The 53,387-nt window shown below is 72.6% G+C and carries 56 protein-coding genes and 4 pseudogenes (1 of these 60 only partly in view); 27 read left to right on the forward strand and 33 right to left on the reverse strand.

The annotated features are described in order from the left end of the window. Positions 1 to 184 precede the first annotated feature (184 nt). From ACFYNL_RS20930 to ACFYNL_RS20945, 4 genes and pseudogenes are all read right to left on the reverse strand, one after another. Positions 185 to 673, reverse strand: a complete 489-nt coding sequence (locus ACFYNL_RS20930; RefSeq protein WP_388805565.1) for a GNAT family N-acetyltransferase — start codon at positions 671 to 673, stop codon at positions 185 to 187. 938 nt (positions 674 to 1,611) lie between these two features. After that, positions 1,612 to 2,106, reverse strand: a pseudogene (locus tag ACFYNL_RS20935) (MFS transporter); the annotation flags it as partial. A 7-nt stretch (positions 2,107 to 2,113) separates the two neighbouring features. Next, the gene (locus ACFYNL_RS20940; RefSeq protein WP_388805568.1) at positions 2,114 to 2,578 is read right to left on the reverse strand and encodes an ArsI/CadI family heavy metal resistance metalloenzyme; all 465 of its coding nucleotides are present in this window, start codon (positions 2,576 to 2,578) and stop codon (positions 2,114 to 2,116) included. A gap of 28 nt (positions 2,579 to 2,606) precedes the next feature. After that, positions 2,607 to 3,974, reverse strand: coding sequence for an FAD-dependent oxidoreductase (locus tag ACFYNL_RS20945; protein WP_388805571.1), 1,368 nt, complete (start codon positions 3,972 to 3,974; stop codon positions 2,607 to 2,609). A 108-nt stretch (positions 3,975 to 4,082) separates the two neighbouring features. On the opposite strand from ACFYNL_RS20945, the gene ACFYNL_RS20950 reads away from it, so the two are divergent. The 3 genes from ACFYNL_RS20950 (at position 4,083) to ACFYNL_RS20960 (ending at position 6,105) form a co-directional block, all read left to right on the forward strand. Beyond that, complete coding sequence (locus ACFYNL_RS20950; RefSeq protein WP_388806240.1) at positions 4,083 to 5,138, forward strand: flavin-containing monooxygenase; 1,056 nt, start codon at positions 4,083 to 4,085, stop codon at positions 5,136 to 5,138. A 51-nt stretch (positions 5,139 to 5,189) separates the two neighbouring features. Continuing rightward, the gene (locus ACFYNL_RS20955; RefSeq protein WP_388805574.1) at positions 5,190 to 5,567 is read left to right on the forward strand and encodes an ArsR/SmtB family transcription factor; all 378 of its coding nucleotides are present in this window, start codon (positions 5,190 to 5,192) and stop codon (positions 5,565 to 5,567) included. 64 nt (positions 5,568 to 5,631) lie between these two features. Beyond that, the gene (locus tag ACFYNL_RS20960; RefSeq protein WP_388806242.1) at positions 5,632 to 6,105 is read left to right on the forward strand and encodes a GNAT family N-acetyltransferase; all 474 of its coding nucleotides are present in this window, start codon (positions 5,632 to 5,634) and stop codon (positions 6,103 to 6,105) included. Positions 6,106 to 6,155: 50 nt separating this feature from the next. On the opposite strand, the gene ACFYNL_RS20965 is transcribed toward ACFYNL_RS20960, so the two are convergent. From ACFYNL_RS20965 to ACFYNL_RS20980, 4 genes and pseudogenes are all read right to left on the reverse strand, one after another. After that, entirely contained in the window at positions 6,156 to 6,470 is a 315-nt protein-coding gene (locus ACFYNL_RS20965; RefSeq protein ID WP_388805577.1) for a hypothetical protein, read from the reverse strand. A 23-nt stretch (positions 6,471 to 6,493) separates the two neighbouring features. Continuing rightward, a pseudogene (locus tag ACFYNL_RS20970) lies at positions 6,494 to 7,019 on the reverse strand (aquaporin); the annotation flags it as partial. Continuing rightward, positions 7,016 to 7,239 (reverse strand): annotated as a pseudogene (locus tag ACFYNL_RS20975) (ArsR/SmtB family transcription factor). The pseudogenes ACFYNL_RS20970 and ACFYNL_RS20975, both read right to left, overlap by 4 nt. A gap of 122 nt (positions 7,240 to 7,361) precedes the next feature. Beyond that, positions 7,362 to 7,625, reverse strand: a complete 264-nt coding sequence (locus tag ACFYNL_RS20980) for a hypothetical protein (protein ID WP_388805580.1) — start codon at positions 7,623 to 7,625, stop codon at positions 7,362 to 7,364. A gap of 266 nt (positions 7,626 to 7,891) precedes the next feature. Here ACFYNL_RS20980 and ACFYNL_RS20985 point away from each other — a divergent pair, with 266 nt between their 5' ends. Both ACFYNL_RS20985 and ACFYNL_RS20990 read left to right on the forward strand, forming a co-directional pair. Beyond that, positions 7,892 to 8,557 carry a DUF4389 domain-containing protein gene (locus ACFYNL_RS20985; protein WP_388806244.1) on the forward strand — a complete coding sequence of 222 codons (666 nt, stop codon included), beginning with the start codon at positions 7,892 to 7,894 and terminating at the stop codon, positions 8,555 to 8,557. A 524-nt stretch (positions 8,558 to 9,081) separates the two neighbouring features. Beyond that, a pseudogene (locus tag ACFYNL_RS20990) lies at positions 9,082 to 9,543 on the forward strand (alcohol dehydrogenase catalytic domain-containing protein); the annotation flags it as partial. A 311-nt stretch (positions 9,544 to 9,854) separates the two neighbouring features. On the opposite strand, the gene ACFYNL_RS20995 reads toward ACFYNL_RS20990, so the two are convergent. After that, positions 9,855 to 10,820, reverse strand: coding sequence for a pirin family protein (locus ACFYNL_RS20995; RefSeq protein WP_388805583.1), 966 nt, complete (start codon positions 10,818 to 10,820; stop codon positions 9,855 to 9,857). Between the two features lie 129 nt (positions 10,821 to 10,949). Between ACFYNL_RS20995 and ACFYNL_RS21000 the strand changes: the two genes are divergently transcribed. The 3 genes from ACFYNL_RS21000 to ACFYNL_RS21010 all read left to right on the forward strand — a co-directional run bounded on the left by ACFYNL_RS21000 (position 10,950) and on the right by ACFYNL_RS21010 (position 12,381). Beyond that, positions 10,950 to 11,441: a MarR family winged helix-turn-helix transcriptional regulator gene (locus ACFYNL_RS21000; protein WP_388805586.1), complete on the forward strand. Its 492-nt coding sequence runs from the start codon at positions 10,950 to 10,952 to the stop codon at positions 11,439 to 11,441. Then, on the forward strand, positions 11,438 to 11,938 hold the full coding sequence (locus ACFYNL_RS21005) for a MarR family transcriptional regulator (protein WP_388805589.1): 501 nt from the start codon (positions 11,438 to 11,440) through the stop codon (positions 11,936 to 11,938). The genes ACFYNL_RS21000 and ACFYNL_RS21005 overlap by 4 nt, the downstream gene beginning before the upstream one ends. Positions 11,939 to 12,033: 95 nt before the next feature. After that, positions 12,034 to 12,381: a tetratricopeptide repeat protein gene (locus ACFYNL_RS21010; RefSeq protein ID WP_388805592.1), complete on the forward strand. Its 348-nt coding sequence runs from the start codon at positions 12,034 to 12,036 to the stop codon at positions 12,379 to 12,381. Positions 12,382 to 12,459: 78 nt separating this feature from the next. Here the strand turns inward: ACFYNL_RS21010 and ACFYNL_RS21015 are convergent, their stop codons facing one another. Next, on the reverse strand, positions 12,460 to 13,872 hold the full coding sequence (locus ACFYNL_RS21015; RefSeq protein ID WP_388805595.1) for a PepSY-associated TM helix domain-containing protein: 1,413 nt from the start codon (positions 13,870 to 13,872) through the stop codon (positions 12,460 to 12,462). 146 nt (positions 13,873 to 14,018) lie between these two features. Between ACFYNL_RS21015 and ACFYNL_RS21020 the strand changes: the two genes are divergently transcribed. Continuing rightward, positions 14,019 to 14,663, forward strand: coding sequence for a peptide deformylase (locus ACFYNL_RS21020; RefSeq protein ID WP_388805598.1), 645 nt, complete (start codon positions 14,019 to 14,021; stop codon positions 14,661 to 14,663). 198 nt (positions 14,664 to 14,861) lie between these two features. After that, entirely contained in the window at positions 14,862 to 16,448 is a 1,587-nt protein-coding gene (locus ACFYNL_RS21025; protein ID WP_388805601.1) for an ABC-F family ATP-binding cassette domain-containing protein, read from the forward strand. A gap of 72 nt (positions 16,449 to 16,520) precedes the next feature. Here the strand turns inward: ACFYNL_RS21025 and ACFYNL_RS21030 are convergent, their stop codons facing one another. Next, positions 16,521 to 17,954: a dihydrolipoyl dehydrogenase family protein gene (locus tag ACFYNL_RS21030; RefSeq protein ID WP_388805604.1), complete on the reverse strand. Its 1,434-nt coding sequence runs from the start codon at positions 17,952 to 17,954 to the stop codon at positions 16,521 to 16,523. Positions 17,955 to 18,085: 131 nt separating this feature from the next. On the opposite strand from ACFYNL_RS21030, the gene trxA reads away from it, so the two are divergent. Continuing rightward, positions 18,086 to 18,472 carry a thioredoxin gene (trxA, locus tag ACFYNL_RS21035; protein ID WP_388805608.1) on the forward strand — a complete coding sequence of 129 codons (387 nt, stop codon included), beginning with the start codon at positions 18,086 to 18,088 and terminating at the stop codon, positions 18,470 to 18,472. Positions 18,473 to 18,530: 58 nt separating this feature from the next. Here the strand turns inward: trxA and ACFYNL_RS21040 are convergent, their stop codons facing one another. The 4 genes from ACFYNL_RS21040 to ACFYNL_RS21055 are packed head-to-tail and all read right to left on the reverse strand — an operon-like array spanning position 18,531 to position 22,993. Beyond that, a complete protein-coding gene (locus ACFYNL_RS21040) occupies positions 18,531 to 19,967 on the reverse strand; it encodes a benzaldehyde dehydrogenase (protein WP_388805611.1) in 1,437 nt (478 codons plus the stop codon). Positions 19,968 to 19,997: 30 nt separating this feature from the next. Continuing rightward, positions 19,998 to 21,176, reverse strand: a complete 1,179-nt coding sequence (locus ACFYNL_RS21045) for a 4-hydroxybenzoate 3-monooxygenase (RefSeq protein ID WP_388805614.1) — start codon at positions 21,174 to 21,176, stop codon at positions 19,998 to 20,000. A gap of 49 nt (positions 21,177 to 21,225) precedes the next feature. Then, entirely contained in the window at positions 21,226 to 22,260 is a 1,035-nt protein-coding gene (locus ACFYNL_RS21050; RefSeq protein WP_388805617.1) for a LacI family DNA-binding transcriptional regulator, read from the reverse strand. Between the two features lie 58 nt (positions 22,261 to 22,318). Next, the gene (locus ACFYNL_RS21055; RefSeq protein WP_388805620.1) at positions 22,319 to 22,993 is read right to left on the reverse strand and encodes a TetR/AcrR family transcriptional regulator; all 675 of its coding nucleotides are present in this window, start codon (positions 22,991 to 22,993) and stop codon (positions 22,319 to 22,321) included. A gap of 99 nt (positions 22,994 to 23,092) precedes the next feature. Between ACFYNL_RS21055 and ACFYNL_RS21060 the strand changes: the two genes are divergently transcribed. Continuing rightward, complete coding sequence (locus ACFYNL_RS21060) at positions 23,093 to 23,656, forward strand: NAD(P)H-dependent oxidoreductase (RefSeq protein WP_388805623.1); 564 nt, start codon at positions 23,093 to 23,095, stop codon at positions 23,654 to 23,656. Between the two features lie 233 nt (positions 23,657 to 23,889). On the opposite strand, the gene ACFYNL_RS21065 is transcribed toward ACFYNL_RS21060, so the two are convergent. After that, a complete protein-coding gene (locus ACFYNL_RS21065) occupies positions 23,890 to 24,795 on the reverse strand; it encodes a LysR family transcriptional regulator (RefSeq protein ID WP_388805626.1) in 906 nt (301 codons plus the stop codon). Between the two features lie 115 nt (positions 24,796 to 24,910). On the opposite strand from ACFYNL_RS21065, the gene ACFYNL_RS21070 reads away from it, so the two are divergent. Beyond that, on the forward strand, positions 24,911 to 25,156 hold the full coding sequence (locus ACFYNL_RS21070) for a hypothetical protein (protein ID WP_388805629.1): 246 nt from the start codon (positions 24,911 to 24,913) through the stop codon (positions 25,154 to 25,156). 80 nt (positions 25,157 to 25,236) lie between these two features. Here ACFYNL_RS21070 and ACFYNL_RS21075 read toward each other — a convergent pair whose 3' ends face one another. Further along, a complete protein-coding gene (locus ACFYNL_RS21075) occupies positions 25,237 to 25,590 on the reverse strand; it encodes a hypothetical protein (RefSeq protein ID WP_388805632.1) in 354 nt (117 codons plus the stop codon). Between the two features lie 219 nt (positions 25,591 to 25,809). On the opposite strand from ACFYNL_RS21075, the gene ACFYNL_RS21080 reads away from it, so the two are divergent. From ACFYNL_RS21080 to ACFYNL_RS21090, 3 genes are all read left to right on the forward strand, one after another. After that, positions 25,810 to 26,268: a MarR family winged helix-turn-helix transcriptional regulator gene (locus tag ACFYNL_RS21080; RefSeq protein ID WP_388805635.1), complete on the forward strand. Its 459-nt coding sequence runs from the start codon at positions 25,810 to 25,812 to the stop codon at positions 26,266 to 26,268. Positions 26,269 to 26,480: 212 nt separating this feature from the next. Continuing rightward, positions 26,481 to 27,674 carry a CaiB/BaiF CoA transferase family protein gene (locus ACFYNL_RS21085; RefSeq protein ID WP_388805638.1) on the forward strand — a complete coding sequence of 398 codons (1,194 nt, stop codon included), beginning with the start codon at positions 26,481 to 26,483 and terminating at the stop codon, positions 27,672 to 27,674. A gap of 126 nt (positions 27,675 to 27,800) precedes the next feature. Continuing rightward, positions 27,801 to 28,703 carry a hypothetical protein gene (locus ACFYNL_RS21090; protein ID WP_388805641.1) on the forward strand — a complete coding sequence of 301 codons (903 nt, stop codon included), beginning with the start codon at positions 27,801 to 27,803 and terminating at the stop codon, positions 28,701 to 28,703. A gap of 7 nt (positions 28,704 to 28,710) precedes the next feature. Here the strand turns inward: ACFYNL_RS21090 and ACFYNL_RS21095 are convergent, their stop codons facing one another. Beyond that, positions 28,711 to 29,616, reverse strand: a complete 906-nt coding sequence (locus ACFYNL_RS21095; RefSeq protein WP_388805644.1) for a LysR family transcriptional regulator — start codon at positions 29,614 to 29,616, stop codon at positions 28,711 to 28,713. A 121-nt stretch (positions 29,617 to 29,737) separates the two neighbouring features. Between ACFYNL_RS21095 and ACFYNL_RS21100 the strand changes: the two genes are divergently transcribed. After that, positions 29,738 to 30,439, forward strand: a complete 702-nt coding sequence (locus tag ACFYNL_RS21100) for a type 1 glutamine amidotransferase domain-containing protein (RefSeq protein ID WP_388805647.1) — start codon at positions 29,738 to 29,740, stop codon at positions 30,437 to 30,439. A gap of 12 nt (positions 30,440 to 30,451) precedes the next feature. Here the strand turns inward: ACFYNL_RS21100 and ACFYNL_RS21105 are convergent, their stop codons facing one another. The 4 genes from ACFYNL_RS21105 to ACFYNL_RS21120 form a co-directional block, all read right to left on the reverse strand. Further along, positions 30,452 to 31,315, reverse strand: a complete 864-nt coding sequence (locus ACFYNL_RS21105; RefSeq protein WP_388805650.1) for a fructosamine kinase family protein — start codon at positions 31,313 to 31,315, stop codon at positions 30,452 to 30,454. 45 nt (positions 31,316 to 31,360) lie between these two features. Next, positions 31,361 to 31,816: a (2Fe-2S)-binding protein gene (locus ACFYNL_RS21110; RefSeq protein WP_388805653.1), complete on the reverse strand. Its 456-nt coding sequence runs from the start codon at positions 31,814 to 31,816 to the stop codon at positions 31,361 to 31,363. 22 nt (positions 31,817 to 31,838) lie between these two features. Next, the gene (locus ACFYNL_RS21115; protein WP_388806246.1) at positions 31,839 to 33,968 is read right to left on the reverse strand and encodes a molybdopterin cofactor-binding domain-containing protein; all 2,130 of its coding nucleotides are present in this window, start codon (positions 33,966 to 33,968) and stop codon (positions 31,839 to 31,841) included. Between the two features lie 120 nt (positions 33,969 to 34,088). Further along, positions 34,089 to 35,315, reverse strand: coding sequence for an FAD-dependent oxidoreductase (locus ACFYNL_RS21120; protein ID WP_388805656.1), 1,227 nt, complete (start codon positions 35,313 to 35,315; stop codon positions 34,089 to 34,091). A 256-nt stretch (positions 35,316 to 35,571) separates the two neighbouring features. On the opposite strand from ACFYNL_RS21120, the gene ACFYNL_RS21125 reads away from it, so the two are divergent. From ACFYNL_RS21125 to ACFYNL_RS21140, 4 genes are all read left to right on the forward strand, one after another. Then, positions 35,572 to 36,114: a hypothetical protein gene (locus ACFYNL_RS21125; protein ID WP_388805659.1), complete on the forward strand. Its 543-nt coding sequence runs from the start codon at positions 35,572 to 35,574 to the stop codon at positions 36,112 to 36,114. Between the two features lie 995 nt (positions 36,115 to 37,109). After that, positions 37,110 to 37,967 (forward strand): intradiol ring-cleavage dioxygenase, encoded by an 858-nt coding sequence (locus tag ACFYNL_RS21130; protein WP_388805662.1) that lies wholly within the window; start codon positions 37,110 to 37,112, stop codon positions 37,965 to 37,967. Continuing rightward, the gene (locus ACFYNL_RS21135; RefSeq protein WP_388805665.1) at positions 37,964 to 39,046 is read left to right on the forward strand and encodes a maleylacetate reductase; all 1,083 of its coding nucleotides are present in this window, start codon (positions 37,964 to 37,966) and stop codon (positions 39,044 to 39,046) included. Before ACFYNL_RS21130 ends, ACFYNL_RS21135 begins: the two co-directional genes overlap by 4 nt. 223 nt (positions 39,047 to 39,269) lie before the next feature. Beyond that, complete coding sequence (locus tag ACFYNL_RS21140) at positions 39,270 to 39,653, forward strand: luciferase family protein (RefSeq protein WP_388805669.1); 384 nt, start codon at positions 39,270 to 39,272, stop codon at positions 39,651 to 39,653. 24 nt (positions 39,654 to 39,677) lie between these two features. Here ACFYNL_RS21140 and ACFYNL_RS21145 read toward each other — a convergent pair whose 3' ends face one another. Further along, the gene (locus ACFYNL_RS21145) at positions 39,678 to 40,205 is read right to left on the reverse strand and encodes an SRPBCC family protein (RefSeq protein ID WP_388805672.1); all 528 of its coding nucleotides are present in this window, start codon (positions 40,203 to 40,205) and stop codon (positions 39,678 to 39,680) included. A 63-nt stretch (positions 40,206 to 40,268) separates the two neighbouring features. Between ACFYNL_RS21145 and ACFYNL_RS21150 the strand changes: the two genes are divergently transcribed. Further along, positions 40,269 to 40,850, forward strand: coding sequence for a TetR/AcrR family transcriptional regulator (locus ACFYNL_RS21150; RefSeq protein WP_388805675.1), 582 nt, complete (start codon positions 40,269 to 40,271; stop codon positions 40,848 to 40,850). A 259-nt stretch (positions 40,851 to 41,109) separates the two neighbouring features. On the opposite strand, the gene ACFYNL_RS21155 is transcribed toward ACFYNL_RS21150, so the two are convergent. Further along, positions 41,110 to 42,438 carry an enolase C-terminal domain-like protein gene (locus ACFYNL_RS21155; protein ID WP_388805678.1) on the reverse strand — a complete coding sequence of 443 codons (1,329 nt, stop codon included), beginning with the start codon at positions 42,436 to 42,438 and terminating at the stop codon, positions 41,110 to 41,112. A gap of 324 nt (positions 42,439 to 42,762) precedes the next feature. Here ACFYNL_RS21155 and ACFYNL_RS21160 point away from each other — a divergent pair, with 324 nt between their 5' ends. Together ACFYNL_RS21160 and ACFYNL_RS21165 are read left to right on the forward strand one after the other, a co-directional pair. Next, complete coding sequence (locus tag ACFYNL_RS21160) at positions 42,763 to 43,053, forward strand: hypothetical protein (RefSeq protein ID WP_388805681.1); 291 nt, start codon at positions 42,763 to 42,765, stop codon at positions 43,051 to 43,053. Positions 43,054 to 43,105: 52 nt separating this feature from the next. Then, positions 43,106 to 43,561, forward strand: coding sequence for an archease (locus ACFYNL_RS21165; protein WP_388805684.1), 456 nt, complete (start codon positions 43,106 to 43,108; stop codon positions 43,559 to 43,561). A gap of 51 nt (positions 43,562 to 43,612) precedes the next feature. On the opposite strand, the gene ACFYNL_RS21170 is transcribed toward ACFYNL_RS21165, so the two are convergent. Further along, positions 43,613 to 45,025: an RtcB family protein gene (locus ACFYNL_RS21170; protein WP_388805687.1), complete on the reverse strand. Its 1,413-nt coding sequence runs from the start codon at positions 45,023 to 45,025 to the stop codon at positions 43,613 to 43,615. Between the two features lie 197 nt (positions 45,026 to 45,222). On the opposite strand from ACFYNL_RS21170, the gene ACFYNL_RS21175 reads away from it, so the two are divergent. Further along, positions 45,223 to 46,365: a CapA family protein gene (locus ACFYNL_RS21175; RefSeq protein ID WP_388805689.1), complete on the forward strand. Its 1,143-nt coding sequence runs from the start codon at positions 45,223 to 45,225 to the stop codon at positions 46,363 to 46,365. Between the two features lie 28 nt (positions 46,366 to 46,393). Here the strand turns inward: ACFYNL_RS21175 and ACFYNL_RS21180 are convergent, their stop codons facing one another. The 5 genes from ACFYNL_RS21180 to ACFYNL_RS21200 all read right to left on the reverse strand — a co-directional run bounded on the left by ACFYNL_RS21180 (position 46,394) and on the right by ACFYNL_RS21200 (position 49,499). Next, positions 46,394 to 47,035, reverse strand: a complete 642-nt coding sequence (locus ACFYNL_RS21180) for a phosphoribosyltransferase (protein ID WP_388805692.1) — start codon at positions 47,033 to 47,035, stop codon at positions 46,394 to 46,396. Between the two features lie 212 nt (positions 47,036 to 47,247). Continuing rightward, a complete protein-coding gene (locus ACFYNL_RS21185; RefSeq protein ID WP_388805695.1) occupies positions 47,248 to 47,589 on the reverse strand; it encodes a hypothetical protein in 342 nt (113 codons plus the stop codon). 102 nt (positions 47,590 to 47,691) lie between these two features. Beyond that, positions 47,692 to 47,931, reverse strand: coding sequence for a hypothetical protein (locus tag ACFYNL_RS21190; protein ID WP_388805698.1), 240 nt, complete (start codon positions 47,929 to 47,931; stop codon positions 47,692 to 47,694). Between the two features lie 148 nt (positions 47,932 to 48,079). Next, the gene (locus ACFYNL_RS21195; protein WP_388805701.1) at positions 48,080 to 48,970 is read right to left on the reverse strand and encodes an SDR family oxidoreductase; all 891 of its coding nucleotides are present in this window, start codon (positions 48,968 to 48,970) and stop codon (positions 48,080 to 48,082) included. A gap of 130 nt (positions 48,971 to 49,100) precedes the next feature. Continuing rightward, positions 49,101 to 49,499: an SseB family protein gene (locus ACFYNL_RS21200; RefSeq protein ID WP_388805704.1), complete on the reverse strand. Its 399-nt coding sequence runs from the start codon at positions 49,497 to 49,499 to the stop codon at positions 49,101 to 49,103. 180 nt (positions 49,500 to 49,679) lie between these two features. Between ACFYNL_RS21200 and ACFYNL_RS21205 the strand changes: the two genes are divergently transcribed. Further along, positions 49,680 to 50,333, forward strand: coding sequence for a phosphoribosyltransferase (locus ACFYNL_RS21205; protein WP_388805707.1), 654 nt, complete (start codon positions 49,680 to 49,682; stop codon positions 50,331 to 50,333). Positions 50,334 to 50,423: 90 nt separating this feature from the next. Here ACFYNL_RS21205 and ACFYNL_RS21210 read toward each other — a convergent pair whose 3' ends face one another. Beyond that, the gene (locus ACFYNL_RS21210; protein ID WP_388805710.1) at positions 50,424 to 50,564 is read right to left on the reverse strand and encodes a hypothetical protein; all 141 of its coding nucleotides are present in this window, start codon (positions 50,562 to 50,564) and stop codon (positions 50,424 to 50,426) included. Here ACFYNL_RS21210 and ACFYNL_RS21215 point away from each other — a divergent pair. Next, entirely contained in the window at positions 50,563 to 51,135 is a 573-nt protein-coding gene (locus tag ACFYNL_RS21215; protein ID WP_388805713.1) for a GNAT family N-acetyltransferase, read from the forward strand. The genes ACFYNL_RS21210 and ACFYNL_RS21215 overlap by 2 nt on opposite strands. 18 nt (positions 51,136 to 51,153) lie before the next feature. On the opposite strand, the gene ACFYNL_RS21220 is transcribed toward ACFYNL_RS21215, so the two are convergent. Both ACFYNL_RS21220 and ACFYNL_RS21225 read right to left on the reverse strand, forming a co-directional pair. Then, entirely contained in the window at positions 51,154 to 51,933 is a 780-nt protein-coding gene (locus tag ACFYNL_RS21220; protein WP_388805716.1) for an SDR family NAD(P)-dependent oxidoreductase, read from the reverse strand. A gap of 72 nt (positions 51,934 to 52,005) precedes the next feature. Continuing rightward, a protein-coding gene (locus tag ACFYNL_RS21225) for an FAD-dependent oxidoreductase (protein WP_388805719.1) crosses the window boundary here: on the reverse strand, positions 52,006 to 53,387 show its 3' portion. 70 nt of this gene lie beyond the right edge of the window; only the last 1,382 of its 1,452 coding nucleotides appear in the window; its start codon lies off the right edge, out of view; it ends in the stop codon at positions 52,006 to 52,008.

The following is a 53,387-nucleotide window of genomic DNA, read 5'->3' on the forward strand; positions in this document are numbered from 1 at the left end:
TCTCACGGAGATCCCGCCCGGGCCCTGGCCTGGGACGTCCGGGCCTTGGGGGCAGACCGCCGGCGCAGGTGATCACCGCGCCAGGGCAGAGGAGCCGGCACGCACGGAGCGCGCGGCGCCCAGCGGCTCCTGCAAGCGGCCACCATGCAGGCGTAGCCGTTGCCCTGCGAACCGGCACACCGCGTCATTCCGAAGGAATGCGAAACTCGAATTCGGGACGGTCCCACGGCACGGCGGGCGGGTTCGCGAGCGCGGTCCCGGTCCGCACTGCACCTACGCGGTGGTAGAAGTCCGCGGCGGGAAGGTGCGAGACGACCTTGAGACGGTCGATCCCGGCACCACGGGCCTCGGACTGCATGTGCGCCACAAGCAGCCGTCCAATACCTCGTCCTTGCACGTCGTCGGCGACGAACAGCAGGTCGAGCTCCGGTGGAGCAAGAACGAGCGAGTAGAAACCGAGGACCCGGCCTCCCTGCTCGTCGGCGCCGACGGCCACAAAGGCACGGTGGGCCTCGATGTAATCAGGACCGACCCGGTAGCCCGCGACTGCGGCTGCGTACTTACCCTCATAGGCGCCTGAGCCACGCACGAGCCGCGTGAGCCGTTTGGCATCCCGCGCGACCGCCCTCCGTATCGTGACCGGCTGGCTGATCGGGGAAGTGCGTGAACTCATCGGGAGAGTATTTCGCACCGGGAAGTGCCTTCGTGCGGCGGGTCCGCTGCTCGCGTAGGCGGTTCCTGCACCGCTCCCCGGAACCCCTCACCCAGGCCCCGCTCGGCCACGTCACTGCCGCCGAATCGCCCCGGCAAACGCCCACGTACACGCAGATCATCGTGGCCGAACACGCCCGACGCCGCCTGTGCGAGGCCGCCGCGCACCCGATGCACCCGGTACGGGACGCCTCCCGCGCCCCGCGCCTACCACACTGGCCGAGGCCGACGCTCTCGCCTCCGTCGTGGACGCCATCGCCGCGTCCTTCCCGACTCGCTCCGGATCCCTGCTCCGCATCCCCGCACAAGCCCCTGCACGGCGACGAACAGGCCGCCCAGGAGGAACGGCTGCTGCTCGCCACGGGCCGCCGCGCCCGACCGACATCGAGCAGATGCGGTCCCGGCCGCGGAGGCCAGGACCGGCGTCCGCGTAGACCGACAGGTCACCGGTGGCCACGACGAACTCCGCAAAAGCCCCGTCGGGATGTTCCCAACGCTGTTGGTAAACCCGTCCCGCTGGATCTCATCCGGCGGGACGGATTGCTGCAAAGGGTGAGACTCGGGTGCGGGCGAGAGGTCTGCCAGTGGGGTAGGCGTCGAGGCGGGCGAAATTAGGCGACTCAGCTGGCGCCGCGGACTCGGGCGTCGGTGCCGATCACAGGGCGGGGACGCTCCTGGGTGCTGGTGCTGTATCAGGCGGCCGATCTCGGCAGCCTAGTACGAGCCAACGGAGCTGGGCCTGGGCGGTAATCACCGGATCAGTCGCAACGAACCGGATCCACCGCGCCCAAGTGGCCAGCTTGCGGTCAGCTTCGATCACGTCGAACGACAACCTGGGCACAACGTCGACCAGGTCACGGCCGAGCCGCGCGAGGTCGGACTCCCACCCGACGTACGTGCGGGGGCGAAGACGGTGGAGGCGAGGCCGCCGGCGAGGGTGACGACGGTGAGGGCCCTTATGTGGTGCGGGGCGAACCAGCGGGTGAGAGCGGCGGCAGCGGGTTGGTAGAAGGTAGCGGCCATCGCACCTCCAGCGAGTAGCCAGCCGATGGCGAAGACGGGCAGGCTGGGCGCGGCGGCTACGCCGAGGAGGCTGAGCGCGCCGAGGATGGAGCCGATGGTCATCACAACGGGCGGGGACCATGACGATCGATGATCCGGCCGATACGGATTCCGGCGAGGGCCGAGACGAGCAGCGCGGCCGAGAACGATGCCGTTGTGGCTCCGGCAGGCGAGCCGGTTACGCCGATGAACTGGGGGGTTCAGCACGGGGAAGGCGTAGTAGACGATTCCCCAGCTGGTGATCCGGGTGACGCACAGGGCGGGCAGCGCGGCGGGGGGCCGTGACCAGTCCCCCGTCCCGGTCACGGCCCCGCTGGTGTGGAGGTCGGTCATCGGTGGGTCAGCAGCAGCCGCCCGCGGCCACCGGCTCCTTCGAGTCGCTGTCGGCGTCGATGGGGCCGGCGCAGCAGGTGCTGCCCTGCTGCTTGGCCAGGGTGTCGGCGTCGGCCTTGACGACGTAGACCTCCCAGGGTTCCTGGCCGGGGCCGTGGACCCAGACCTTGTCCTGGAGGGCGTAGCAGCAGGTGGTGTCGTTCTCCACGCCGGTGGCCAGGCCCGCCTCGCTCAGGCGGGTGGTGGCTTCGTGGACGGCGTCGGTGCTGTCGACCTCGACGCCGAGGTGGTCGAGGCGGGTTGTCTCGCCCGCGGTGCCTTCGATGAGGACGAGTTTGAGCGGGGGCTCGGCGATGGCGAAGTTGGCGTAGCCGTCGCGGAGTTTGGCGGGCTCGGTGCCGAACAGCTTGCTGTAGAAGGCGACGGACGCGTCGAGGTCGGGGACGCGCAGGGCGAGTTGTACGCGGGTCATGGCGAACCTCCTTGGGTGGATGGGGAGTTCAGCAGCCGCCGGGGACGGCAGGGGCACCGATGCCGATCTGCAGGGTGGCCGGAGCTGCGCAGCAGCCTCCTCCGCCCCCGCTGCTCTGAGCAGCGTCGGGGTCGTCGAACAGGCCCGCGCCGCCGCACACTCCGGTCTCCGGGAGGGTGAGCTCGACGCGCTCGGCGGCCTCGCGGTCCCCGGCGATGGCCGCGGTGATGGAGCGGACCTGCTCGTAGCCGGTCATCGCGAGGAAGGTGGGAGCCCGGCCGTAGGACTTCATGCCGACCAGGTAGACGCCCTGCTCCGGGTGGGAGAGCTCGTTCACGCCGTGCGGGTCGACGGTGCCGCAGGAGTGCACGTTCGGGTCGATGAGCGGGGCCAGCGCGGTGGGGGCCTGGAGGCGTTCGTCCAGGCCGAGGCGGATCTCGGAGAGGAAGGACAGGTCGGGGCGGAAGCCGGTCAGGACGATGACCTCGTCGACCGAGTCGAGGCGGCGGCCGTCCTCGGCCACGAGGACGAGCAGGTCGCCGTCGCGTTCCACGGACTGGATACGGAAGCCGGTGGCGGCGCTCGCGTGACCCGCCTCCACGGCGGCCTTGGCACGCAGGCCAAGGGCGCCGCGGGCGGGGAGCTGGTCGGCCTCGCCGCCGCCGTACGTGTTCTCGCCGATGCCGCGGCGCAGGATCCACACGGCGTGGGTTTCGTCCTCCTCCTTGGCCAGGTCGGCCAGGTAGGCCAGGGCGGTGAAGGCGGAGGCGCCAGAGCCGATCACTGCGGTGCGCTTGCCCGCGTACCGGGCGCGGACAGCCGGGTCACCCAGGTCGGGGACGCGGTAGGAGATGCGATCGGCAGCGGTCTTCTCGCCGAGGGCGGGCAGGCCGTCGGCGCCCATCGGGCGGGGGGTGGACCAGGTGCCGGAGGCGTCGATCACCGCGCGAGCGGTGATCCGCTCCTCGTGGCCGTCGGCGAGCTGGATGTGGACGGTGAAGGGCTGCTCGTCACGGCCGGAGTCGACGATGCGGTCCCGGCCGGCGCGGGCGACGCCGGTGACCGTGGCGCCGTAGCGGACCTGGTCGCCGAGAACGTCGGCGAGCGGCTGCAGGTACTGCTCGGCCCAGTCACCGCCTGTGGGGTAGGTGGCGCCGTCGGGGTGAATCCAGCCGGTCGGGGCGAGGAGCTTTTCGGCGGCCGGGTCGGTGACCTCGGCCCAGGGGGAGAACAGCCGCACGTGCGACCAGGCCCGTACGGCGGTCCCGGCCGACGGCCCGGCCTCCAGGACGAGCGGTTCGAAGCCGCGCTCGATGAGGTGAGCGGCGGCGGCCAGGCCGATCGGGCCGGCTCCGACGACCACGACGGGTAGCTGGTCAGTGGTGGGCGCGTTCACGAGATTCCCCTTTGCTTCGACATTCGTCGATGGCTTGCGCAGCCCAGCATGGCACCTGTATTGATGGACGTCAACATAGACATTCATCGAATCGGGAGGATGAGGCTTGTGGAGCAGGTCGACGTCGCGGTGATCGGGGGCGGCCAGTCCGGGCTGGCCGCCGCGCACGCTCTTCGCGGGCAGGGGCTTCAGCCGGTGGTGCTGGAGGCGTCGGAGCGGGCGGCGGGGTCGTGGCCGCGCCACTACGACAGCCTCACCCTCTTCTCGCCCGCCCGGTACAGCTCGCTGCCCGGCCTGCCGTTCGGCGGCGACCCGGACCGCTACCCACACCGCGACGAGGTCGTCGCCTACCTGCTGCGCTGCGCCGACGAGCTGGACGCCGAGATCCGCACCCGGACCCGGGTACGTGACGTCCGCCTCGAAGACGGCGTGTTCATGCTGGGCCTGGAGAGCGGCGGGGAGCTGGCGGCGCGGGCCGTGGTCGCTGCCACCGGGACCTTCGGCCGCCCACACAGGCCGGAGCTCCCGGGGCTGGCGACCTACACCGGCACCCTGCTCCACGCCGCCGACTACCGCGCCCCCGAGCCGTTCGCCGGGCAGCGGGTCGTGGTCGTCGGCGCCGGGAACTCCGCGGTGCAGATCGCCGCCGAGCTCGCCGGGCGGGCGCGGGTGACGCTCGCTGCGCGGCATCCGGTGCGGTTCGCCCGCCAGCGCACCCTGGGCTCCGACCTGCACTGGTGGCTGGCCCACACCGGGCTCGACACGCTGCCCATCGGCCGCTTCCTGCGCACGCCGCCGACCCAGTGGGTCATCGACGACGGCCGCTACCGGGCCGCCGTCACCTCTGGACGGCCGGACCGGCGACCGGTGTTCACTGGCGCCAGCGGCACCAAGGTCACCTGGGCCGACGGGACCACGGAGGAGGTGGACACCGTCCTGCTGGCCACCGGCTACCGGCCCGACCTGGTCTACCTCGTACCGCTCGGCGCCCTCGACGCATCCGGGCATCCTCGCCACCGCGAAGGGATCTCACTGACGCATCCGGGGCTGGCGTACGTCGGCCTGGAATGGCAGCGCAGCCTGTCATCGAACTCCCTGCGTGGGGCGGGGCGGGACGCCGCCCGGATCGCGCGGCACATCGCCGCTCACCTCGCCCGCCTATGAGACCGGTCTCCCCCCTCGCCCGCTTGGTTCGACATATGTCAACATAGATGCATGTCGAACATGAAGGTGCTGCCGCTGCTGGAACCCAAGGTCCCCGAGGCCGTGGCGCCGTGCTGCCCGCCGCTGACCGAGCGCCCGTTCACCGCGGAGGAGGCCGAGACGGCCGCGCGGATGTTCAAGGCCCTGGGCGACCCGGTGCGGCTGCGGCTGTTCTCCGCGGTCGCCTCGCACGAGGGCGGCGAGGCGTGCGTGTGCGACATCTCCGACGTCGGCGTCTCCCAGCCGACCGTCTCCCACCACCTGAAGAAGCTCAAGGAGGCCGGACTGCTGACCTCCGAGCGACGCGGCACCTGGGTCTACTACCGGGTCGAACCGTCCGTGCTGGCCGCGATGGGCAAGCTGCTGACCATCGCGCCGGTGGTGGCCTGACACCGGTCAGGAACCGAGGGAGTACGCCACCGTGTCCAAGCCGACCAGCGTGACCGTCGCGCCCATGACCGCCGCGCACGCTGACGAGGTCCTGGCGATCTACCAGGCAGGCATCGACGAGGGAAACGCCACCTTCGAGACGACCGCGCCGACCTGGCCTGCGTTCGACGCCGCGAAGCTGCCACAGCACCGCTTCGTGGCCCTCGACGAGCACGGGGCAGTGCTCGGCTGGATCGCCGCCACGAAGGTGTCCGACCGCTGCGCCTACGCCGGCGTCGTGGAGCACTCCGTATACGTCGACCCCGCTGCCCGAGGCCGCGGGGTTGCCTCCGCCCTGCTGAAGGCGCTGATCGACTCCACCGAAGCGGCGGGGATCTGGACCATCCAGTCCGGCATCTTCCCCGAGAACACCGCAAGCCTCGCCCTGCACGAACGCGCGGGCTTCCGCGTCATCGGCACCCGCGAGCGCATCGGCCGCCACCACGGCCGCTGGCGCGACGTCGTCCTCGTCGAACGCCGCAGCTTCGCTGTCAGGTGACTTCTGCCCATCCGGTTCACGGTCGGCCGGCTGATGTGGTGCGAACCGTGTCAGTCGTGCGCTGGGCACAGGGTGAGCTGGGCACGGTCGAAGTCGTAGTGCTGGGTGGGGTAGCGGTATAGATCCGCGCGGGTCATCCAGTCGTGGAAGTAGGGGTCCCAGCGGGGCGGGTAGTGCATGCCATGGCTGAGGAAGGCTGTGCTTTCGCGGTCGAGGCACCGATGGAGCGCAGCGAGGGTGCGGTCCAACTGCGCTCCCCTGCGGCGGTGGTTGAAGTAGAGCGAGCCGGCCACGGAGCTGACGTAGTTGATGACGTGGAACGGTCCGGTCGCAGCGTTCAGCAGACGGGCGAACGTCCTGCCCACGGTGCGCGGCAGTCTGGCGAAGAGATCAGCAGGAGCAGCCCGGCCGTCGCGACGACCTCACCCAGCAGCAGATGACCCGCCGACCGGTCATGAGTGGACCACTTCACCAACGGCTCGCCAACCATCGCATCCGCCAGGATCGCGCCCGCGATCGCACCCACGACCTGCGCGGGCACGTAGACGGCTACTTCGCGTGGCGTGACCCCTGCGCCGCCGCGCCGCGCGGTCCACCACTCGGCCGGCGTGACGACCGGGTTGAAGTGCGCGCCGGAGACCGGGCCGAGCAGGAGGATCAGGATGCCGAGACCGAAGACGGTGGCCGTGGAATTGGCCAGCAGTTGCAGGCCGACGTCCTTGGCCAGGTCGGTGGCCTGGGATGCCGGAGCCGACCACGACCGCCACCAGCAGCGCCGTGCCCATGAGTTCGGCTGCGGCCCGGGCGACCAGGGGGTTACGCGGTGGGGTGGCACCCGGCGCGGGCCCGACGGAGGCGGGTTCAGCAGCGGCTGTCGCGGAGTCCGCGGTCGGGGCGGCTTCGGCGGCGGTCATGGGCAGGCCCTCTTGTTCTCGGCGGCGGTTCGAGCGGACTCGGCAAGGTCGGCGAACTGCCAGCGAGCAAGGCGACGACGTCGGGCTTGAGCCGGTAGTAGGTGAACCGGCCGCACGGCTCAGTCTCGACGACCCCGGCCTCGCACAGCACTCTCAAGTTCTTGGAGAGGTTGGTCCGCCGGGCACCGGTCTCCTCCACCAGGTGGGTGGTGCACAGCATCTCTTTGGCGAGCAGGGTCACGATCTGGCCAACTACTTCACGCACCTCGGACACTCGCCGCACCGCCTCGGCGGTCGGTCCCGGCAGTATCAGGAGCGACCTGCGGCACAGCGCAGGCAGCATTACCGAACGGCGGGCCAGCTCGGCGTACGTGACAGTCTGACGGTGTTGTCACGGGCGACGCACCGCAGCGCGACCTTGTTGCCCCCGTCCGGGCCCGCGTGCCGGTCGACCGCCTCGTACGCCATGTTCAGCCCGCCCCCGGGCTGCCCGGCCAGTGCGGCGCGCGCCTGCGCCCATGTGAACGCGGAACGAGCACGGTCGTAGTCGGCGAGGTTCGGAGTGACGTCCGGCGCGATGTCCTTGCGGACCGTCTCCCAGTGCATGGGCGCTCCTCCCGACGCCTGCCTCTGCTTCCAGAGTGGCCGAGACCGGCTCCTGCCGCATTGCGGCACCGCCGGATGCATCACCCGTGATGGCGCCGGTGAGCGTGACGACCGCGTCCGGATGCGCCGCACACGGCAACCGGTCTCGGAGGTGGCAGCTGCCCACGCGGACACGCCTCCGGACGGGCCCGGGCTGCGCTCGCGAGGTAGCGCCGAAGCGGCAAGGCTGGTAATGAGCCCACCCGGCGGCGAAGGAGCTGATGACCATGACGACCCTGGTGGGATTTCCGGACCGGCCGGTCCAGGTGAACGCCCGTATCGACTCGCCACTGTCCCGATGGCTGTGGCTCGTGAAGTGGATCCTCGCCATTCCGCACTACGTGGCGCTGTTCTTCCTCTGGATCGCGTTCTTCGTGGTGACCGTGATCGCGTTCTTCGCCATTCTGTTCACCGAGCGCTATCCCCGCGCCCTGTTCGACTTCAACCTGGGCGTAATGCGCTGGAGTTGGCGGGTCGCCTACTACTCGTACGACGCCCTGGGCACGGACCGATACCCGCCGTTCAGCCTGGGCGAGGAACCGGACTACCCGGCACGGCTGGACATCGCCTATCCACAGCGGCTCTCCCGCGGCCTGGTGCTGGTGAAGTGGTGGCTCCTGGCCATCCCGCACTACATGGTCATCGGCTTCTTCACCGGGGGCACCCACCTCGGTTGGTGGTCCGGCGGGCTCATCGGCGTACTGACGCTCATAGCGGCCGTGATCCTGGCCTTCACCGAGAAATATCCCAAGGACCTGTTCGCCCTGATCCTCGGACTCAACCGATGGGTCCTGCGGGTCGCCGCGTATGCCTCTCTGATGACGGACACATACCCACCGTTCCGCCTCGACCAGGGCGGCTCTGAGACGACCGCTCCGCAGGAACGGCCCTGAACGCGACCGTCTGCGTCGGAGGCACTCCACGACGGCTGCACGGACTGCTGGCCCGCCCGGGTGTGCACCTGCTGCTGCAACACGAGGCCGAGCCACTGCCGGACACGGCGCTCGGTCCCCACGTCACCGTCCTCCGGCTGACGAACAGCCCAGGTCACGGACTGGTGGCCGTCCGCCCGGACGGCCATGTCGGCTTCCGGTGCGGGACCGTCGACGCGGCCGGGCTGAGGGACTGGCTGTCATTGATCGGCGCCGCGGCGCCGTCGGCAATCCGCCCATGACCGCCGGACGACGGAGCGCGATGTTCTCCGCGGTGACGGGCCGGCAGGGACTCTCCGCTCCTGGCGTCGCTCGTGCCGGGTGGCCCATACGGCGACTGCGCGGGCGAGGGGGCACGGGCCAGGGCGGGCAAGGACTGGCTATCCGACGGCCCTCAGGAGTCAGGCAGACCGGTTTGTCCGGGCCTGCGTCGAGAGCGACGGTGGAAGGAGGTGCCGAGGCAACCAGGGAGTGGGTGACCGTCCATGCGAGCACTCGTCTACCACGGCCCTGGTCGGACGTCCTGGGACAGGGTCATGGATCCGGCGATCGAGGATCCGACGGACGCGATCGTGCACGTCGCCGCCACCACCATCTGCGGCACTGATCTGCACATCCGGCACGGAGACCTGCCTGAGGTGAAACCAGGAACGGTCCTCGGCCACGAGGCCGTCGGCGAGGTGGTGGAAGTCGGCCGCGAGGTTCACTCTCTCACCCGAGGCCAACAGGTGATCGTGTCGTCCGTCTCGGCGTGCGGCCACTGTGAGTTCTGCCGTGAAGGCACATACGGACAGTGCCACGGCGGAGGCGGGTGGATTCTCGGGAACCTGATCAACGGCACGCAGGCCGAGTTCGTGCGCGTCCCCTTCGCCGACTACTCCCCCCGTCGCCCAGGCGCCCTGGCACCCGATGACGTCGTACTGCTCGCCGAACTCCTTCCCACCGCCTGAGCCCTGCCCGCCTTGGTGGCGGGAACCGCCGTCCAACAGGGCGGACACCACCGAACCTGCAAACGCCTACGCAAGCGCCGGACCTTGGAAAAGCCCCCCGGGCCTGACGAGGCGTCAGCAAAGTCAGCATTGGGTCGGCGAGTGTCCTGCCACAGCCACCCACAGGCAGCCACACCGTGGAATCGCCAACCGCACCGGCCGGAGCCAGCCGGCGGTTTGGACGCCTTCCGGCAAGCAGGTGGAAGACAATGAGGATTACCCGACCGCCTTCCGCCCTGCGGCCACCAACGTCGACGCGTTTCCGCAGGTCAGCGCACTCTTCCCCGCGGTTTCAACGGCACCGGGGGCAGTTCCGGTGCGGGCAGTGGAGCCCCGTCGTACCCCTTCACCTCCCCGAACCGGGAGCCTTCCATCCAGTCCTGACGGGCCTGCTCGATCTCTTCCTGAGATCGCCCGATCCAGTTCCAGAACATGATCAGCTCCTCCTCGAAAGGCTCGCCGCCCAGGAGCATCAGGTCGGCGTCCGACTCGGCGCGCAGCGGGAGTTCGGTGCGGCCGCAGCCGAGGTAGAGCATGGAGCCGGGCAGCACCGGGACGCCGTCGACGTGGGCCTCGCCGGACATGGACAGGACGGCGTACTCGAAGTCGGGCTCCAGCGGGAGGCGTACGTCGGCGCCGCGCGAGAGGGCCAGGTCGGCGCCGACGATCGGGGTGTACGTCGTCCCGGGCGAGGTCGCGCCGTCCAGGCCGCCGAGGATCAGGGTGGCCCGCAGGCCGGGTGCCGTGACGACCGGCAGCTCGGCGTGGTGCTCGAAGTGCGGGTCTGTGTGGCGGTGGCTGTCCGGGAGGGCGACCCACAGCTGGGCGCCGTGCAGGAAGCGGGCATGGGACCTTGGGCTCTCCTCGGAGTGGCTGATCGCCTTGCCGGAGGTCATCAGGCCCAGTTCACGCGGGTGGATGGTCTGCAGGCTGCCGGTGGAGTCGCGGTGCAGCACCTCGCCCTCGTGCAGCCAGCTCACCGTCTGCAGGCCCATGTGCGGGTGCGGCGGAACCTGCATACCGGGCTCGTCGGCGATGTCGTCGGGGCCGTAGTGATCGACGAAGCACCAGGCGCCGACCATGCGCCGGCCGAGGTTGGGCAGCAGGCGACGGACTTCGGTGGACTCGCCGAGCTTGACGTGGCGAGGACTGAGGAGTTCGCGTACGGGTTCCGCCACGACGAAACCCCGGCCGCCGCAGATGGCGGGCGCCGGCTCGCGATCAAGATTGCTCATGACGCCCAAACTAGCCCCGCCGGGGCCACCACGTCAGTCCGTCACTCGGGGCCGTCTCGATGCGATTCCGGAAAGGAGCAGGCAACAAAATAGTAGCCATGGCTATAGTCGCCATGTACCGTATCGGCCATGAGCAAGGGTTCCGAGAACGTCTCCCCCGGGTTCCTGGTGTGGCGCCTGTCCACGAAGTGGCGGGTCGCGGTCGACCGGGCCGTCACCCCACTGGGGCTCACGCACGCCCAGTACGCGCTGGTGGCCTCGCTGTACGGCATGCAGCGCCGGGGAGAGCGGCCCAGTCAGCGCCGCCTGGCGGACCACACCGGGCTGGAGCCGCTGTACGTCTCCAAGCTGGCACGGTCCCTGGAGGCCGCCGGCCTCCTCGAACGCACGCGGGATCCCCGCGACCCCCGCGCCGTACAGCTGGCCCTGACCGAACAGGGCCGTGAGCGGACCCGGCAGGCGATCAGGGTCGTCCAGGGTCTCCTGCAACAGCTGCTCGCACCCCTCGGCGGCCTGGACAGTGCGCGTACCCGGGAGTTCACGCGCGAGCTGGCCACCTTGCTCGACGCCCCCCTGGATCCGTTCACCACGGACATCGAGTCCGACAAGGAGCAGTCATGAGCGCCACCGCTTCGACGCCCGATTCCGCACCCACTTCCGCCTCCGCTTCCGCTCCCCCGCTCAACCCCCGCGTCATAGCCCTGGCTCACTACGCGAGCCGAGCGCTCCTGGAGAACGTGCTGGGTCGGCACGGCGCGACCTTCCAGCAGTCCGTCACCCTGCGGCTCGTCGCCGTCGCCGGGGAACCGGTCGAGCGGGGCGAGCTCGTCGATGGTGTGGTCGGCGCGCTCAAGATCGACCGGGCGGAGGCGCACTCCGTGGTCGACGAGCTGATCGCCGCGAGGCTGCTGGCCGGCCAGGAGCCGTCCCGGGTACGGATCACGGACGCCGGACGGGAGCTGTACGACAGGACCACCGCCGAGACCGCCCCCATCACCGCCCGGATCTACGCGGGCCTCCCGGCTCAGGACCTGGCCGTCGCGGGGCGTGTCCTGACCCTCGTCACGGAGCGGGCGAACGCGGAACTCGCCGTCCTGGCGGACACCCCGGCCACCTAGTGGAATGCCATGTACTGGAATGCCACGCACTGGAATGCCATGTAGTGGAATATCGAACCACCCATGTCCGTTGAGCGCCGCACAGGAGGTCACCAGTGGACATGACGTACTACGACCACGGAACACCGGCCGAGCGTTGGGAGCGCGCGCGGATGTTCTTCGACGCCAAGGACTACGCCGCCGCCGCGCGCGTCCTCGGCCGACTGGTCGAGGAGGTGCCGGAGCAGACCGGGCCTCGGCTGCTGCTGGCGCGCGCCTACTACCACTCGGCCCAACTCCGGCGCGCGGAGGCCGAGTTGCGTGTGATCGTCGAGAACGACCCCGTCGAGCAGTACGCCCGGCTGATGCTGGGCCGCACCCTGCAGCGGCAGGGGCGCCAGGAGGAGGCGGAGCCGCACCTGCGCCTCGCCTCGGCGCTGGCGGGCGACTTCGAACAGCTCTGAGCGAGGCGGCGCCGAACAAGGTCAGGGGCCCGGATCCCCCCGGAACCGGGCCCCTGCGTCCATCCGGCCGCCGGATGCCTATCCGGCAGCCCGCTCCGCCCCGGCCGGCCTGCGCCGCTCCCGCCGACGGGCGACCTCCCCGAGCACCACGTCCACCACGACGAACGCGGCCAGCGAGATGCCGAGCAGTGGCACGAAGTAGCCGACGACGGCGACGACCGCCACCAGCGGCACCAGGATCTGCGGGGGCACCTGCTGCCAGGCGCCGCGCGGGATCGGCCGACCGAAGGCGGACCCGCGGCCCCGCTGCCACCACATGCGGTAGCCCCACACGATCAGCAGGATCAGCGACAGCGCGAGCAGCATCAGGGCGATCTGGTTGGCCAGACCGAACAGGACCCCCGTGTGCAGGTCGATGCCCCAACGGGTCAGCTTGGCGAGCACGGGGTAGTCGGAGAACCGCAGCACGTCGATGACCTCGCCGGTGGCCGGGTCGATCGCGGCCGAGTCCTGCTTCGTGGGCCAGCTGCGCTGCACCTGCTTCACCACGTACGCGGACGAGGTGTCAGCGGGCGGCACGATCTCCACGGGGTCGCCCAGGCCCTCGGCGCGCGCGGCCGAGAGGACCTTGTCGAGACCGACGCCGTGCTCACCGCTTCCTCCGGAGCCGGTGGCGGCGCCGTGGCCACCGTGGTCGCCGCCCGCCGAGGCCGAGACGGACGGGGTGGCCTGGCCGAGGGAGGTGCGCAGTTCGTCGATGTTGGCGCCGGCGTAGGCCGACCAGGTCAGACCCGTCGCCGAGAGGAAGAGGAACCCGATGGCGGCCCAGACGCCGACGGTGCCGTGCAGGCCGAGTGTGCGGCGGCGCCCGCTGGTGCCGCGCACCTTGCGCAGCGCGCGGCGGCGGGAGAACCACAGCACCAGGCCGCCCGCCGCGATCACCCACAGCCAGCTCGCGGCGAGTTCGCTGTAGAGGCGGCCGGTGTCACCGAGGTGCAGGTCGCGGTGGAACTCGTCGATCCAGGTGCGCAGGGGCAGCGCGCCGGTCGAGCCGTACTGTTCGAGGGCACCGCGCACCTCGGCGGTGTACGGGTCGACGAACACCGCGAGCGTGTGGTCGGCGTCGACGCCCTTCACGCCGGACAGCATGACCCTGGTGGACGCGTCGTCCTGCGGGGAGGGGCGTATCGCCGAGATCGTGCCCTCGGGGTGGGCCTTGCGGGCGGCGGCGACCTGCTGGGAGATCGGCAGCTTCTCGTCACCGACCGGGACCGTCATCTCGTGGGCGTACGCGAGCTTCTCGGCCTGAAAGGCGCCGGCGTACAGAAAGCCGGTGGCCGCGGCGACGAGCAGGAACGGGGCGACGAGCACTCCGGCATAGAAGTGCAGCCGCAGGATCAGGGGGCGCAGCGGTGCCCATCTGCTGGGCGAGGACGGCGGGGCGTCGGGCTGCGCCGCCTCCTGCGTGGTGGCCGTGGGAGCGGTGGGCATGGGCGGCTTCTCCGGGGAGCGGGGACGGTTCTGTGCAGTGGCGGTCCAGTAGTCGGATGAAGAGGGCGTCGAGTTCCCGGCCTTTCAAGTGGCGCGCGTCACAAGGGAGTCGGCGGGGGATGCGCGTGCCATGGCATGCTGGCGTGATGGCAGTTCCGAGCGAGCGCGCACCCCTGGCCGAACAGGTCGAGCAACTCCTTGCGGAGGAAGGCCCCTTGGCGGTCATGGCGGCCGGCGACCCGGTGCTGCGGCGCCCCAGTGAGCCTTTCGAGGGTCAGTTGGACCCGGCGTTGCTGTCCCGCTTCGTCGAGGCGCTGCGCATCACCATGCACGCGGCGCCGGGCGTCGGCCTAGCCGCACCGCAGGTGGGTGTGCCGCTGCGGATCGCGGTCATCGAGGACCCGGCACCGGTTCCGGAGGAGGTACGGGTGGCCCGGGGACGGGAGCCGCAGCCGTTCCGGGTGCTGGTGAACCCCTCGTACGAGCCCGTCGGCACCGCTCGTGCCGCGTTCTTCGAGGGATGTCTGAGCGTCCCGGGTTACCAGGCGGTGGTGGCCCGGCCCGCCGAGGTGCGGCTCACGGGCGCGGACGAGCACGGGCGTGCGGTCGACGAGGTCTTCAGGGGCTGGCCCGCCCGCATCGTGCAGCACGAGACCGACCATCTCGACGGCACGCTGTACCTGGACCGTGCCGAGCTGCGCTCACTCACGTCGAACCAGGCGCTGGTCGAGCGCTGGGCGCAGCCCACGCCGGTGCGGGCCGCGCAGGCGCTCGGCTTCGAGCTGCCGTAGCGGACGAGGAGAACGGCCGCCCGGCGGAGCGGACCGACGGTCGGGTCACAGGCGCACGACGGCCGCGCGAGGAAAACCGCAGGCGCCGTGGACGGCTTCGCCCTTACCCTGAGCGCATGTCGACGCCCCGAATCTCCTAGCTGAGGACCCGCTTCCACGCCACCCGTGTGTCCTCTTGCTTGTTCGGAGCGTCTTCTCATGATCACCGTTAGTGGTGTCGACGTGCGCGTCGGCGCGCGTCTGCTGCTGTCCGGCATCTCCTTCCGCATCTCCCCCGGCGACCGCGTCGGCCTGGTCGGCCGCAACGGCGCCGGAAAGACCACGCTGCTGCACACCCTGGCGGGCACCCTGCGCCCCGCCGCCGGCACCGTGACCCGCACCGGCGACGTCGGCCATCTGCCCCAGGACTCCCGCGCCGCAGACCCGACGGTCACCGTCGCCGACCGCATCCTGTCCGCGCGGGGCCTCGACGAGGCCGTACGGGTCCTGCGCCGGGCCGAGGAGGCGATGGCCGACGGTACGCGCCGCGCGATGGACGCGTACGTGCGCGCCGAGGCCCGGTTCCAGTCCCGCGGCGGCTACGCCGCGGAGGCCGAGGCCGCCCGGGTGGCGGCGGGGCTCGGGCTTCCCGCCCGGCTGATGGACCGGCCGCTGGGCGCGCTCTCGGGCGGCCAGCGCCGCCGCGTGGAGCTCGCCCGCATCCTGTTCGCCGAGCACGGCACGCTGCTGCTGGACGAGCCGACGAACCACCTCGACGCGGAGTCGGTCGCCTGGCTGCGCACCTTCCTGGCCCAGCAGCGCGCCGGGCTGGTCCTGATCAGCCACGACACCTCCCTCCTCGCGGAGACGGTGAACCGGGTCTTCCACCTGGACCCGGGGCGCGCCACGATCGACGTCCACAACACGGGCTGGGAAGCGTATCTCGCCCAGCGGGAGGCCGACGAGCGGCGCCGGGCCCGCGAGCGGGCGAACGCCGAGCGCAAGGCGGCGTCGCTGCGCACGCAGGCCGACAGGATGCGCGCCCGCGTGTCGACGGCCGTCGCCGCGAGGAACATGGCCCGCCGTGCCGACCGCATGCTCGCCGGCCTCGAACCGGTCCGGCGCGCCGAGCGGGTGGCCAGGATCCGGCTGCCCGAACCGGCGCCCTGCGGCCGCGTCCCGCTGGGAGCGGTCAGCCTCACCAAGGCGTACGACGGCCATCGCGTCCTGCGGGGCGTGGACCTGGCGGTCGACCGGGGCAGCCGTATGGTCGTCCTCGGCCCCAACGGCGCCGGGAAGACCACCCTGTTGCGCATCCTCGCCGGTCAGGACGGGCCGGACGAGGGCCTGGTGGTCCATGGACACGGGCTGCGCCTGGGCTACTTCGCCCAGGAACACGACACTCTGGACCCCGAGTTGACGGTCGGTGCGCAATTGGCGTCCGCCGCCCCGCATCTGTCCCAGGGTGAACTGCGGCGCGTCCTGGGGTCGTTCCTGTTCACCGGGGACGACGCCGACAAGCCGGTCGGTGTTCTCTCCGGCGGCGAGAAGACCCGGCTGGCCCTGGCGGGTCTGGTGCACTCGGGGGCGAACGTCCTGCTCCTGGACGAGCCGACCAACAACCTCGACCCGGCCTCCCGCGCCGAGGTCCTGGCCGCGGTGGGCACGTACCCCGGCGCGATCGTCATGGTCACCCATGACGCGGGCGCCCTCGCGGCGCTGCGCCCGGACCGGGTGCTGCTGCTGCCGGAGGCGGACGAGGATCTGTGGGACGAGGCGTATCTGGAGTTGCTGCCCGCCCGGTAGAGGGTCGTCCCGGGCGTGACCGTCGGGCCTCTACGGCTCGACGGTCACGCCTGAACTCCCTTGTGATGCAGGTCAGTTGTCCCGGTAGGACTCCAGCAGCCGCAGCCACACCTCACTGATCGTCGGATACGACGGAACGGCGTGCCACAGCCTGCTGATCGGCACCTGCCCGGCGACCGCGATCGTCGCGGAGTGGATGAGCTCGCCGACGCCGGGGCCGACGAAGGTGACGCCGAGGAGGATCTCGCGCTCCAGGTCGACCACCATGCGGGCACGGCCTCGGTAGCCGTCGCCGTACAGGGAGGCCCCGGACACCGAGGCGAGGTCGTGGTCGACGGCGCGGACACGGTGTCCGGCCTGCTCCGCCTCGGCCAGGGACAGGCCCACCGCGGCGGCCTCGGGGTCGGTGAAGACGACCTGGGGGACGGCGGAGTGGTCGGCGGTCGCGGCGTGAGCGCTCCACGGGTCCGACTCCAGCAGGGAGACGCCGGAGGCGCGGGCGGCGATGGCCGCGCCCGCGATGCGGGCCTGGTACTTGCCCTGGTGGGTGAGGAGGGCCCGGTGGTTGACGTCGCCCACCGCGTACAGCCATTCGCTGCCGGTGACCCGAAGGCTGTCGTCGACCTCCAGCCACGAGCCGGGCTCCAGTCCGACCGTGTCCAGGCCGATGTCGTCGGTGCGCGGGGCCCGTCCGGTCGCGAAGAGGATCTCGTCGGCCTCGATGCGGTCGCCGGAGTCGGTGCCGACCACGACGATGCCGTCCTTCCGGGTCACCGACCGCACCGACGTCCCGGTGCGCACGTCGACGCCCGCTTCGGTGAGCGCCTCGGCGACGAGCTCACCGGCGAACGGCTCCATGCGGTTCAGCAGGCCCTTGCCGCGTACCAGGAGGGTGACCCGGGAGCCGAGGGCCTGGTACGCCGTGGCCATCTCGGTGGCGACCACTCCCCCGCCGACCACGACCAGCCGGCCGGGCACGGACTGGGCGCCGGTGGCCTCGCGGCTGGTCCAGGGCTTGGCCTCGGCGAGTCCGGGCAGGTCGGGCAGGACGGCGCGGCTGCCGGTGCAGACGGCGACGGCGTGCCGGGCGGTCAGGACGTGCCGTACGCCGTCGGGGCTGGTCACCTCCACCGTGCGGGGCCCCGCGAGACGGCCGTGGCCGCGATGGAGGTCGGCGCCGATGCCGGTCAGCCACCCGACCTGCCCGTCGTCCTGCCAGTCCGAGGTGAACTCGTTGCGTCGGGCGAGGACCGCGGCCGCGTCGAGGGGCCCCTGCACGGACCGGCTGAGGCCCGGCAGGCGGCGGGCGTCGGCCTGGGCGATGACCGGGCGCAGCAGGGCCTTGCTGGGCATGCACGCCCAGTACGAGCACTCACCGCCGACCAGCTCGCTCTCCACGACCGCGGTGGAAAGGCCGGCCGCCCGGGTCCGGTCGGCCACGTTCTCCCCCACGGGCCCGGCCCCGAGCACCACGACGTCGTACACGTTGGAATCCGTTTCCGTCATGGGGTCAGTCTTGCGGGTGGTGTGCGGCGTGGCCACACGGGTACGCGCGCCGGAACACGACGGAATACGCGGCCGCACGGCCATGTTGTCGACGACGGCTTCGCCCCTGACACCAGGAAGAGGAAATCGCCATGAGCAGCACCGTGGAGCTCACCAAGGAGAACTTCGATGAGACGGTCACCGACAACGAGTTCGTCCTGATCGACTTCTGGGCGTCCTGGTGCGGGCCGTGCCGTCAGTTCGCGCCGGTCTACGAGAAGGCGGCCGAGGAGAACCCGGACCTGGTGTTCGGCAAGGTGGACACCGAGGCCCAGCCGGAGCTGGCGGCCGCCTTCGGCATCCAGTCGATTCCGACGCTGATGATCGTCCGTGACCGTGTCGCCGTGTTCGCGCAGCCGGGTGCCCTGCCCGAGGCCGCTCTCGCGGACGTCATCGGGCAGGCCCGGAAGCTGGACATGGACGAGGTGCGCAAGGCCGTCGCGGCCCAGCAGGCGCAGGCCGAGCCGAACGGCCAGTAGACCGCCCTCCGGCAAAGGCCGGCGGACCGCCTTCCGGGAGTGACCGGCACATTGCCTTCTAGAAGGGGTACGCCGCCACGTCAGCTCGCACCGTCGTCCAGCGCAGTTCGGTGAACGCCTCCAGGTTGGCATCGCCGCCGAACCGGGCGCCGGTGCCGGAGGCGGCGATGCCGCCGAAGGGGGCGACGGCCTCGTCGTTCACGGTCTGGTCGTTGATGTGCACGATGCCGGTCGGGATGCGCTCGGCCAGGTCGAGGCCGCGGGCGGCGTCACGGGTGACGATGCCCAGGGAGAGGCCGTAGCTGCTGGCCGCGGCGAGGGCGGCGGCCTCGTCGGCGCTGGTGAAGGGGCGTACGGGCGCGACCGGGCCGAACACCTCCTCGGCGTACGCGGGGGTCCCGTCGTCGACGCCGGCGAGCACGGTCGGCCGGTAGAAGAGCTGCTCGTGGGTGCCGCCCGCGGCCAGTTTGGCGCCGTGCGCGGTACTGGCCTCCACCAGGCCGTGCACCTTGCCCAGCTGACCGTCGTCGATGAGCGGGCCGAGGTGGACCTGGGCACGGTGCGGGTCGCCCACCGCGAGGGACTCGGCCTTGGCGGCGAGGCGCTCGACGTACTCCTCGTAGAGGGACTGGTGGACGAGGTGCCGTCCGGTCGTCATGCAGATCTGGCCCTGGTGGAAGAAGGAGCCCCAGGCGGCCGTGGAGATCACCGCGTCGATGTCGGCGTCCTCCAGCACGATCAGGGCGGAATTGCCGCCCAGTTCCAGATGCGCACGCTTGAGATGGCGCCCGGCGGCCTCGCCGACGGCCCGGCCCGCGGCCGTGGAGCCGGTGAAGGAGATGACCGGCACGCGGGGGTCGGCGACCAGCGCCTGTCCCACGTCCGGGCCGCCCGGCAGGACGTGCAGCAGTCCTTCGGGCAGCCCGGCCTCGGCGAACACCGCCGCGAGCGAGAGGCCGCCGCAGACCGCAGTGCGCGGGTCCGGCTTCAGCAGGACCGCGTTGCCGAGCGCGAGCGCCGGGGCGACGGAGCGGATGGAGAGGATCAGCGGGGCGTTGAACGGCGCGATCACGCCGACGACCCCGACGGGAACGCGGCGTGTGTAGGACAGCCGGGGCGCCTCGGTGGGCAGGACCTGCCCGGCCGGGCGGGAGGCGAGCGCGGCCGCCTCGTAGCACTCCTGGGCGGCGACGTGCAGCTCGAAGTCGGCTTTGCCGGGGATCGAGCCGGACTCGCGGACCAGCCACTCGCGCAGCTCGTCGGCGTGCGCGGTGAACAGGTCGCCGGCCTTGCGCAGCACGCCGGCCCGGACGAAGTGCGGCAGCCGGCCCCACTCGGACTGGGCGTCACGGGCGCTTCGCGCGGCCGTGCCGACGTCCTCGGCGTCGGCCAGGGTGACGGTGCCGAGCGGGTCGCCGGTGGCGGGCTCGGTGACGGTGTACTCGCCTCCTGACAGGGGGCTGGAGTGCCAGGCCTTGGGGTCGAGCAACGGCATTGCGACTCTCCGTTCGATGACCGGCGGGACTCACACGGGGAGCGGAAGTCCCGCGTAGTTCGCCGCCAGTTCGGCGGCGGCGTGGCGGGATGCGATGACCCGGCGCAGCCGTGCGAGCTGCATCCGGTGGTCGAACGCGTCCCCATTTGGTTGAGCGTGCAACATCCTAGTCATGTCGTCCGAGAAACGGGTGGCCTGCCACACACGTTGCAGGCACAACTCGGAATACGTGTCCAGGAGTTGCGACTCCCCCGTGCGGTGCAGCGCGGTGAGGGCGCGAGCCAGCACCCGGATGTCCGACACCGCGAGGTTGAGGCCCTTGGCGCCGGTCGGCGGGACGATGTGGGCGGCGTCACCGGCCAGCAGCAGCCGGCCGTGCCGCATCGGTTCATGGACGTGGGACCGCATCGCCGTCACGGACTTGGCGGTGATGGGTCCGCGGCGCAGGGTCCAGTCGGCGTCGATCGCGAAACGGGCGTCCAGTTCGTCCCAGACCCGGCTGTCGGCCCAGTCACCGGGGTCGGTGCCGTTGGGGACCTGGAGGTAGAACCGGGACACCGACGGTGAGCGCATGCTGTGCAGCGCGAAGCCGCGGTCACCGCGGGCGTAGATCAACTCCTCGCAGGACGGCGGGACTTCGGCCATGACGCCGAGCCAGGAGTACGGGTACTCGTGGGCGTACGAGCGGCAGGTGCCGGCCGGGAAGGCGCGGCGGGAGACGCCGTGGAATCCGTCGCAGCCGGCGACCCAGTCGCAGGTCAGCGTCCGCTCACGACCCTGGTGCAGGAAGCGCACGACGGGCGCCTCGCTCCGCGGCCCCTCGACCGCGAGCGCCGCGGCCTCGAACAACAGCGGTGGCCCGTCGGCGAGTTGCAGGGCGACAAGGTCCTTCACGATCTCGGTCTGGGCGTAGATCGTGACCGTACGGCCACCGGTGAGACCCGGGAAGTCGATGTGATGGCGTTCCCTGTCGAAGCGCAGCTCGATGCCCTGGTGCACCAGGCCCTCGGCGTCCAGCCGCTCGGCGGCGCCGGCCTCGCGCAGCGCGTTGACCGTGCCCTGCTCCAGCATCCCGGCCCGCTGCCGCCGCTCGACGTACTCCCGCGTCCGGCGCTCCAGCACCACGCAGTCGACGCCGGCGCGGTGCAGCAGACGGGCGAGGAGCAGACCGGCGGGACCTCCGCCGATGATGCCGACCGTCGTACGCATGGCCACGCCTCCCTGGCTTCGACGGTACGTCGGCCGAACGCACGCTGCCTCAGCTGGACTCGCGGTGCACCACCGTGGCCCCCAGCACCTTGTGCGTCTCGGGCGCGGCGGCGGGGTTGCGCACGGCGCGGTCGACCAGCTCCGCGAGCTCGCGTCCGGACGGCAGTTCGATGTGGACCGTGCTCAGCCTGGGCCGCAGCAGACGTCCCAGCATCAGGTCGTCGGCGCCCATGACGGCCGTGTCGGCCGGGACGCGCAGGCCCTCGTCCTGCAGAGCACGCATCAGCAGCATCGCGTACTCGTCGTTGTAGGCGAACACGGCGTCCAGGCCGAGGTCGCGCCAGCGGGCGGCCAGCCGCGCGGCGGACTCCTCCTCGTAGGCCAGGGGCAGGGCGGTCACGGTGGCGTCCGTGTCCCGCAGGGCGCGGCGCACGCCTTCGAGGCGGGGCGTGGAGAAGGAGTCCAGGCCGTCCTCCTCGGGCACGACGACGCCGACGCGGCGCCGGCCGCGCTCGTAGAGGTGGCGGCCCGCGCTGTGGCCGACGGCTTCGTGGTCCATGATCACGGCGTGCGCCCCCTCGACCGACTCGGGACCCAGCGTGATCACCGCCCGGGCGCCGGACCTCTTGAGCACCGCCAGCCCCTTCGGGCAGAGCCCCGCCCCGGGCACCAGGACGGCCACCGGGCGCAGTTCCGCCCAGGCGCGGGCGGCGTCGTCGCCGTACAGCCCCACGCCGCCGTGCTGCACGACCGTGTAGTCGAGCCGGCCGAGGGCGGCCTGGAGGTCACCGAGGAACTGGCTGTAGAGAGGACCGACGGGGAAGCTCGGGGCGGGCATCAGGACCATGCGGCTGTGCCCGGCGCGCAGACTGCGGGCGGCCGCGTGCGGGACGTAGCCCAGCTCCTTGGCGGCCGCGTGGACGCGACGGCGCGTGGGCTCGCTGATCCGGACGGCGCTGGTGTTGTTCAGGACGTAGGAGACGGTCGCGCGCGAGACGCCGGCGAGGCGGGCCACATCGGCGCTCGTGGGTACCGAGCGCTGTGCGGGGAGGGCGGGCGCGGTCGTTTTCGGTATCTGCACCATGACGTACCGCATCCTTGCAGACACGGTGAGCGAGCCGTCGCTCAGGGTCCCCGGCCGCTCACGCGCCGGATCCTGTCAGCCGGGCCACCAGGTCCGACCAGCCCTTCTCCAGCCGTTGCATGGGCATGCCGCACTGCCTGGTCAGATGGTGCACCAGGGCGGGATCGAGGTAGGCCATGAGCGTCTGGGCGAGGAGCTCGCAGTCGGCGTCCGGCCGGATCTGCCGCAACAGGACGGTGACATGGGTGTGCAGGGCCCGGTACGAGGGGTGGGCGAAGCGGCGGGTCGCCTCCGGCTGGGCCGCCAGCTGCAGGTCCAGCTGCTCGACCGTGCGGTACAGCACCGCCAGGCCGAACGCCTGCAGCCGCTCGACCGGCGGCGCCCCGGGGCCCAGCGGCGGAGGCCCGCCCAGGAAGTCGGCCTGGAGCTTCTTCGCCGAGTGGTCCAGCAGGGCCGTCAGCAGGCCGGTGCGGTCACCGAACCGACGGAAGACGGTGCCCTTGCCCACGCCGGCCGCCGCGGCCACCGCCTCCATGGTGACGCCGGCGGCCCCGTGCTCCGCGATCAGTTCGGCTGCGGCCTCCAGGAGCCGGGCGCGGTTGCGGGCCGCGTCGGCGCGCAGGCAGCGCTCGTCGGGCCCGGAGCCGACGTCCAGCAGCTGAGGGGTGGCGGCGGGTTCCGGAGACGGCGGGAAGGGGGGCAGGACGGCGGACATGGATCCAGCGTAAAGCATCGGGAATGTAACTGGACCGCGGTCCGGTTATGGTGTTAGAAATTAAGCGGACCTCGGTCCGGATCGTTTCGGCAGTGTTTCAGCATCTTGGAGATCGACATGTCTGTTCGCATCCTTGCGCTCGTCGGCAGCCTTCGCGCCGGTTCACACAACCGCCAGCTCGCCGAGGCGGCCGTCAAGCTCGCCCCCGAGGGCGCCGAGGTCGTGCTTTTCGAGGGTCTGGCCGAGATCCCGTTCTACAACGAGGACATCGACGTCGAGGGCAGCGTTCCCGCGGCCGCCGCCAAGCTGCGTGAGGCCGCCCTGGCCGCCGACGGGTTCCTGATGTTCTCCCCGGAGTACAACGGCACCATCCCGGCCGTGCTGAAGAACGCCATCGACTGGCTGTCCCGCCCCTACGGTGCCGGAGCCTTCGGCGGCAAGCCGGTCGCCGTGGTCGGCACCGCCTTCGGCCAGTACGGCGGCGTGTGGGCGCAGGACGAGACCCGCAAGTCGGTGGGGATCGCCGGCGGCAAGGTGCTGGAGGACGTCAAGCTGGCCATCCCCGGCTCGCTCACCCGCTTCGCCGAGACCCACCCGGTCGACGACGCCGAGGTCGCCGCTCAGCTGACCGAGGTCATCGCCCGCGTCCACGGCCACGCCGGCGAGGTGGCGGCCGCCTGACCGGACCGGGGTCCTTTCGAAGCGGCCGGAGCCCGAGGCTCCGGCCGCTTCGCCGTACGCGGCCTCAGCGTCGCCTTCCGCCCTCTTCGTCGTCCCTGAGCTCCTCCGGCCGCTCGTCGCCTCCGGCCGCTGCATCGCCTCCAGCCACTGCATCGCCTCCGGCTTCTACTTCGCCTCCAGCCGCTGCTTCGCCTCCGGCCCGCGGTCGGCGAAGGCCGATGTCGTCCGACCCGTCATGCCACCGCCGCGGCGGCCAGTGCGCGCAACTCCTCCAACGCCGCCGCCACCGCCGGGCGTTCGCGGCAGCCACGGCGCGTGCTGCTGAGCAGCTTGCGGTGCGGGTCGCCCGCGCAACGGACGCGACTGATCGGCAGGTGCGGGGTCAGCCGGGCCAGCCGTGGGATCAGGGCGACACCGAGCCGGTGAGCGATGAGCTCGGCGGTGACATGCCAGTCCCTGGCGTGATGGAGCACGGCGGGAGTGAACCCGGCCGCCCCGCACGCCGACATCACATGCGGACGGCAAGGGCTCTCGGGCACCGGTGCGATCCAGTCCTCGTGCGCCGCCTCCGCGAGGTCGACGCGGTCACGTCCGGCCAGCGGATGATCGTCGGGGACGACGAGGTCGTACGGGTCGTCCAGCAAGGGCTGCTGGTCGAAGCGGGCGTCGCCGAGAGGCGGGTTGTGCGGGGCGACCTCCACTACGGCCAGGTCGATTTCCCGCTCGAAGAGCAGGTCGAAGCTCTCCGGCACCACCGTCTCCCGGATCCGTACGGTCAGGCGCGGATGCCGCTCGCGCAGCTGTACGGCCATCGGCGCGAGCAGCACCGACACGGCCGTGGGGAATCCGCCGACGCGCAGCTGCCCGGCGGGGGCCCGGTGCTCGGCGCTCAGGTCGAGCTCGGCCTCCTCCCAGCGTGCCGCGATCGCGTCGGCGTGGGCGAGCAGGCTCTCGGCGGCAGCGGTCAGGCGCACCCCTCGGCCCTGTGGTTCCAGCAGGTCCACGCCCAGGTCACGGGCCAGTTGGCGGATCTGCTGGGAGGCGGCGGAGGGCGTGAAGTGCAGGGCGTGGGCGGCCGCGGTGACCGTGCCGTAGTGGGCGACCGCCCTCAGAACGTGCAGTCGGCGCAGGTCAATCATGAAGCCTACGCTTCAAGGTGATGTCCAGATAGTCAACCTGGACGTGTACGAAGGGGCCCCGCACCCTTGGTGGTGTCGCGACGTCGAAGAAGCCACCGGATGCGAGGAGTTCGCCATGACCAGCACGACTGGTACCACCGGCACGACCGGCACGACCGGCACCGCCTGCCCGCACTGCGGATGGCCGGATGCATCCGAGCCCTTCCAGGTGGTGTCCCGGCACAACACCGCGGCGGGCCGGACGGTGTGGACGCGGTGCGGCTGCGGCTCATTGCAGGTACGGGTCGTCGACGGCCTCGGGACGCACGTCGTCTCCAGGAGCCGCCCCGCCGAGGCCCGGCCGAGCTCGGCCGGCCGCTGAGGAGGTGTCCGCGTTCTCGTCCCCGTCCGCCGCTCGCGCCGGGGCCGCCGAGCCACCGGGCGGCCGTCCGGCGGGCGCGGTCAGCGGAACTCGTGCACGACCTCGATCGTGCCGACGATGTGCGCGTTGAACTCGTCGAGCTCCTCCGCCGGCACCCACAGTTCGAGGATCGTCTCGCCACCCGCACGCTGGACGGGGTACCGGCTCAGGAACTGCGAGTCGACCTCGAAGCGGGTCACGAAGCCGGCGCCGTCATGCTTGACGTTCCAGTCGCGGGCGATCTTCACCGCGTAGTCCTCGTTGAGGACCGGATAGAAGATCGGCTGTTCCGGCAGGCGCGGTGGCCAGGCTCGCCGGCCGAGTTCGCGGACCAGGCGCAGTTCCTCGGGACCGGTGGGTCGCCACAGGGTCGTCGTGGGGCGTCGGCCGGCCATGGGATCGCACTCCTCGGTTCGCTGCCGCGATCGCGACTGCTCAGGTCAGGTCAGGTCAGGTCAGGTCAGGTCAGGTCAGGACCCTAGAGCCGGCACGGGCACGGTGCCACGGAGTTTCGACGCATTTGCTTGCATACGCTCGTTACACGCGATGGCCGGAAATTTCACGCATGCCATATCCTGGACGTCATTCACCTCGGGACGGAGGAGACCGGCGCCATGACCGCCACAGACCCCGCGCTGACCGCGCTCGCCCAGGGCTGGTGTGCCCTGTCCCTGCTGCACGGCAGGATCGAGGCGCACATCGAGCGTGCCCTGCAGACCGGGCACGACCTCAGCGTGCGCGAGTACTCCCTGCTCGACGTCCTCAGCCGACAGCACAGCGGCGAAGGCGGCCACCTGCAGATGAAGCAGGTCGCCGACGCCGTCGTCCTCAGCCAGAGCGCCACCACCCGCCTCGTCACCCGCCTGGAGGACCGCGGCCTGCTCTCCCGCTACCTCTGCCCCACCGACCGCCGCGGCATCTACACCGACGTCACCGAAGCCGGACTCGCCCTCCTCGAACAAGCCCGGCCCACCAATGACACGGCCCTGCGCCAGGCCCTCGACGAAGCGGCCAAGAACCCCGAACTCGCCCCCCTCGTCAGGGCGGTGGAGACGCTCCGCGTGCCCGCCTGAGGTCGTCCTCCGCGGCCTCAAGACTTCCTGCGCCACCTATTGATCATTCGCATCGCGAACCATCCCGCGCCACGGCGATGGCGCCGGGGACGGACGCGACGCCGCCCCTGCCGGCCTCGCGTACCGGCCCTCGCGACGCCCCGAAAGTCGCAGGTCAACGGGGTCGGGGCCGCCATTGACAGCGGTCGGGCGGGGTCGTACAACTGGGCCGTATGATCGCGTCGCAGCTTCCCCTGTCCGGCATCACGGTGGTCAGCCTCGAACAGGCCGTGGCCGCCCCCTACGCCACCCGGCAACTCGCCGACCTGGGCGCGCGCGTGATCAAGGTGGAGCGGCCCGGGGGTGGCGACTTCGCCCGCCGGTACGACACGACGGTGCACGGCACCTCCAGCTATTTCGTGTGGCTCAACCGCTCCAAGGAATCCCTCACGCTGGACGTCAAGGACCCCCGGGGCCGCGAGATCCTCGACCGGCTCCTCGACGACGCCGACGTGTTCGTGCAGAACCTGGCGCCGGGCGCCGCCGATCGCCTCGGCCTGGGCACCGAGGCCCTCGCCGAGCGGTGGCCGCGGCTGATCCCGTGCACGATCTCCGGGTACGGCACGTCCGGGCCGTGGGCCGACCGCAAGGCGTACGACCTTCTGGTGCAGTGCCAGACCGGTCTGGTGTCGCTGAACGGCACACCCGAGGAAACAGCCCGGGTGGGCATATCGGTGGCCGACATCGCCGCCGGGATGTACGCCTACAGCGGCATCCTCACCGCCCTGTACACCCGCGCCACCACCGGCAGGGCGCGCCCCGTGCAGGTGTCCCTGTTCGAGGCGCTGGCGGAATGGATGGGCCAGCCCGCCTACTACACCCGGTACGGCGGCAGCCAGCCCCCGCGACTGGGGACGCAGCACGCCACCATCGCGCCGTACGGCGCCTTCCCGGCCGCCGACGGCAAGCAAGTGCTGTTCTCCATCCAGAACGAGCGCGAGTGGGCCGCCCTGTGCTCCGGGTTCCTGGGCCGGCCCGAGCTGACCGACGACCCACGGTTCGCCACGAGTTCCGCGCGGGTGGCGCACCGCGAGGAGATCAACGCCATCGTCGCCGAGCGGTGCTCCCGCTCCGACGCCGCGCAGTTGCTGAAGGACCTGGAAGCCCTCTCGATCGCCTGCGCGGGGGTCAACGACGTCGCCGCGTTCCTGGACCACCCCGTCCTGGCCGCGCGCGGACGCTGGCGGGACGTCGCCGTGCCCGGCGGGGCGATGGTGCAGGCGCTGCTCCCGCCGGCCGACCTCGCCGGGGTGCCCGCTCGCATGGACCCGGTACCGGCGCCGGGCGAGCACACCGACGCGATCCTCGCCGGACTGGGCCGCACCGACGCCCAGATCGAGGCGTTGCGGGGCGAAGGCGTGGTCTGAGGTGGGGCGCGGGCCGGCGGAGCCGACGTCGCCGCACGACCGAACGCGACGTGCCCTTCGTGCGTCACAGTCTCGGAGCGGCCCGTACGGCGCTCCGCGGCCCGTCGCCGTCCGTTCGGGGGATCCATGCCTACGACCACCTCACGCACCGTCCGACTGCTCGTCCTGCTCGGCCTGCTCGGCCTGTTCACCGCCGGCTGCGGCCCCGTCGCCGAGAGCGCCGGGGGCGTCGAACCTGCCCCGGACACCAGGCCCCGGGCCCGCGACGTCGCCGCGGCCTGGGACGGCTCACCGGCCGCCGCGGCCTGGCGCAAGGGCTACTACCCGATGGCGGACGCGGTCCAGCTGCCCGAGGGCGCGTTCCACGACGAAGCCGACAAGGAGGCGTACCTCAGCCGGAACTTCGAGCTGCGCGGGGAACTGCCCGAGGCTCCGCGGAAGGACGGCGAGGTCACCTGGGAGGGCGGGGGCTCGCTCACGTTGCCGCTCATGGGAGCGCGCGAGGCGTACGAGCGGCTGGGCGACGGCAGCGGCCCGGGGCCACGCCTGACCGTGACCGGGGTGAGGCTCGGCGAGACGAAGCTGGCCACGAGCCGCGGGCCGGCCACCGTACCGGCCTGGCTGTTCACGATCGAGGGCTACGACACCCCGCTCAAGCGGGTCGCCCTCGACCCCTCGAAGCTTCCCGAGCCACCCGTGGAGCCGGCCGGGGACACCCCCAGCGACGCTCTTTGGGACCTCAGCGCGCTGGTCGACGTGAGCGAGGACGGCCGGGCCGTCACCGTGCTGGCCCACCACGGCGCATGCGACGACGGCCCCGCCGTGGACGTGCTGGAGACGGACGGCAGTGTGGTGCTGTCCGGCTACATCCTCGGCTCGAACGACGGTCCGTGCACGTCCGAACTGCTCGCGGACGAGGTGACGGTGGAACTGGACCGGCCGCTCGGCGACCGAGTGCTGCTGGACGCGTTCACGGGCCGTCCCGTGCCGCACGGGCACCCCGACGGGCGCTCCCCCAGCTGGCGCTGACACGCCGTCACAGTCCGCCCCAGGTCCGCGCGGCCTCCTGGAGATGCTCGCGCACCACGGCGAGCGCCGGACCGGCGGGGGCGCCGCGGCGGGTGGCCAGGTAGAGGGTGTTGAGGGGCGGGAACTCCGGCTCGTGGAGCTGCACCACCGTGCCGGCGGCGAGGGCGGGGTCGGCGAGGTAGCGGGGCAGGACCGAGACTCCGGCACCCGCCTCGACCACGGCGAGGACCGCGCGCAGGTCGGACACGACGAGCGCGACCGGGTTGGGGGGTCTGCGGCCGAACTCGCTGCGCCAGTACCGGCGCACGATCGGCAGGTCCTGCGCGTAGGCGACCAACGGCAGGTGCGCCAGCGCCTCCACGGGGCGCTCGCGCAACCGCCGCGCGTCCACCGTGTGCGCCATCGCCGGTGGCGCGACCAGCAGGAACTCCTCGTCGACCAGCGGTACGGCGACGACCTCCCCGCCGGTGGGACGTACGGCCGAGACGACCAGGTCGAGTCCGCCGGAGGCCAGGATCCGCAGGAGGTCGTCGGCCCGCCCCAGCGTGGCCAGGACGTGCAGGCCCCGGCCGGTGAGCGGGGCCAGGGCGGGCAGCACCCGCAGCGTCATCACCTCGGCGGCGCCGCCCACCCGGATCGTGCCGCGCAGCGTCGCCGGCTCGTCGGCGGAGCCCAGGGCGTCGCGCAGGCCGTCCACGTGCAGGCCGACCCGGGCGGCCAGGGCCGCGGCGCGCGGTGTCGGCGTGACGCCCCCGCGCGAGCGGACGAAGAGCGGTTCGCCGACCTGCTCCTCGAGTCGGGCCAGCTGGCCGGTGACGGCGGGCTGGGTGATCCCGAGCCGCTGGGCGGCGGCCGACAGGGATCCGGCCCGGTAGATCTCCAGGAACGTCGACAGCAGATCGAGGTGCGCCACGCAAACCGCCTTCCATAAGAATTCTTATGGTAGTCGCCTCGTCCCAGGAAAGTTCCTGATGGATTCTTCCGTTGTCCCCCACGTACGACCCGACCACGACCACGAAAGAGCGGACAGGACGATGACGAGGATTCTGATGGTGCTTTCCGGCGCGGACAGCATGGAGCTCGCGGACGGCTCCACCCACCCCACCGGCTACTGGGCCGAGGAGGTCGCCGCCTCGCACCGGGTGCTGCGGGACGCCGGAGCCGAGGTCGACATCGCGACACCGGGCGGTGTCCGGCCGACCGTGGACGCGATCAGCCTGGACGGACGCGGCGGTGTCGACGAGAGCGCCGCGCGGGAGTTCCGCGCCTACCTGGACTCCATCGCCGGGCAGCTCGACGCCCCGCTCTCCTTGAGCGAGGTGCGTGCGGACGCCTACGACGCGATCTACATCCCGGGCGGGCACGCCCCGATGGCGGACCTCGCCGAGGACGCCGAGCTGGGCCGGCTGCTCAACGAGGCCGACGCGCAGGACAGGACGGTGGCCGCCCTGTGCCACGGTGTGGCCGCGCTGCTCAGCGCCACGCGGGCGGACGGCGGCTTCACCTTCGCCGGTCGCGCCCTCACCTCCTTCACCGACGAGGAGGAACGCCAGGGCGGGCTGGGCGAGAACACGCCGTACTTCGTGGAGAGTCGGCTGCGTGAGCGGGGCGCGGTCCTGGACACCGGGGCCGCCTGGAGCAGCAAGGTCGTGCGGGACGGCAACCTGATCACCGGCCAGAACCCGCAGTCCAGCAAGGACACCGCCGAGAAGGTGCTGAAGGCACTGGCCGGCTGAGCGGCCGACGGTTCAGCCCAGGGCCGACGCCGCCGCCGCGAGGGCCTGTTCCGCGTAGCCGCGGCCGAAGAGGACGGCGTGCACCAGGAGCGGGAAGAGCTGGTGCAGCGGGATGCGGCTCCGCCAGCCTTCGCTCAGCGGAGCCGACTGCTGGTAGCCCTCCACCACGAGGTCCAGGTGGGGGCAGCCGAAGAGGTGGAGCATGGCCAGATCGGTCTCGCGGTGGCCGCCGTGCGCGGCCGGGTCGATCAGCCAGGCGTGGCCGTCGGCGCCCCACAGGACGTTGCCGTTCCACAGGTCGCCGTGCAGGCGGGCGGGCGGCTCGGGAGGTCCCGCCAGCTCCGGGAGCCGCTCGCAGACCCGCTCGACGACGGCCGACTCGGCGCTGCGGATGATGCCGTCGTCGACCGCGCGCCGCAGATACGGCAGCACCCGGTGCTCCGCGTACCAGCCGGGCCAGTCGGCGCCGACGGCATTGCGCATCGGGGCGAGCCCGATGTACGCGTCGTCGGGGCCGCCCGGCGGTGGGGCGCCGAACGCGGGCGCGCCGGCGGCGTGCAGGGCGGCCAGGTCCCGGCCGAACCGCTCGGCCGCTCGCGGGCCGGGCCGGCCGGTCGGCACACGGTCGGTCACCAGCCACCGGTCGTCGTGGCCGTGCACGGCGGGGACGCGGACGGCGCCGGCGTCGGCCAGCCAACGCAGCCCCGTCGCCTCGGCCCGGGCGGCGCGGTCGCCGTCGCCGCGTTTGACCATCACCACCCGGCCGCCGTCCAGGGTGACTTCGGTGAGCGCCCCGGACAGGTGCCGTTCAGCGGTGGCCGCGAGTCCGGTGAACCGCGCCGCCACGGCACGTGGGTCCTCGAAGCTGTTGTGCACGGCCCCCAGCGTACGGCGGCCCCCGGCCGCGCTGAAGGCACCTGATCAGCCGCTCGCGGCGGCCTTCTTGATCGCCTCGCGGATCCGGGAGTAGGTGCCGCAGCGGCAGACGTTCTCGATCCGGTCGATGTCGGCGTCGGTCGGGGTGGACGTCTTCTTCAGGAGGGCGGCCGCGGCCATGACCTGGCCCGGCTGGCAGAAGCCGCACTGGGCGACGTCGCAGTCCAGCCAGGCCTGTTGCACCGGGTGGAGCCGGTCGCCGTCGGCCAGGCCCTCGATGGTGGTGACCTCGCGCCCGGAGCAGTCGGCGACGGGGACGACACAGGGCTGGATCTCGGCGCCGTCGAGGTGGCTGGTGCAGGCGCGGCAGGCGCCCACGCCGCAGCCGTACTTGGGGCCGGTGACGTTCAGCAGGTCGCGCAGGACCCACAGCAGGGGCATGTCGGCGGGTGCCTCGACGGTGACCCGCTCGCCGTTGAGAGTGAAGGAGTAGGACGGCATCGGTACCTTCTCGAAGGGTGGCTCAGAAGTTCAGCGGGAAGCGGCGCGGCTTGGTGCCGGTCGCTCGGGCGTAGGCGTTGGCGACGGCGCCGGCCGCGGCCGGGACGCCGAGTTCACCGGCGCCGCCGGGCTCGCGCCGGGAGGGCATGATGTGCGCCTCGAAGTGCCGAGGGGCGTGGCGCTGGCGGGCGTAGTGGAAGTCGGCGAAGCTGCTCTCGCGGACGGCGCCCCGGTCGATGTGCAGGCCGGCGCTGAGCACCGTGGAGATGCCGTCGACGGCGGTGCCCATGAGCTGGGCCTCCAGTCCGCGTGGGTTGACGGCCGTTCCTACGTCGGCCGCCATCACCACCTTGGTCACGCGCGGGTGCTTCGGATCGTCCGCGTCGATCTCGACGAGGCAGGCCACGCAGGAGCCGTACTCCTCGTGGAGGGCGACGCCCTGGGCATGGCCCCGCGGCATGCGCCGGCCCCACTCCCCCGCCTCGGCGACCTTGTCCAGCACGGCCCTGACGGCCTTGCTGCGCAGGGTCGTACGGCGCAAGGCGACCGGGTCCTCGCCGAGGCTGCGGGCGACCTCGTCGACCATGATCTCTTCGGCGGTGCGTACGGTGCCGGAGTCCACCGAGCGCCATGCGCCGAGCGGGATCGCCAGTTCGACCGAGCCCGAATCCCCGGAAAGCGGGCCGAAGTTGTAGAGGCCGCCGTCGCTGGGAAGCGGTGCCGCCGCGGGGGCGCGGACGGCGGTGCGCATCCCGGCCCGGGTGGTCAGGGCACGCGTGGACACACCCTGGGCGGACATGCCCCGCTGCTCGTAGGACTCGCTGACCGAGGCGGTCGCGTGGGCGAAGGCCACCACGCGGCCGCGTGCGTGGCTGGCCCGGATCCGGTGGTGGGAGGCCGGCCGCATTCTGCCGTGCCGGATGTCGTCGGCCCTGCTCCACATCAGTTTCACGGGCCGGCGTGCCTTCTTGGAGATCTCGGCGGCCTCGATGGCGGCGTCGTGGTTCAGGCGGCGCCCGAACGAGCCGCCGCCGCGCAGGACGCGGACCCGGACCTTCGACGCCGGCAGGCCGACCGCCGCGGCGATGTCCTCCCGTGCCGACTGCGGCGTCTGGGAGGAGAACCAGATGTCGGCGCGCTGGGCACGGACATCGGCCACCGCGGTGAGCACCTCCATCGGCGCGTGGCTGACGAAGGCGAACTCGAACTCGGCCTCGGTCTGCGCCGATCCGCTCGGCGGGGTTGCCAGTTTCGGGACCGCGGCACGCAGCCGGCGGCGGATCTCGCGGTCGGAGAGGTCGGCGAGGGGGCCCGGGGCCCACGTGATCCGAAGGGCGTCGCGGGCCTGGAAGGCATGGTGGAAGGTCTCCGCGACCACCGCGACACCGCCGGCGATCCGCACGACCGCGTGGACACCGGGCAGGGCTCGGGCGGCTCGGGAGTCGACCGAGAGGACCTTCCCGCCGAGGGTCGGCGGCCGGGCCACGACCGTCGGCTTCGCTCCGGCGGCAGTGAGGTCCCCGGTGTACTTCGCCTTGCCGGTGACGATGTCACGGGCGTCGATGCGGTTGGTCGGCCGTCCGATCAGCCGGTGCTGCGACGCAGGCTTGGGGGTGGTGGGGACGGCGGGCCGCGTGATCCGGGCGGCGCTGCGGCTCAGGGATCCGAAGGTGGCGGTACGCCCGTCCGGTGCGAAGACCCGCGTGCCGCGGGTGCGCAGGGTCCGTGCTGGGACGTGCCAGCGCCGGGCGGCCGCGGTGACGAGTTTCGCGCGGGCGGTGGCGGCCAGGTGCCGGGCGGGTCCGTACAGCGAACTGACCGAACTGGAGCCGCCCGTGAACTGGTTGCCCTTGTCCCGGGCGTCCGCGAGCGGAATGTCGACGTCGGCGAGCCGGGCGTCCAGCTCGTCGGCGATCATCATGGCGACGGCGGTGGTGACGCCCTGGCCGACCTCGACGCGCGGCAGCCGTACGACGACCCTGTTGGCCGGGGTGACCTCCAGGACCAGCATCTCCTCGTCGGTGCCGGTGGCCACGGCCTCCGACCCGCGGCGGCCACCGTCCGCGGTCTCCTCGGCGCCTTGTGCGGTGGAGCCGTCGCAGCCGAGCGGCGCCGCGACGGTCAGGGTGGTCGCCGCGAGCGTGTGGACCACGAACTGTCGACGGGACAACTGACGGGCCAACAGGCGCTCCTCTCCGAGAACCCGGGATGGTTCGACCTGTATGAGGGGCCGGCGGGCGGCGGGGTTGCGCCGGTTGGCCGCACCATCGATCTAGGGTTCGTCGATCGGATCAGGCGGGCGTCGCGGGTTCTGGGCGCGGTCGGCGGCCCGCGGGGGCGGCCGGAGCGCCTTGAGGTCGGTGTGCCACTCCAGCTGCCGTACGAGCCGGTCGTCGCCCGCCCGGTCGGCGGGCGGGGTACGGGGCCCGGGGCCCGGTGGGGTGTGGGTGCCGCGGGTGATGGCGCCGCTGACGGTGATGTTCTGCTCGACGCGGGGACGGCGCAGGCTCTCGTAGAGACCGAGCGCCGCATCGGTGTCCGGCGCGTCCCGCAGGGACTTGGCGAGGACGACGGCGTCCTCCAGCGCCATGGAGGCGCCCTGTCCGGTGGCGGGGGACGCCGCGTGGGCCGCGTCGCCGATGATCAGGGACCGGCCGGAGCGCCAGGGTGTGCCGGTGGGGAGTTCGGTGGCGTTGGTGACCATGAGGCGGTCGGTGGCCGCGACGAGGCCCGCCGCGGGGGTGGCGTCCTCGCGCAGCAGCGGCAGCAGGTGGTCGCGCCACCGGGCGGGCGTGCCGTGTGCGAGGGCGTCGGCTGCCAACGGTGCGCCGGAGATGCGGGCGAACCAGTACGTCTCCCCCTCGGGAGATGTCGCGTACCCGAAGGCGGTGCCGCTGCCGCGCACCATGGTGATGGTCTCGCCCTCGTCCACCGGGGGTGCGGCGTCCGTGTAGCCGTAGAAGACGTACTGTCCCGCGTAACCGGGGCGTGCGTCGGGCGCGACGGCCCGCCGCACGGTGGAGTTCAGGCCGTCGGCCCCGATGAGCAGGTCACCGGTCGCCGTGGTGCCGTCGGTGAAGTGGGCGGTGACGGCGTCCGGGCCGTCCTCGACCGAGACGAGGCGCGCGCCGTGCCGTATCTCGATGCCCCGGCGCGTGACTTGGGCCTGTAACGCGGCGTTCAGGTCGCCGCGTCGCAGGCAGCGGTAGCGAAGGCGCGGGGTGCTCGCCTCGCCGAGCGGTACCCGGGCCGTCTCTGCGCCCGTGTCGTCGAGGACCCGCATCGAGGTCAGCGGGAAGCCGATCCCGGTGACCGCTTCCGATGCGTCGAGCTGGGCCAGGGCGCGCATGCCGTTGCTCGCGAGTGTGAGGAACGCGCCGATGTCCTCGGCGGAGTCGGGATGCGCCTCGTGCACGGTGACGTCGAAGCCGGCCTTGTGCAGGGCGAGAGCCGTCCCGGCGCCGGCGATCCCGCCCCCTATGACGATCAACCGCGTCACATCGGCCCCCCTGTTACGCGTACTGCCCCGCTGTTACGCGTACTGCCCCGCGAGTGGCAGCCGTTCATGTGAACGTTCCGGGTCCCGTGCCGGTTCCCGATCGGGCCGCCGGTCGTTGGACAGCCCGGATCGGGGAACTCCGCAACGGTGCAACCATTCCGCTGAGTCGGATGTCTTTCCTGATATCAGACACACCACCCTTCCAGGGGATGAAATGGGACGAAACAAAATCGCATGGGCGACAACCGTGGCGCTCATGGCCGCCACGGTGGGTGTGGCGGCGGTCCCGGCCGTGGCCACCACGACCACCACCACCCAGGCCACCGCCTGCCCCACCGGCTGGGGCAGCACGGCCAAGACCCGCTCCGCCGCCACGTCGGAGTCGGTGACGAACATCAGGACCGGTCGGCACACCTGCTTCGACCGCATGGTCGTCGACGTTCCCGGCGCGGGCACTCGTGACCTCGGCTATTCCGTGCGGTACGTCAGCCGCCTCTACCAGGACGGTTCGGGCAACCACATTTCCGTCGCCGGCGGAGCCGTGCTGGAGGTGCGGGTGGCCGCCCCCGCCTACGACCCCGACACCGGCAAGCCCACGTACCCCGCGCGGGCCGGTCAGCGTCTGACGGGCGTGGACCTCACGGGGTACCGCACCTTCAGGGACGCCCGGTTCGCCGGGAGCTTCGAAGGGGACACGCAGATCGGACTCGGTGTCCGGGCACGGCTGCCGTTCCGGGTGTGGGTGGCCACGGACCGGGTCGTGATCGACGTGGCGCACAACTGGACCGGGGCACGCTGAGGCGACCCGGCGCATCAGGCGGCCGGGGGCTTCGGCCCCTCACGCGGCCAGGGGCTCAGGCCCATCACGCGACCAGGGGCGTCGAGGCGATGCACGGCTTCGGCGCCCCCAGGGCGTCCCGCCCCGGTACGCACGCCGACCGCGGTACGAGGGTGACCGGGCGATCCCCGGCGCCGCCGCGGCGGCGATCTGTTGCCGCCATGACGGCGCAACGCCCGCAGGACGGCGCCTCGTTCGGCACGTCCCACCGCGATCCGTGGCTCCGCCCGGCGGGGCCCTCGCGTACGGCGTCCGGCGCATCGCCGCGCCGCCACCGGCCCGCGGGGCCCGATGCCTGCGTGCGAGCGCCGCTCACCAGGTGGTGGGGTGTGCGGTGGGTGCGCGCCGCCCGGACCGGCCGTCGGCCTCCCCGCCGGAGCGCCGACACGGGTCGTACACCGAAGGAACGGGCGCGTCGCGGGCCGGCGACAGCGTCGTCCGGCATGCCGGGAGCGGGCGGCCGGTCAGGATCCGCCGACGGGCCTGGCGAAGTGCCGCGAGGGTGGGGGTGTTCCGCGGTCGTCGTGGCGCTCGCTCACCGCACCCGTCGGCACCTCCGGCCGCAGGCGCGGACTGTCTCTGGACCAGCTGTCCCGTGATCAGGCACCCACGGAACGCCGCACCATGCCCTGTTCCCGGACGGGCGAGGCGGGTGCGGACCGCCCACGCCCCCTCGACGTCGCCGCGCCCGGTCGCCGGACCGGGCCAGGAGCCGCGACGACCAGTACGGTGACCGGGCGGGGCCGGGCGGGGCCGGACGAGGCCGGGCAGGACCGGGCGGGGCCGAGCGGGATCTCCGACACGCGGCGCCCTCCTCGTGCGCCCCGGCGGGTGCGGTCGTCCGGCACGTCGGCGCGACCGAGGGCGCCGCGGGGCTGTGCGCAGGCGCGCCGCGACGGATTCTCGGGCACGGTGGAGATGAGCGATCGTGCGGCACGGGCGGGGAAGGAGCCGACATGGCGGGCGACAGGACGGTCACCGACGAGGTCGTCGACAGTCTGCGGGGATCGGCCGACCCGCGGCTGCGGGAGCTGCTGACCGGGCTCGTCCGGCATCTGCACGCCTTCGCGCGGGAGGCGAGGCTGACGCAGCAGGAGTGGGAGCGGGCGATCGGGTTCCTCACGGCGACCGGGCAGGCGTGCACGGACACCCGGCAGGAGTTCATCCTGCTGTCGGACGTGCTCGGCCTGTCGATGCTCGTGGAGACGATCAACAACCGGCAGGGCCCAGGCGCCACCGAGTCGACGGTTCTGGGTCCGTTCCACATGACCGAGTCGCCGGTACGCGAACTCGGCGCGAACATCGACCTCGTGGGCGGCGGCGAGCCCTGTGTGGTGAGCGGCCGGGTGCTCTCCCGGGACGGCGGCCCGCTGCCGGGCGCGGTGGTCGATGTGTGGCAGGCCGACGGGAACGGCTTCTACGACGTGCAGCAGCCCGGCGTGCAGCCCGCGGGCAACGGCCGCGGGCTGTTCACCGCGGACGACGAGGGGCGGTTCTGGTTCCGCACATGTGTGCCGAGCCCGTACCCGATCCCGACGGACGGGCCGGTCGGCGGGCTGCTGCGGGCCACCGGGCGGCATCCCTACCGGCCCGCGCACGTCCACTTCATCGCGTCGGCCGAGGGGCACGCCCCGGTGACCACCCACATCTTCGTGGCGGGCAGCGACTACCTGGACTCGGACGCCGTGTTCGCCGTCAAGCCGCGACTGGTCGCGAACTTCGCGCCCGTCGACGACCCGTCGGCGGCACGGGATTTCGGCGTGGCGAACCCTTTCCGGCACGCCCGCTTCGACCTCGTACTGGAGCGCGCGTGAGGGACGACCTGGACTTCTCCTACGAGAGCCGGCCCGTGCGGGTCGTCTTCCGGGCGGGCGCGGCGCTGTCCGCGACGCCGGGCGAGGCCGACCGGCTCGGACTGCGGCGGGTGCTCGTGGTGTGCGGGACGCGGGGCGCGCACACGGCGCGGGCGGTCGCGGACGCGCTCGGCCCACGGTGCGTCGGGGTGCACGACAGGGCCCGGATGCACGTACCGGCCGAGGTCGCCGACGCGGCCGTACGGGCGGCCCGCGCGGCCGGCGCAGACGGCTGTGTGGCGGTCGGCGGAGGCTCGTCGATCGGGCTGGGCAAGGCCGTCGCCCTGCGCACCGGTCTGCCGCTGATCGCGGTGCCGTCCACGTACTCCGGGTCGGAGATGACCCCGGTCTGGGGACTGACCGAACACGGTGGGAAGCGCACCGGCCGCGATGCGCGGGTGCAGCCCCGCAGCGTGGTCTACGACCCGGAACTCACCCTCTCCCTGCCCGTGCCGCTCTCCGTGACCAGTGGCGTCAACGCGCTCGCGCACGCCGTCGAGGCGCTGTACGCCCCGGACACCTCACCCCTGGTCCAGCTGATGGCCGAGGACGGCGTACGGGCGTTGGCGCGGGCCCTGCCGGAGGTGGCGGGCGAGCCCACGTCGCTCGGTGCGCGCGGCCGCGCGCTGTACGGGGCCTGGCTGTGCGGGTCCTGCCTGGGCGCCACGACCATGGGCCTGCACCACAAGCTGTGCCATGTCCTGGGCGGCACCTTCGATCTGCCGCACGCCGAGACGCACACGGTGGTGCTGCCGTACGCCCTGGCCCACAACGCTCCCGCCGCTCGGGACGCGGCCGACGCGGTGGCCCGCGCGCTGGGCGCGGCCGACGCGCCGACGGCCCTGTGGGAGCTGGCCGGGCGTCTGGGCGCGCCCCGCTCGCTCGCCGAACTGGGCTTGCGCGAGGCCGACTTGGCGGTGGCGGCCGCACAGACCGCCGGCCAGGCGTACGCAAACCCCCGACCGGTCACGGCGGACGGCGTGCTCGCCCTGCTGCGGGCGGCCCACGAGGGCCTGCCGCCGACCGCGGTGGCCCGCTGACACCCCTCGCCTGCCCGCTTTTCGGGAGCTGACTGTTCGGCCCTCGCCACGCGGGACGCCTGCGCACCGCTGGGCACGTCGGCATCGCCGTGCCCATGTACTCCGACGCCACCGGAGCTGACCCTCACCGTGTGTGACGGTTCGGTGATCGAATCACCTCACACGACGGTTACGGTTCGCTCAACCTCTGGTTGCCGAGCGGTGATCGGGCGACTATGGGCGCATGACACTGGCCCAGCGCGCCATGGAGCAACTTCAGGTCTGGCCCGATCTCAGCTCGGGTCCGACCAGTTGCGGCGCAGGGCGGGCACTGCGCTCCGTCCACAGCGAGATCGTGCACTTCCATTCCGACCGGGACGTGGACCTGCATCTGACGACATCGGTCATCGGGCGATTCCACGACGACCTCCGGGATTCGACCGCGATCCGGCTGGTGCCGGGTTCCGGCTGGGTCACCGTGCATCTCGACTGCGACACGGACGTCGACCTGCTGATGAGCCTGGTCAGCGCCGCGCTCAAGGCCCATCAGCACCGGCCGTCCCCCGCCGGGTCGCCGACGGGGGACGAGTGCAACTTCCGTCGCGTCACGGTGCTGCCGCGCGGATAGACCCCGAAGCCCGCGCCCCGCGCCTCAGCCTCCGGCGGGGTCACCTCCCAGGCGGCGGCGGACGGCGCGGGCGGCAAGGGCGTGCAGGAAGCGGACGTACGGGGACCAGCGGGCCGGGCGCGACACCGTTCCCGTACAGGCCAGTTCGGCGCGGTCGAAGGCGTCTTCCAGGCAGGCGTCGTGCATCGGACGGAAGGCCAGCGGCCAGGTGAGCCGGGCCAGACCGCTGGTGGACATCGTCAGCGTGTGGTGCAGCCGGGCGCGTCCGGGCCCGGCCGGCAGGACGGCCAGCTCGTGGAAGCCGTGGAACCCTCTGGGGCCGGTGAACTCGAAGCGGATCCAGCGGCCGGGCACATATCCCGACACGGTGTAACGCACGGGGCCGTGGCCGCCCACCGCGCCCGGTCCCAGGGGGCGGTCGAACTCCATCGGCGACCAGTCGCGGCCTGGCCACAGCCGGTCGCCGTCCCCGCTCGCCAGAGTGTCGACCAGCGCCCCCACCTCGCTCTCCTCGGCCGCCAACAGCCGTTCGTGCACGTTGTGAACGCCCACAGGTCCTCCCCTCAACCATATTGGAGACCTCTCTCCAATTAATTAGAGAGTACCCTCTGATTCATGGCGCGCCCACCCCGCTTCGACACCGACCAACTCCTCGACGCCGCCGTCCGCCTGGCCGCCGCCGGCGGACCGGCCGCCGTGACCATGTCGGCGGTCGCCCAGGCCGTCGGCGCCCCCAGCGGCTCCGTCTACCACCGCTTCGCCGGGCGCACGGCACTCCTCGCCGAGGTGTGGTTGCGAACGGTCGAGCGCTTCCAGGAGGGCTACCACGCCGTCCTCGTCAGCCACAGCGACCCCCGCCGGGCGGCGCGCGCGGCCGCCCGGCACGTGGTCGGCTGGAGCCGGGAGCACCCGCAGGAGGCGGCCCTACTCCTCTACGGCGCCGCCGACTTCGGCCGCGCCGAGTGGTCCGAGGAGCACACCCGTCGCGCGGATTCCGGCAACGGGCGGGTGTTCGACTCCCTGGGCGCCCTCGCCGATGCCCTGGGTGCCACGGACGAGGAAGGCCGCGACCGCGTCGCCCTCGCCGTGGTCGAGCTGCCGCTCACCGTGGTCCGCCGCCACCTGCGCGCGGGGAACCCGCTGCCGCCGCACGCCGAGGACCTCACCGAGGAGTGCACGGCCGCGCTGCTGGGGTGACGGCCGGACCGCCCCGAGGCGTGCGCGTCGCCGGTCCGCGCCGTGCGTCGACCGCGACCCTCGGCATCCGACGCTGCGCCACGGGAACTGCGCTGGGCCGTCGAGGAGTTGGGGTTCGTGGCGCTGCGCATCGTGCCGTGGCTGTGGAGGCTGCCGCCCACCGACCGGCTGTACCACCCGCTGCACGCGGCTCTTCCTGCACGGCAACGCCCGCCGTGTCTTCGCCCTGTGAGCACCGCCGTTCGCGCCCCGGCCCACGTCAGCGCACGAGGCAGGGCCGCTTCGGGTCGAAGGTCCAGCCGTCGACCAGGTACCGCATGCCGACGGCGTCGTCCCGGCCGGACAGCGCCTTGTCCTTGTAGAGCTCGTGTGCCGCCGCGAGGCGGTCCCTGTCCAGCTCGATCCCGAGTCCGGGCGCGTCGGGCACGGCCACCTCGCCGCCGCTGATCCTCGGCGGGGCGACCGTGAGCCGCTCCCGCCCCTCCTGCCAGATCCAGTGCGTGTCCAGGGCGTTGTACTCACCGGGGGCCGCCGCTCCGCAGTGCGCCATCATCGCCAGGGAGATGTCGAAGTGGTTGTTGGAGTGGCAGCCCCATGTCAGCCCCATCGCGTTGCACAGCTGGGCGACACGCACCGAGCCCCGCATGGTCCAGAAGTGCGGGTCGGCCAGCGGGATGGACACCGACTGCAGGGCCAGGGCGTGGGTCAGCTGGCGCCAGTCCGTGGCGATCATGTTGGTCGCCGTCGGCAGCCCGGTGGCCCGGCGGAACTCCGCGAGGATCTCGCGTCCCGAGTAGCCGTCCTCCGCCCCACAGGGATCCTCGGCGTAGGCGAGGGTGCCGAGCAGCGGGCGGCACAGTTCGACGGCCTCGCGCAGGGACCAGGCGCCGTTGGGGTCGAGGGTGATCCGCGCCCGGGGGAAGCGCTCCTTGAGCGCCTGGACGGCCTCGACCTCCTGCGCGCCGGGCAGGACACCGCCCTTGAGCTTGAAGTCACAAAAGCCGTACAGGTCGTGGGTGGCCTCGGCCTGGCGGACGATCGCCTCGGGGGTCAGCGCCTCCTCGTGGCGGATGCGGTACCAGTCGACGGGTGAGTCGGGCGCGCGGACGTAGTCCAGGTCGGTGCGGTCCGGGTCGCCGACGTAGAAGAGGTAGCCGAGCATCCGCACGGCGTCGCGTTGCTGCCCGTCGCCGAGCAGGGCGGCGACCGGGACCTGGAGGTGCTGTCCGAGCAGGTCGAGGAGGGCGGACTCGACGGCGGTGACGGCGTGCACGGTGGTGCGCAGGTCGAAGGTCTGGGCGCCGCGGCCGGCCGAGTCGCGCTCGGCGAACCGCGCCCCGACGGTGCGCAGGACACTGTTGTGATCCCCGACGCGGGCACCGACGACCAGTGGTTCGGCGTCGCGCAGGGTCTGCGCGATCTTCTCGCCGCCGGGCACCTCACCGAGTCCCGTGCGGCCCTCGGAGTCCTCCAGGACGACGACGTTGCGGGTGAAGTAGGGGGCGTGGGCGCCGGAGAGGTTGAGCAGCATCGAGTCCCGGCCGGCGACCGGGTACACGCGGAAGCGGGTGACGACGGGCTGGGCCATGAGGGCGGGTGCCGTTCTCGTGAGGGGGCGGAGGGTCGGAGGCCGAGGGCGTCGAGGGCCTGTTCCAGGACCGGTACGCCCCTCAGGCCGTACGGATCTCGAAGCTGCCGTCCCTCGTGCCGTCGAGGATCGCGAGCACCGTCGTTCGTCTACATATGAGGACGGAGGTTATGTTCATGGATGCCTGAGGTCAATGGGTCTGCGCCGGTGGATGCACCGACGGAGACCGGCTCCGGGGCGGCGGACGTGGCGGATCCGGCGGTACGCCGTGCCCGGTCGCGGGTACCCCTAGGCGTGCGGCTCCCTCTCCCGGAGGTGACTCGGATGCTGGTGCTCGGACTGCTCCTCCTCGCGGCCACCGGTGTCTTCACCGGTCTGGTCATCGCCGACAACCTCTCCGGTGGCCCGGACCACCCCGTCACCGTGCTGGGCCGGGAGCTCGCGACCATGAACACGTTGGCGGTCTTCTGCTCGGGTCTTGCTCTCGCGCTCCTGTTCTGCCTGGGTCTGGCCCTGGTGAAGCGCGGGGCGACCCACCACCGCCCCCACGGGCAACGGCGGCGCACCCGCCGCTCCCCGTTCCACAGGACCCCGGAGCCGGGCGCCCGGGCCTGAGCGGACCGAGAGCCCGAGCGCCCGGACGGCATGAGCGGATGAGGTGGTGCCGATGGTCGGTGACACGGACGACGACATCCGGACCCGGCGGAGCGGCGGAAGCGGCCATCGCGCCGTGCCGCACACGGCCGACGTGCGGATCGAGGCGTGGGGCGCGAGCCGCGAGCGCTGTCTGGTGGAGGCCGCGCTGGGGATGGTGGAGTGCTTCGCCGACGTCACGGCCGTACGGCCGACCTCGGTGGAGCGCGTACGGCTCACCGAGGAGAGCGACGAGGATCTGCTGACCGCGCTGCTCGACGAGGTCGTCTACCGCCTCGACGTGGACGGCCGGGTGCCCGTCGACCTGGAGGCCGACGCCACCGACGGCGACCTGGACGTACGCCTCGCCCTGGCAGAGCTGGCCGACGTGGAGGTCACCGGCGGCACGCCGAAGGGCATCTCCTGGCACGGGCTGCGCTTCGGGCCGGATCCGTACGGGTGGTCGTGTGCGGTGACCGTGGACGTATGAGCCGCCGGGGCGGCCGGGCGCACACGACGGCATCCGGCCGCCCCCGCCCGCTCAGCCCTTCACCACCCCCAGCGGCACCAGCCGCGCCACCGTCCGGCACAGCCCCGCGCCCTCGCTCGCGGCCACCACCTCGCTCACGTCCTTGTAGGCCTCCGGGGTCTCCTCGGCCAGGCCGCGCAGGGACCGCGGGCGTACCGCGATGCCGGCCGATTCCAGACGGGCCCGCAGTTCCCGGCCGCCGACGGCGCGGGCGGCCCGATGGCGGCTGAGGACACGGCCCGCGCCGTGGCAGGTGGAGAAGAAGGCGTCCCCGCCGGGCACCCCGACGAGGACGTACGAGGCGGTGCCCATCGTCCCGGGGATCAGCACCGGCTGGCCGACCGCACGCAGATCCTCCGGCAGCTCCGGATGGCCGGGCGGGAACGCCCGGGTCGCGCCCTTGCGGTGCACGCACAGGGTGCGGCGCTTTCCGGCCACGAGGTGCGTCTCGATCTTGGCGAGGTTGTGCGACACGTCGTACACCAGGGAGAGCCGTGCGCCCGCGGCACGGCGGAAGACCCGGCGGGCCGCGTCGGAGAGCAGCTGGCGGTTGGCGCGCCCGTAGTTGGCCGCGGCCGCCATCGCGCCGAGGTACCTGTGCCCCTCCGGCGACTCCACCGGCGTACAGGCGAGCTGGCGGTCGGGGACCTCGATGCCGTGGCGGGCCATCGCGGTGTCCATGGCCCGGACGTGGTCGGTGCAGATCTGGTGGCCGAGGCCGCGGGAACCGCAGTGGATCATCACGCACACCTGGCCGACGGCGAGCCCGAACGCGGTGGCGGCCTCCACGTCGTACACCTCGTCGACGCGCTGCACCTCCAGGAAGTGGTTGGCCGATCCGAGACTGCCGACCTGGCCGAGGCCGCGCTCCCGGGCCCGCGCGCTCACCTGGGCCACGCCGGCGTCGGCGACCGCCCCGCCGTCCTCGCAGCGGGTCAGGTCGCGCTCCTCGCCCCGGCCCTCCCGCACCGCGTACCGGGAACCGCCGCGCAGGATCCGCTCCAGTTGCCCGGGACCGGTCAGGTGCCACACCCCGCCGGGTCCGGCGCCGCGCGGGATCGCCCGGTCGAGGCCGTCCATCACGTCGGGCAGCGCCGGCCCGAGCCCCTGGTGGTCGGTGTCGGCCGCCAGCAGCCGTACGCCGCAGGAGATGTCGAAACCGACCCCGCCGGGCGAGACGACACCGCCGTCGGCCACGTCGGTCGCGGCGACACCGCCGATGGGGAAGCCGTAGCCCCAGTGGATGTCGGGCATCGCGTACGACGCTCCCACGATCCCGGGCAGTGTCGCGACGTTGGCCACCTGCTCCAGCGACTTGTCGGCGTCCCGCAGCAGCGCCCGGGACGCGAACACCACGCCCGGCACCCGCATCGGTCCGTGCGGGTCGATACGGAAGCGGTGGGCAGCCTCCTCGACCAGGTCCATGCCGGCCTCCCGCGGCTCGAACCGCCGCCGTGCGCGCCGCGTCCGGTGGTCCGCGGCGCCCGGCGTCGCAGATGCGGAGTACCCGCGCGGGCCGCACGCTATCGCGCCGGGCGGGCGTGCCCCGCAACGGCTCGTGGCGAAGGTCCCGGGGAGGGCGCACGGCCCGGGGAGCACCGCGGCCCTCGTAGGGTGGAGACATGAGCGGCGGCACGGTGACGCTGTTCCTCTGCGGCGACGTGATGCTCGGACGCGGTGTCGACCAGATCCTGGCCCGCCCCGGTGACCCGGCGCTGCGGGAGGGGTACGTCAGCGACGCCCGCGCCTACGTGAGCATGGCGGAGGCGGTGAACGGACCGGTCCCGGCGCCGGTCGGCCCGTCCTGGCCGTGGGGTGAGGCCCTCGGGGCGCTGGAGGCGAACGCGCCGGACGTCCGGATCGTCAACCTGGAGACGTCCGTCACGCGCGGTGCCGCCTTCGAGCCCGGCAAGGCGGTCCACTACCGCATGCATCCGGCCAACCTGCCCGCCCTCTCGGTGGCCCGGCCCGACGTCTGCGTCCTGGCCAACAACCACGTACGGGACTTCGGGCGCGAGGGCCTGGAGGAGACGCTGGACGTGCTGCACGGGGCCGGTCTGCGGACGGCCGGGGCCGGCCGCGACGCCGAGGAGGCGTACGCGCCGGTGGCGCTCCCGCTCCCGCGCGGTGGCCGGGTGCTGGTCTTCGCCCTGGGTTTCGGCAGCAGCGGCATCCCGCCGGGCTGGGCGGCGACGGCCGAGCTGCCCGGCGTCGCCTACGCCCCCGAGCTGTCGCCCGCCACGGCCGCGGCGGCGGTACGGCACATACGGCGGGTGAAGCGGCCCGGCGACGTGGTGGTCGTGTCCGTGCACTGGGGCTCCAACTGGGGCTATCTCGTCTCCCGCGACCAGCGCCGCTTCGCGCACGCCCTGGTGGACGGCGGGGCCGACGTCGTGCACGGTCACTCCTCCCACCACCCCCGCCCCGTGGAGGTCTACCGGAACCGGCTGATCCTGCACGGCTGCGGCGACTTCATCGACGACTACGAGGGCATCCCGGGCTACGAGGAGTACCGCGACGACCTCCGGATCGCCTACTTCGCGACGGTGGTGGCGGACACGGGCGAACTCACCGGGCTGCGCATGCTGCCGTTCCTCGCCCGCCGTCTGCGCCTGGAACCGGCACCGGCCGAGGACCGCGCCTGGCTGCACGCCACCCTCGACCGCATCGCCTACGGCACGCACCTCGCCCTGGACGCGGACGGAGCGCTCACCCTGACCGAGCCCGCCTCCCAACCGGGCGCGGGAACGGTCGGCTCCGGCTGATCCTCTCCTCGGGACGGACGCCGTGGCGTCAGTCGCCGCGCAGGGCCTCCAGCACATCCGCGTCGGACAGCTGGCCGAAGTCCTCGTACCACTCCCCCACCGAGCTGAACAGCGCCGGCTCGTGCAGGCAGACGAAGTCGTCGACCTCGCGGCGCAGTTCCTGGGCCGACTCCGGCGCGCAGACCGGTACGGCGAGGACCAGCCGCTCGGGCCGCCTGCCGCGCACGGCGCGCAGGGCGACGCGTGCGGTCGAGCCGGTCGCGATGCCGTCGTCCACGACCACGGCGGTGCGGCCGGGCAGTGGCGGCGCCGGGCGGCCCTGCCGATAGCGTTCCTCGCGCCGCCGCAGCTCCCTGCGCTCCCGCTCCACCACCGGCGCCAGATCGGCCTCGCTCAGCCCCAGCCGGGACAGCGTCGCCTCGTCGAAGAGCGGCGGGTCGTCGCCCGCGAGCGCGCCGACGCCGAACTCCTCGTGGAACGGGGCTCCTATCTTGCGTACGACGAGCACGTCCAGCGGAGCCTGGAGCACCCGGGCCGCCTGCCGGGCGACGGCGACGCCGCCTCGGGGCAGGGCGAGCACCACGGGGCGCGGGAGGATGCCCTTCTCCTGCCGGAGGCGCAGCTGCTCCGCGAGCTCCTGCCCGGCCTCCTCGCGGTCACGGAAGCGCATGGGTCTCCCCTTCCGTCGGTCGCCGCGTACCCCGCTGCCCGGAGACGGACACACCGCCGGGCCGCACTCGCAAGCGGCGTACGGCTCTGCGCGAGGTCCGGACCCGAACCGGCGGCCGAGGCGGCGCCCGCCGAGGAGGTGGGCGCCGCCGGAGAGCTCCCGCCCGGTGTTCGCCCCCGGCCCGGAGCGCACCCCGGGCCGTGGGCCCTGCGCTACTGGATGGTCCAGCCCACGCTGCCGACGCCCGAGCTGTAGACGGCGCAGACACCCGACGACTCGCCGTACTGGCCGGGAGCCAGCGTCACCCACTGGCCGGAGACGTCCGGCGCCCAGCCGCACACGATCTCGGCGCGGAAGGTGACGGTGCGGTCGGTGTTGTTCTTGCAGCCCGCGATGCCGTGGTCGGGGTTGTTGTTGTGCACCCAGCCGTCGCAGTCGACGGTGCCCGCCCGGGCCGCGGCGTGGGCGGGCGCGGCCACGCCGCCCGCGGCGAGGGCCAGGGCCGAGACGGTGCCGGCCAGGCCGGCTGCGACGATGCTCTTCCTGCGGTTCATGCGTGTCCCCCGTGATGTCGTGGTCCGTTTGACTTGCCGCCTCCAGTCAAGGGCAGCGGCGTCGGCACGGGAACCTCGGACATCCGAGGGTGGCGGACGCGTTCAGCCGTTCGGCTTCTGCGACGTGTCCGGCTCGTTCCAGTCGTACGGTCCGCCCCCGCGCCACTCGATCAGCTCGGGATCGTCGACGGCCCGGTCCTCGGCGGGCAGGTCGGCGCGGTGCACCAGGTCCAGGACGTCGAACAGGCTGTACGCGGTGCCCGCCGGCTCGTCGTGGATCGTCACCTGGCGCCCGCCGTCCGACGCCGGCGGCGACACCACCACGGGGGGACGCGTGCTCATGCCACCACCATGCGCTCTGCGCGGCCGGTACGCAGCCCGACGTACCGGCCGCGCTGACCCATCCGGCCGATGGGCCGACGCGTTCGCGGGAACCACGTGACGGTACGGCGGGACCGCCGGCCGCGCCGTACGCCCCGGCCCGTCCGGCTCACGGCAACGGCGTCCCGCCCGTCGCGTTGAGGATCTCCGCGGTGACGAAACTGGCCTCCTGGGAGGCGAGATAGACGTACGCGGGGGCCAGTTCTGCCGGTTGGGCCGGACGCCCCAAGGGGCTCTGCTTGCCGAACTCGGCCGTGTCGGGCAGCGTCGCCGGGATCAGCGGCGTCCACACCGGTCCCGGCGCCACCGCGTTCACCCGGATGCCGCGGTCGACCAGCATCTGGGCCAGCCCCTGGGTGAAGGTCACGATGGCGCCCTTGGTCATCGCGTAGTCCAGCAGATGCGGACTGGGCTTGTAGGCCTGCACCGAGGTGGAGTTGATGACGCTGCTGCCCTCGGGCATGTGCGGCAGGGCGAACTTCGTCAGCCAGAACATGCCGTAGAGGTTGGTACGCATGACCCGGTCGAACTGCTCGGTGGTGATCGCCTCGATGCCGTCGGGCTGGGACATCTGGTACGCGGCGTTGTTCACCAGGACGTCGATGCGCCCGAACTCCGCGACCGCGCGGTCGATCAGGGCCCGGCAGTTGTCCTCGATACGGATGTCGCAGGCCACGGCGACCGCCTTGCGGCCCGCGTCCTCGACGAGCCGGGCCGTCTCTCGCGCGTCGTCCGCCTCGTCGTCGAGGTGGGTGAAGAGCACGTCGGCGCCCTCCCGGGCGAACGCCAGGGCCACGGCCCGCCCGATACCGGAGTCCCCGCCGGTGACGACGGTCGCGCGCCCCTCCAGCCGGCCGGTGCCGCGGTAGCTCTCCTCGCCGTGGTCCGGCGGCGGGTCCATGGGCCCGGTCCATCCGGGGTGGGGCTGGTCCTGCGAGGGGAAGTCGGGCTGCGGGTGCTGGGTGGCCGGATTCTGCTGGGTGTGCTGCGGATCCGTCACAACGGCCTCCTGAACGCGGGGCGGGCACGAACGGCCAACGGGTTCCCGCCTCGCATCGGCCGAAAAGCGGCCGTTCGGGTCGTGACGGTGGCCGTTCGGGTCGTGACGGTGGCCGCTCGGGCACCCGGAGTCAGCTGTCGCCCCGGTCCAGCAGTGCCCTGACGCCTTGGGCCGTCAGCGCCAGCTGCTCGGGCGTGCCGGCGTCGATGACCAGGGACAGGTTGTCGGAGGGCCAGCCGTGGGCGAGGACGCCGAGCTGGACGCTGCGGTGCCGGTGCATCTTCGGCATGGCCTGCTCCATGCGTTCCTGCGAGGTGAAGACCGGTACCAGTTCGGTGCCGTCCTCCTGCTCGAACACAGGCAAGGTCAGCGCCGCCGGCGCGGGCCCCTCCGCGTTCGTCGCCGCCGGCACCAGTACCTCGCTGTGGGCCAGCGTGCTCAGGGCCGCCTCGTCCGCGCCCTTCTCGACGACCGTGCGCAGGGCCTGCTGGGCCGCGGAGGCGTCGCTCTCGAAATGGGGGTCGGTCATGGTTCGTCCCGTCGCCGTGTCGTGCACTTCCGTCCGGTACGCGCCGGACGGTTCGGGTACCCGGTCCGGTGCCCCTCATGTGCGTTTCGGGCTGCCGGGTGACGCACCGGACCACCTCGTTTCGCGGTGGACCCACCGGGCACTCGGCGGCTGCCCCACCCCGACCGAGGGAGGAGCGCCGTGTCTTTCCGTGACCGCACCCATGCCGGACAGGAGCTCGCGCTGCGGCTGGTCGAGTGGGCCGGCTCCGGTGATCTGCCCCGGCTGCTCGTGCTGGCCCTGCCGCCGGGCGGCGTGCCCGTCGCCGCGGAGGTGGCCCGCACCCTGCGCGCCCCGCTGGACGTGCTGGTCGCCCGGGAGATCAGCACCCCGATCCGGCCGGAGACGGCGATCGGCGCCATCGTGGCCGACGACCCGCCGCTGTACGACCGGCAGGGCCTGGCCATGATGCATCTGTCCGAGGACCGGCTCGGGGACGTCGTCGCGGGCGAACGCAACGAGCTGCACCGCCGGGAGTACGTCTACCGCGGCCGCCGCCCCCTCCCCTCCGTGCACGGGCGCACGGTCGTCCTCGTCGACGACGGCCTGACCACCGGCCTGACCGCGACGGCGGCCCTGCGCTTCCTGCACCGCCACGGCCCGGCCCGGCTGATCGCGGCCTTCCCGGTCGCCAGCCCCCGCACCACGGCGGCGATCCGCACCGAATGCGACGAGGTGGTCTGCCTGGAGCAGCCGCCGTCCCTGCACGCCGTCGGTGAGTGGTACGAGGACTTCGCCCACGTCTCCGACGCCGAGGTCGCCGAGACCATGCAGGCCTTCCAGGCCACCGCATGAGGGCAGGCGGCGGTGTGCGGCGAAGGGTTCGACCGCCCACCCACCGAGGCCGACGGAAGCCGGAGCCGGGGGCGCGTCGTACGGCGGGGGTCAACCGGCCCAGGCCGGCAGCCGCTGCCCCGTCTCGGGTGCCCTCGGCCACGCCGGGAACTGCTTCTCCAGCCGGTCCTCGCGCCGACCGTGCCGCAGATCCCGGGCGTCGGCGGGCACGCCGTGAAAGGGTGGGGGCATGGCCATCGACGTTCGCCCGGCATCGGTCTTCGACGACGTGCGTGCGGTGCTCGGCCCCAAGTCGCCCACCGCCAGCGTGTGTTGGTGCCTGAGCTACCGGCTCCCTTCCAAGCTCAACCAGGAGCTGCGCGGACCGGCCCGCGGTGAGTACGTCGCCGAGCTGTGCCGCGCGGATCCCCCTCCGGGGGTCCTGGCCTACGACGGTGACGAGCCGGTCGGCTGGGCCGCCGTGGCGCCGCGCTCGGCCACGTCCTTCGCACGCAACCGCAAGATCCCGCACCTCGACGACCTGCCGGTCTGGTCGCTGTGGTGCGTTCGCGTGCGACCGGGCCACCGCAAGCAGGGGATCACCCACGCGCTCATCGCCGGCGCGGTCGGCTTCGCCCGCGACCGGGGCGCGCCGGTGATCGAGGCGTACCCGCTCGACAACGGCGACGCCCGGGTGGACCTGACGATGGCCTACGCGGGGCTCCGGAAGAACTTCGAGCGGGCCGGGTTCGTGCACGCCGCCGACACCACCTCGGTGCTGGCCGGTCACCCCCGCATCCTGATGCGGCTGGACCTGCGCTGAGGTACCGGCCGGGGCGGGTCAGTGGACGGAGAACCCGCCGTCGACGAAGACCGACTGGCCGGTGACGTAGCCCGAGGCACGGCTCGCGAGGAAGACCGCCGCGCCCGCGAAGTCCTCGGCCAGGCCGTTGCGTCCGACCATGGTCCGCTCGGCCAGCGCCGCCACCTTCTGCGGGTCGGAGGACAGCCGTGCGTTCAGCGGCGTCATCACGAACCCCGGCACAAGGGTGTTGCAGGTGACGCCGTACGGCGACCAGGCCTCGGCCTGGGAACGGGCCAGCGACTCCAGCGCGCCCTTGGAGACGCCGTAGGCGCCGCTCTGGACGAAGGCACGGTGGGCCTGCTGGGAGGTGATGTGGATGATCCGCCCGAAGCCCCGCTCGGCCATGCCCGGCCCGAACCGCTGTCCCAGCAGATAGGGCGCCTCCAGGTTCACCGCCATGACGGTGTCCCACACGTCCTCGCCCAACTCCCCCATTGGGGGCCGCAGGTTGATTCCCGCACTGTTGACGAGAATGTCGGGCTCGCCGAATTTGCCGACCGCCTCCTCGGCCGCCGCGCGCACGCCGTCACGAGTGCCGAGGTCGGCGCTCACCCAGGCCGCACGGCAGCCGTGCGCCGCCAGTTCCTCGACCGTCGCGGCCAGCTCCGCCTCCCTGCGGGCCACGACCACGACGCTCGCGCCCGCGCGTGCCAGCGCCTCGGCGACGGCCCGTCCGATGCCGGAGCTGCCGCCGGTCACGAGTGCGACCCGGCCGTCGAGCGAGAACAGTTCGCGGAGGTACGCCTGTGAGGTCATGCCCGCACCCTAGGCCGTGCCCGCACGGCGACGGACGCGGGGTGCGGCGAGCGTGGGCGGGGTCGACGGGGGTCAGCGGCGCTGGGGCACCGGCTCGCGGGGGTCGAGGCGCAGATGGGCGCCCTGCCGTTTGAGGGCGCGCTGGACCAGGTGGTGCGGCACCTCGCGAGGGCTGCGGCCGAGGCGCACGGAGAGCGCGGCGCAGACGCCGGCCGCCTGGCCGGTGGCCATCGCGATGGGCATCACGCGGTAGGACGAGTGCGCCACGTGGGAACCGGAGATGCAGCGCCCGGCGACCAGCAGCCGGTCCGTGTCCTTCGGCAGCAGGCAGCGCAGCGGGATGTCGTAGAAGTGTCCGCGCGGGACGCGCTTGAGGACGGTGCCGCTGCCCCTGGGGTTGTGGATGTCGACGGGGTAGGCGCCGTGCGCGACGGCGTCGGGGAAGGCGCGCGCGGCGAGGATGTCGTGGCCGGTCAGGTGGTAGTCGCCGAGGATGCGGCGGGTTTCCCGTACGCCGATCTGGACGCCGCTCTGGGCCACGTACGACCTCTTGAATCCCGGCACACGGTGGCGCAGGAAGCGGTCGATCTGTTCCATCTGGCGGCGTGCCACGTACTCGGCGCGGCTGAGGTCCCACACGTCGGTGCCGAGCGCGCGGGTGACGCGGGTGCTGTTGACGCTGACCTCGCGGGGGTGCGGGGTGCCGAAGAACAGGATGTCCTCGCGCGGCAGGCGCAGTTCACCGGCTTCGGTGGCCTCCTGGACGAGGTCCCACAGCCCGTGCACGCCCCGCCACTGGTCGGGGTGGTCCCGGACGTACTCGGAGAACAGCGGTTGCAGGAAGTCGACGACCCGGAACATCAGTGTCATCGGCTGCACCAGTCCGTCCTCCGGCCGCCCGATCTCGTACGGCGCACCCGCGGCGGCGGCGATGTCGCCGTCGCCCGTGCCGTCGACGACGACACCGGCGTCGATCACCACCGGGCCGGACTTGGTCTCGAAGACCACGCGCCAGCCGTCGTCGAGGGGCAGCGCGGCGGAGGCGAAGGAGTGGAACAGCATGCGGACGCCCGCCTCGTCCAGCAGGTCGAGCAGGACCAGCTTGTAGGTCTCGGGGTCGAAGGGCACGGTGTAGCCGGTGTCGGGGGACGGTGTCACGCAGCCGCCGCGTGCGGTGAGCCGGTCCAGCAGGAGCCACAGGAAGCCGGCCACCACCGGATCGCCCTCCCCGTGGTCGGAGGGCAGCAGGCGGCTGTCATGGCCGCCCTCGTCGAACACCGCCTGCTTGCGCTCGTTGTGGAAGGACATCAGCGGCATCACCAGCGCCACGGTGGCGTTGCCGCCGAGGAATCCGTAGCGCTCCACGAGCACGACGTCCGCGCCCGCGTCGGCCGCCGCGTAGGCCGCGGCCGTGCCGGCCGGACCGCCGCCCACGACCAGGACGTCCGTGCGGC

Origin of the sequence: Streptomyces sp. NPDC007808 (assembly GCF_042868655.1) — a bacterium.
GTDB lineage: Bacteria > Actinomycetota > Actinomycetes > Streptomycetales > Streptomycetaceae > Streptomyces.

Coding starts and splice junctions, on each gene's coding strand:
- ACFYNL_RS20930 (WP_388805565.1), bottom strand. CDS start 673: ATGAGTTCACGCACTTCCCCGATCAGCCAGCCGGTCACGATACGGAGG.
- ACFYNL_RS20940 (WP_388805568.1), bottom strand. CDS start 2,578: ATGACCCGCGTACAACTCGCCCTGCGCGTCCCCGACCTCGACGCGTCC.
- ACFYNL_RS20955 (WP_388805574.1), top strand. CDS start 5,190: ATGTCGAACATGAAGGTGCTGCCGCTGCTGGAACCCAAGGTCCCCGAG.
- ACFYNL_RS20960 (WP_388806242.1), top strand. CDS start 5,632: ATGACCGCCGCGCACGCTGACGAGGTCCTGGCGATCTACCAGGCAGGC.
- ACFYNL_RS20980 (WP_388805580.1), bottom strand. CDS start 7,625: ATGCACTGGGAGACGGTCCGCAAGGACATCGCGCCGGACGTCACTCCG.
- ACFYNL_RS20985 (WP_388806244.1), top strand. CDS start 7,892: ATGACGACCCTGGTGGGATTTCCGGACCGGCCGGTCCAGGTGAACGCC.
- ACFYNL_RS20995 (WP_388805583.1), bottom strand. CDS start 10,820: ATGAGCAATCTTGATCGCGAGCCGGCGCCCGCCATCTGCGGCGGCCGG.
- ACFYNL_RS21000 (WP_388805586.1), top strand. CDS start 10,950: ATGAGCAAGGGTTCCGAGAACGTCTCCCCCGGGTTCCTGGTGTGGCGC.
- ACFYNL_RS21005 (WP_388805589.1), top strand. CDS start 11,438: ATGAGCGCCACCGCTTCGACGCCCGATTCCGCACCCACTTCCGCCTCC.
- ACFYNL_RS21015 (WP_388805595.1), bottom strand. CDS start 13,872: ATGCCCACCGCTCCCACGGCCACCACGCAGGAGGCGGCGCAGCCCGAC.
- ACFYNL_RS21020 (WP_388805598.1), top strand. CDS start 14,019: ATGGCAGTTCCGAGCGAGCGCGCACCCCTGGCCGAACAGGTCGAGCAA.
- ACFYNL_RS21025 (WP_388805601.1), top strand. CDS start 14,862: ATGATCACCGTTAGTGGTGTCGACGTGCGCGTCGGCGCGCGTCTGCTG.
- ACFYNL_RS21030 (WP_388805604.1), bottom strand. CDS start 17,954: ATGACGGAAACGGATTCCAACGTGTACGACGTCGTGGTGCTCGGGGCC.
- trxA (WP_388805608.1), top strand. CDS start 18,086: ATGAGCAGCACCGTGGAGCTCACCAAGGAGAACTTCGATGAGACGGTC.
- ACFYNL_RS21040 (WP_388805611.1), bottom strand. CDS start 19,967: ATGCCGTTGCTCGACCCCAAGGCCTGGCACTCCAGCCCCCTGTCAGGA.
- ACFYNL_RS21045 (WP_388805614.1), bottom strand. CDS start 21,176: ATGCGTACGACGGTCGGCATCATCGGCGGAGGTCCCGCCGGTCTGCTC.
- ACFYNL_RS21050 (WP_388805617.1), bottom strand. CDS start 22,260: ATGGTGCAGATACCGAAAACGACCGCGCCCGCCCTCCCCGCACAGCGC.
- ACFYNL_RS21055 (WP_388805620.1), bottom strand. CDS start 22,993: ATGCTTTACGCTGGATCCATGTCCGCCGTCCTGCCCCCCTTCCCGCCG.
- ACFYNL_RS21060 (WP_388805623.1), top strand. CDS start 23,093: ATGTCTGTTCGCATCCTTGCGCTCGTCGGCAGCCTTCGCGCCGGTTCA.
- ACFYNL_RS21065 (WP_388805626.1), bottom strand. CDS start 24,795: ATGATTGACCTGCGCCGACTGCACGTTCTGAGGGCGGTCGCCCACTAC.
- ACFYNL_RS21070 (WP_388805629.1), top strand. CDS start 24,911: ATGACCAGCACGACTGGTACCACCGGCACGACCGGCACGACCGGCACC.
- ACFYNL_RS21075 (WP_388805632.1), bottom strand. CDS start 25,590: ATGGCCGGCCGACGCCCCACGACGACCCTGTGGCGACCCACCGGTCCC.
- ACFYNL_RS21080 (WP_388805635.1), top strand. CDS start 25,810: ATGACCGCCACAGACCCCGCGCTGACCGCGCTCGCCCAGGGCTGGTGT.
- ACFYNL_RS21085 (WP_388805638.1), top strand. CDS start 26,481: ATGATCGCGTCGCAGCTTCCCCTGTCCGGCATCACGGTGGTCAGCCTC.
- ACFYNL_RS21090 (WP_388805641.1), top strand. CDS start 27,801: ATGCCTACGACCACCTCACGCACCGTCCGACTGCTCGTCCTGCTCGGC.
- ACFYNL_RS21100 (WP_388805647.1), top strand. CDS start 29,738: ATGACGAGGATTCTGATGGTGCTTTCCGGCGCGGACAGCATGGAGCTC.
- ACFYNL_RS21110 (WP_388805653.1), bottom strand. CDS start 31,816: ATGCCGTCCTACTCCTTCACTCTCAACGGCGAGCGGGTCACCGTCGAG.
- ACFYNL_RS21125 (WP_388805659.1), top strand. CDS start 35,572: ATGGCCGCCACGGTGGGTGTGGCGGCGGTCCCGGCCGTGGCCACCACG.
- ACFYNL_RS21130 (WP_388805662.1), top strand. CDS start 37,110: ATGGCGGGCGACAGGACGGTCACCGACGAGGTCGTCGACAGTCTGCGG.
- ACFYNL_RS21140 (WP_388805669.1), top strand. CDS start 39,270: ATGACACTGGCCCAGCGCGCCATGGAGCAACTTCAGGTCTGGCCCGAT.
- ACFYNL_RS21150 (WP_388805675.1), top strand. CDS start 40,269: ATGGCGCGCCCACCCCGCTTCGACACCGACCAACTCCTCGACGCCGCC.
- ACFYNL_RS21155 (WP_388805678.1), bottom strand. CDS start 42,438: ATGGCCCAGCCCGTCGTCACCCGCTTCCGCGTGTACCCGGTCGCCGGC.
- ACFYNL_RS21160 (WP_388805681.1), top strand. CDS start 42,763: ATGCTGGTGCTCGGACTGCTCCTCCTCGCGGCCACCGGTGTCTTCACC.
- ACFYNL_RS21165 (WP_388805684.1), top strand. CDS start 43,106: ATGGTCGGTGACACGGACGACGACATCCGGACCCGGCGGAGCGGCGGA.
- ACFYNL_RS21170 (WP_388805687.1), bottom strand. CDS start 45,025: ATGGACCTGGTCGAGGAGGCTGCCCACCGCTTCCGTATCGACCCGCAC.
- ACFYNL_RS21175 (WP_388805689.1), top strand. CDS start 45,223: ATGAGCGGCGGCACGGTGACGCTGTTCCTCTGCGGCGACGTGATGCTC.
- ACFYNL_RS21180 (WP_388805692.1), bottom strand. CDS start 47,035: ATGCGCTTCCGTGACCGCGAGGAGGCCGGGCAGGAGCTCGCGGAGCAG.
- ACFYNL_RS21185 (WP_388805695.1), bottom strand. CDS start 47,589: ATGAACCGCAGGAAGAGCATCGTCGCAGCCGGCCTGGCCGGCACCGTC.
- ACFYNL_RS21190 (WP_388805698.1), bottom strand. CDS start 47,931: ATGAGCACGCGTCCCCCCGTGGTGGTGTCGCCGCCGGCGTCGGACGGC.
- ACFYNL_RS21200 (WP_388805704.1), bottom strand. CDS start 49,499: ATGACCGACCCCCATTTCGAGAGCGACGCCTCCGCGGCCCAGCAGGCC.
- ACFYNL_RS21215 (WP_388805713.1), top strand. CDS start 50,563: ATGGCCATCGACGTTCGCCCGGCATCGGTCTTCGACGACGTGCGTGCG.
- ACFYNL_RS21210 (WP_388805710.1), bottom strand. CDS start 50,564: ATGCCCCCACCCTTTCACGGCGTGCCCGCCGACGCCCGGGATCTGCGG.
- ACFYNL_RS21220 (WP_388805716.1), bottom strand. CDS start 51,933: ATGACCTCACAGGCGTACCTCCGCGAACTGTTCTCGCTCGACGGCCGG.